Genomic DNA, 42,097 nt, shown 5'->3' with positions numbered 1-42,097 from the left:
CAGCCCGCCCCCTTGCGCATACCGCATGAAGACGTCGTACCGCAGGGATCACGACCCGTCACCACAGCCCGGACATCACCGATTCAACCTGAGTAGTAGTGAAGTCGGCCGGGGGCGCGGTTCCGGTCTTTCGACCAGCCCGTTTCCCCCGGCCGCTTCCCGCACCCGCCGTGCGACTTTCACCGCAACGGGCGCTCCACAAGTCCCGTTCAAGAATCCGGGGTTATTCCTCATCCCGTGGTCGGCCACGGAGTTGGAATCACTGTTCCCCGATACCGGTAGCGCGTTGTGCTGACCTTCGCGGGATTGAACAGCATTCTGTCCTCTGTGCCCGGCCACCAGCCACCGCCGCAGAAGCGGCGGCGCAGGTCCTTCACGGTGATCCGGCGGTGCTTCCTGAACAACCATTTCATAACCCGGCCCCACGCATAAGAGCTCAGGTACTTGAAAGTCACGCTGGACACCCCGGGCCGGAAGTAGGCGCACCAGCCCCGCAGGATCCAGTTGAGCTGGATCAGCAGGGCGCCGAGCGGCTGGCCCGTATCCATTCCCCGGCATACCGTTTTCACTTTGCCCGTCACGGCCTTGACGGCCTTGCGTGACGGATAGGTGTAGACGTAATGCCGGTCTGTGCCTCGCTTGCGATGACGCTGGATGCGCCACCCCAAGAAGTCGAGGCCATCGTCGATGTGGGTGATCAAGGTCTTCTCCGGCGACAGCCGCAGTCCCATCGTCGACAGGACAGCGGCGGCTTGTTCCCGCAGCTCCTCGGCGTCGGCGCGGGTCCCCGAGACCATCAGACACCAATCGTCCGCGTAGCGGGCGAGTCTGTAGTTCGGTAGCCCCAGAGCCTTCCGCCGTGCCCGTTGATAAGGCTTCGTAGCGGGCCCGCCCGGCGCCTGGGCGATGTACTCGTCCAGGACCGAGAGAGCCACGTTACTGAGCAGCGGCGACAAAATTGATCCTTGTGGAGTACCAGAGTTGTTCTCCCGCAGCACGCGATCCTCGCCGAGGATGCCTGCCTTGAGGAATGCCTTCACCAAGCTCAGTACACGCTTGTCTGCGATGCGAGCACGCACCCGACCCAATAGAGCGGGATGCGAGATTTCATCGAAACAGGCTTTGATGTCGCCCTCAACGATCCATTCATAGGACTTGGACGTGAGGAAGCGCACCTCTGCCACCGCGTCGTGAGCCCGGCGGTTCGGGCGGAACCCGTAGGAACACGGGAGGAAATCCGTCTCGAAAATCGGCTCCAACACCAGTTTCAGGGATGCCTGCACCACCCGGTCGGACACCGTATTGACACCCAGACGGCGCAGTTTCCCGCCCGCCTTGGGAATCATCCGCTCTCGAACCGGAAGTGGACGGAAACTGCGGTCCCTCAACGATTCCCGCAGCCTGTCGAGGAAGTTCTCGACGCCCGTCGTCAGCGCGATGGAACGGGCAGTGCGCCCGTCCACCCCGGCTGTCCTGGCACCCTTGTTCCCCTTCACCCGGTCCCACGCGACCAACAAGAACGCGGGATCGGCGACGAGGTTGTGAGGTCGGCCCGGGGCGCCCTGCTGGTTTTGCCGCCAGTGGGTTTCCCCGGACCGCCTCCCGCACCCGGCGTGCCCGTCTCCGGGCACCGGGCGCTCCACAAGTCCCATGGAGGTCCGGACAGTTCAGATCGTGCTCGCCCACGGCGTGGGGATCGCTGTCCCCCGGTAGCGGTAGCGGGTGGTCCGCATCCGCCCGGGGTCGAACAGCGCCGTATCACCATCTGACGGCCACCACTGGCCCTGGCAATACCGGCGGCGCACCTGCTTCCAATTCGCACGCGGGTGTTTTCGGTGCAGCCAACCCATGACCCTGCGCCAGGTAAACGCGCGCAGGAAGTGGAAGGTCGCACTCGAAACCCCGGGCTGAAAGTAGACGCACCAGCCCCGCAGCACAGAATTGAGATAGCGCAGCAGGACTTCGAACGGCTGGTTCTTGTCCAATCGGCTGGCCGCCCTCACTTTTCCCGTGACGGATTTGACCGCCTTCTTGCTCGGGTAGGTGTAGACGTAGCGCTTCGCCGTGCCTTGCTTTCGGTGGCGTTGGATGCGCCAGCCGAGAAAGTCAAAGCCCTCGTCGATGTGCACCAGCGTGGTTTTCTCTTCTGAGAGGCGTAGGCCCATCGTGGAGAGAACTTCGGCTGCTTCGTCGCGTATCGCCTCGGCATCAGCCCTACCACCTCGAACCAGAGCGACCCAGTCGTCAGCGTAGCGGATAAACCGAAAGGATGGCTCTCCTCGACGCTGTTCCCGAGTCATTCTTCTCTGATCCCGATGGCGTCGAGCAAAATGCTCATCGAGTACCGATAACGCGATATTGGAGAGCAAAGGTGACAGAATTCCACCCTGTGGCGCCCCTGTGCGTGATTCCTTGAATAGCCCCTCTTTGTTGAGGATTCCAGCCTTCAGAAACCCCTTGACCAGCATCAGGACGCGCTTGTCGGAGACCCGTTGCCGCACTCGATCCATGAGTGCAGAATGCGAGATCTCGTCAAAGCATGCCGCGATATCGCCCTCCACGACCCACTCGTAACGGTGAGGCGGACTGGCGAATGTGCGGATCTCAGCGATCGCGTCATGAGCTCGCCGATTTGGTCGAAAGCCATACGAGCACGGCTCGAAGTCCGCCTCGAAAATAGGCTCCAGCGCCAATTTCAGCGCAGCCTGAACAACGCGATCACGCACGGTAGGAATGCCTAGACGGCGCAGTTTCCTTCCGCCCGCTTTCGGAATCATCCGCTCGCGGACGGGTAGTGGACGAAACTGCTGCGCCTTCAAATCTTCGCGGACTTCGGCCAGGAACTCGCCGATACCTTGCCGCTCGATATAGTAGGAACTCTTCCCGTCAACCCCTGCTGATCGTGCACCCTTGTTTTCCCGAACCCGCTCCCATGCAATCAGGAGGAATGCGGGATCATGGACGAGGTTGAACAAATCATGAAACTGCCTGTCTGAATCGTCGGTCGCCCAACGGTGCAGCTTGGTCTGGATCTCCCGTACCCTGCGCTCCGCGCCGAAAGACGTGAGCGGTGGTGCGTCGGTATTCACCGGCGTCCTCCGGGCATTCCAACATCCGCCCTGCTGACTTGCTGGCCCCCTTCGCCATGTACGCGCTTCTCGCGCGCTCGGACTACTACGGGGCCTCCGCCCCACCCTGCGGCCGACAGCCGACGACGGGCCTGCCCTTCGATGTCCTGGATGGAGCATCGTGAGGGCAGCCGCAGGTGGTTCCCACGTTCACCACCAACCGTTCGACGAGGGAGGTGCCCAGCTATACCCCGGCAGCCTCGCCACGAGTACGCCGCAGGCTTTCCTCGTGGCCTCCCCACCGGCCTTTCCATGCCGGCTTCGGAGTCACCCGCCGCGTGATCATGGCAGGTGTGCGCTGCGGACCGGCCCATATCCACCAGGTTGGAGCCGGCTCGACGCTTACGGAGCTTCACGCGCTGGTTCCTCTCGTACACCTTCTCGTCTTGCTTGCCGGACCCGCCCCGTCTGGTAGTTCCGGAGCGTCCCGGCGTTGTCAGGACTGCTTTCCGCCCCTCCCGGCGACTCCCGGGTCAGGCTGTCCTCAGCTTCGCGGCCTTGCTGCGACAAGGCCACGGCGGCGGTCTTTCACCGCCGCACGGTCAAGCAGCGCCTCGTGGCGCACGAACAGATCATCGAACCTGCGATGAGGATCATCACCGGCCCAACGGTGCAGCTTCGTCTGGATCTCCAGTACCCGGCGCTCCGCCTTCATGAAGGCGTACTCCAGATCGTCGGTATTCACCAACGACACCTCCTGGCCTTCCAGTTCGACCGCTGCGGACTTGCTGGCCCCCTTCGCCATGCACGTGCCTCTCGCACGCTCGGACTACTACGGGGCCTCCGCCCCATCCCACGGCCAGCAGTCGGCAACGGACCTGCCCACCACCGGGCTGGACGCCCGGTGGGAGGGCGACCGCGGATGGTTCCCACGTTCACCAGGAATCGATCGATGAGGGAGGTGTCCGCCTTTACTCCGACAGCATCGCCACGCCTACGCCGCAGGCATTCACCGTGGCCTCCCCACCGGACCCGTCCAACCGGCTTCGGAGTTGACCGTCCCGCCTCAGCAGGACGACCGCGCGCTGCACACCGGCCCGTATCCATCAGATTTGAGCCGGCACTGGCCTTACGGAGCGTCAGACAGCGGTTCCTCACGTACACCTTCTCATCACTGCTTGCCGGACCCGGGCCGTCTGACAGTGCCGACCCGTCCCGTACATTGTCGGAGGCTGCTCCCGCCCTCCCCGGCGTTCCCCGGCTCGGACTGCCTCCCAGCTTCACCGGCCATCTGCGACTGACCAGCGGCGGGGTCCTTTCACCCCCGCTCGATTCCAAGCGCCTCGTGGCGCACGGCGGGTTTCCAGTAGTCGCTGGTGGCCTCCATGACCACCCGGGTCACCCCCAGGCACTTGAGGTGATCGGCCATGCCCAGCAGTGAACGCGTCATCGTCGGGTACGTCTGCACCTCCTGCATCCGCCGCCCTCGACGCTCTTCGTGCGGGATGCGTGCGCAGCACACCAGGAAGCTCTTGCCGATGTCCAGCGCCGCGACCCGCTCGATGATCTCCTCGTGGTCCTGTGTCTCCTGTAACACCCGGCACCTCCCCTTGCGATCGAGGGTGAACAGGCGGCTGCCCGCAGGAGCCGTATGGGAAGAAGCGGACTCTAATCCGCGTGCTCGAAGCCACACTGAAGCTCCCGATGCACGGCTCCCAGCGCCCGGCTAGACGACGGCCTCGACGACCATAGGGTTTCCGGCGTCAGCGGGCAGCCACACCCGATTTTCAGCCCGGAACGGGCGTCCCCGCAGGGATATCTGGGGCTAGACGCATTCCTTCGCGCGGAGGGCTACCCACCCGACCTCAAACCACTGATGACAGATGTCTTGTAAGAGCTCGTAACACGATCTTGTTGAGGTTTCCTGGGCGGGCGTGTCCGATGTGATGAATCGGCCGTTCGTGTAGGTGTGAGCGCTCGGCCGTGGATCGTGGATGACGACTTGTGGATGCTCATCGAGCCGCTGCTGCCGCCCTGGCCCAAGAAGGCGCCGGGGCCGCGGCCGGTGGCAGACCCCCTGTGTCTGCAGGGCATCCTGTACGTCCTGGTCAACGACATAGCCTGGCAACTCCTGCCCTTAGAACTGGGGTTCGGCTCGGGGCAGACCTGCTGGCGGCGCCTGGAGCGGTGGCAGCAGGCCGGAGTCTTCGACCAGCTGCACCAGATCCTGCTCGCCGAACTGAACGCGGCCGGCGAAATCGACTGGTCCCGAGCGTGCGTGGACGGCTCCCACATCCGCGCGAAAAAGGGGGAGCCGACACCGGTCCGTCGCCGGTCGACCGCCGGAAGACGGGCAGCAAACACCACCTGATCTGCGACGGCAAGGGAACTCCGTTCAAGGTCGTCACCACTGCGGCCAACGTCAACGACGTCACCCAGACCCTCGCGCTCGTCGACGGCATCCCGTCCGTGGCCGGACGGCCCGGCCGCCCGCGCCGCCGCCCCGACTCGCTGCTCGGCAACAAGGGCTACGACTCCGACCCCAACCGGCGTGAGCTGCGCAAGCGGCGGATCCTGCCGGTCATCTCCCGCAAGGGCGCCCCGAACATCAAGGGCCTGGGCAAGCTCCGCTACGTCGTCGAGCAGACCTTCGCCCTGCTCCACCAGTTCAAACGCCTCGCCGTCCGCTGGGAACGCCGCACCGAACTCCACGACGCGTTCGTCTCGCTGGCCTGCAGCCTGATCTGCTGGAGACGCCTCAAGAAGCGCCGATCATGATCGTGTTACGAGCTCTTAGGGCCATCTCGGCAGGCATCGGCGTCATCACAGCGGTGATCGGGCCCTGCGCATCGCGCGGACCGCGAACAAGGCCGCATTCACTTCAAACCTAGCCGCAGACCGAGCCAACGCAACAGCCGAGGCTGTAGGCCAGGTTGAGCGGGCCCGATGGCATCACGAAATGACCCCACAGTTCGATGTGACGATCACGCGACTCGGGCCTGGCAGTGACCGGCCGAGCCTGATGCTGACGTTTGAGGCTCCGCTGGCGCTGGAGGGCCTGGACGAGGACGAGCTTGAGATCCGAGACGATGGTTACACCCACGGTGTTGGCCGCGCCGACGATGCCTACCGTGCCCCCGGGCGGGCGATGGAGAGTGTTGCGCTGTCTCCACGTCTCGCGGTCCGAGGTGTGAGGCCGCCACGGCTCGACCGTCGGGACCTGATCAGCTCGTGACGCGGGGCGCGGCGTCCGTGCGCGTGCGGACGGTGTCGTCCAGGGAGGCGAGCAGACGCAGACGTTCTTCCGAGTCGCTGCCGGGAACGGCGTGGTAGGCGACCAGAGTCTGTCCCTCGGCACCGGGGATCAGCAGTTTCTCGTAGCCCAGTTCCAGCGGTCCGACCTGGGGGTGTCGCAGCAGGCTCGTACCGGTGGCCTTGTGCTTGACGTCCTGACGTGCCCAGAGCTTGCGGAAGCGTTCACTGCGTACGGAGAGTTCGCCCACGATCTCGACGAGGCGCGGGTCGTCGACGTCCGGGCCGGCGACGGACCGCAGGTAGGGCACGACCCGGGCGGTCATCTCCTCCCAGTCGGTGTGCAGCGCGCGCAGTTCCGGTTCCAGGAACGCGGCGAGGACGCTGTTGTGGCCCGGTGCGTTGAACGGTGACAGCGCGACGGCGAGGCGGTTGGCGGCGAGCACGTCCATGTAGGTGCCGTGGACGTACGCCGGGGTCAGCGGCCATGTGTCGATCAGGGCACGGATGCCGTCGCTGACCTTCTCCGGTCTGCGTGCGCGTTTGCGACGGGCGCGGTGAGAGGTGGCCAGCTGGAACAGGTAGGCGGTGGCCTCCTCGTCCAACTGCAACGCGTGGGCGATGCTGCGGAGGACCTGTTCGGAGGGGTGCCGGTCGCGGCCCTGCTCCAGTCGCACGTAGTAGTCGGAGCTGACACCGGCGAGGAAAGCGACCTCTTCCCGGCGCAGGCCCGGGACGCGCCGGTTGCCCGTATCCGGAATGCCCACGGCGACGGGCTGGACGAGTTCCCTGCGGGCGCGCAGGTACTGGGCCAGGGGTCCTGGGTCGCCGACGGCTGTCATGCCTTCCAGGGTAGGCATGACCCGCCCGGTCCGGGTGGCCCTGCGAGTCCTAGTCTCAGGCGGTCCTGGGCGGTCCGCGGCTGGTGCCGCACCGTGGACGGAGCACGCCGCAACCGGCACACACGGGTGAGTGCCTCCCGTCACCCGCCGGGGCTCGCGGACGTTTGCCCTCGACGTGCTCGTCCGTACCGGCAACGTGCCGGTCCAGCCGTGCTTCCGTAATCGCGTCCCGACCGAGGAACACCAATGTCGCAGCTCTTCCGCAGTCCCTTCGACCGCCACTCGACCGCTTCGGAGGTGATCGACGGCGTCGACCTCTCCGGCAGGCGTGCCGTGATCACCGGCGCCGCTTCCGGTATCGGAGTGGAGACCACCCGTGCGCTGGCTGCCGCCGGTGCGGACGTCACCCTCGCGGTCCGGCGTCCCGACGCCGGAGAGCGGGTTGCGGCCGACCTACGTGCCCGGACCGGCAACGACGCCATCCATGTCGCCCAGGTGGACCTGGCGGACCTGGCTTCGGTGAACGCGTTCACCGAAGCCTGGGGTGGCCCCCTGCACATCCTGGTCAACAATGCCGGGATCATGATGCTCCCCGAGCTGGAGCGGGGCACGCGCGGTCACGAGCAGCAGTTCGCCACGAACTACCTGGGGCATTTCGCCCTGGTCCTGGGCCTGCACGGCGCACTCGCCGACGCCGAAGGCGCGCGCGTGGTGACCGTGTCCTCCATGGGGCATCTGTTCTCCCCGGTCGTCTTCGACGACCTCGACTACCGCTTCCGGCCCTACGACCCGCTGGGTGCCTACGGCCAGTCAAAGACCGCCGAGGTCCTCCTGACCGTCGAGGCGGACCGGCGCTGGTCCAGCGAGGGCATCAGGGCGAACGCGCTGCACCCCGGGGCGATCGCCACCAACCTCCAGCGGCACACCGGTGGCCTGAAGACCCCCGAGCCCTACCGCAAGACGATCGAACAGGGTGCGGCGACCTCCGTCTTCCTCGCCGCCTCCCCGCTGGTCGAGGGCATCGGCGGCCGCTACTTCGAGGACGTCGGCGAAGCACCGCGGGTCACCTCGCGGCCCACGGAATTCGGCGTGCCCGGGGTGGCGCCCTACGCACTCAACGCCGCGAACGCCGAGCGTCTGTGGGACGTCGGCACCACGATCCTGCGCTGACCACGGCCAGGGGACGCGAAGAGATCACGAGGAGGCGGACACATGAGGAACATCAAGAGAGTCGGTTTCATCGGGCTCGGCGACCAGGGCGGGCCCATGGCCGAGGCGATAGGTGAACAGGGATTCGAACTCCACGTATGGGCGCGGCGGCCCGCGTCGCTGTCCGCCGTGGCAGCGGTGCCGCACGTGGCACACGACACCGTGGCGGGGCTCGCGGCGTCCGCGGAGCTGATCGCGCTCTGCCTCCGTGACGACACAGACATCTGGAGCCTGCTCGACGAGCAGGATCTTCTGGCGGACATCACCTCGGGCACGATCATCGTCAACCACGGCACGGGTGACCCCAAAGAGGCCGAGCGGATCGGCGCGCACACCGCCGAGGCGGGCGCGGTCTATCTCGACGCACCGGTCAGCGGCGGAGGTCCGGGCGCCCGCGCCCGGACCTTGACCACGTTCGTCGGCGGGCCCGCCGACGCCTTCGAAGCCGCACGCCCGGTGTTCGCGACCTTCAGCGACACCGTGCGGCTGATGGGACCGGTCGGAGGCGGACAGCTCACCAAGCTGTTCAACAACGCGCTGACCATCACCAACATGAAGAACGCCGAAGACGTCCTCACCCTGGCCGAGCAGGTCGGTCTCGATCTGCTCCCGCTAATCGAGATCATCGGCGCGAGCAGCGGCGGCAGCGCGGCACTGCGAGCCCTCGGTACGGACATCACTCCCGAACTCGCCGAACACCTCCGTCCGCTGATGCACAAGGACATGCACCACTTCGCGCAGGCCGTACGCGACCGCGGCGCACATCCCGAAGAGGTCCTCGCACGGGGTGTGTCCGGCGCGTCCGGTCTGGTCCAGGCCGCCCACCTGGTCGCCCGCAGCAGGACCTGAGCCCTCCCCGGGGGACCGAGCGCGGCAAGTCCCCGACTGCCCGAGGGGCACGGAGCCGAAGAAGAGTCGGCGTGGCCCTCGGGTCAGGCTCGGCCCGAGGGCGCCGCTACATGGCCGCCAGCGCGCCGTCCACGCGCAGGACGGTGCCGCTGACAAAGCGGGAGGCGTCCGAAGCGAGGTACAGCACGGCCTCGGCGATGTCGCCCGGTTCAGCGATCTTGCCTGCCGGGATGAAGGACGACAGGCGCTCGATGTAGCCGGGGTTCTCGGCTTCGAGCTTCTCGACGAGTGCGGTGCGGACCGGGGCGGGCGCGACGGCGTTGATCCGCACGCCGGTCTTGGCATAGTCGACCGCTGCGGCCTTCGTGAGCCCGATGACGCCGTGCTTGGCGGCGATGTAGTGGCCCTGTTCGGGGATCGCGCCGAGACCCAGGACCGAGCTGGTGTTGATGATCGAGCCGGAGCCCTGGGCCACGAGCACCTTCAGTTCGGCTTGCAGGCAGTTGAAGACGCCGGTGAGGTTCACAGCGACGACCCGCGCCCAGTCGTCGGGGTCGAGATCGGCCAGCAGGCCGACCTGGCCCGAGATGCCCGCGTTGTTGTGAGCGATGTCGAGCCGTCCGTGGCGGCGTACCGTCTCGTCCACGAGATTCTGTACGGACGCCTGGTCGGCCACGTCGGTCCTGATGAAACCGGCGCCGTCCCCGATGATGTCCACGGTCTCCTGACCGGTCCCCTCGGACACGTCCGAGACGACGACCGTCGCTCCCGCGCCCGCCAGTGTGACGGCCACCGCGCGGCCGATGCCACTGCCGGCGCCGGTGACGATCGCGACCTTTCCTTCGAGCAACTTGCTCATGGTGTTCCTCACTCCTGAGTTGGTTGTCAGACGGCGGCTTGTGCGCGCTTGGCAAGCGTTTCGATCGCGTCGATGACCTCAGCCCCGCGTTCGTGGTGCACCCAGTGGCCGGCATCGACAACGCGGTGATCGAGGTCGGTGCACTGGGCCCGCATCGGTTCGGCGAGGCGGGAGTACGCGGTGTCGTTGACGTAGTCCCACCGGCCGCTGACGAACAGCGTCGGCATGGTCATCCGCCGCACACCTGCCGATTCGACGAAGTCGCGGTTGTCGCTGTCGTTCATGTACAGCGAGTTGATCCCGAAGAACCCGGTGCGCTCGTAGGCCTCGGTCATGTGATCCACATAGGACTGGTCGATCACTGCTTCGTCGAGTGGCAGTCGCGGCGCCGGACCGCCGTCGAACCAGCCGCCGCGTCGGCGCACGGTCGCGGTGAGGAAGGGCTCGTCCTGTCTGCCTGCTTCCCCGGCGCGCATCACCGTGGTGAAGAACGCCGGGACGTCCCCCTCGAAGTGCTTCTGCGCCGCCGCGAAGTTCTCGTGGTAGAAGGCGATGTAGTCGATCTGGCCGACCGGGTACTCGGCCTCCGCGTACACGTCCCTCCGTACGAAGGAAGCCATCCGCTTATAGCCGTACTCCAGGGTGTCGTACGGAGTGCTGAGTGAACCAGCGGCCACGAACCGTTCCGGGTGGTGCCGCGCGGTCGTCCACACTACGGGCGCGCCCCAGTCCTGACCGATCCACGTGGCGTGCTCGACACCGAGTGCGTCGAGCAGTCCGACGCTGTCGGCGACCAGGTGGCGCAGGGCGTAGTCCTCGTGCCGTTGGTAAACGGTCGATCCGCCGCAACCACGCAGATCCGGGGCGATCACGCGGTAGCCGCGGCTACCGAGAGCCTTGAGGTGATGGCGCCAGGCCCAGGACGTCTCAGGCCAGCCATGCACGAGCACGATCACATCGCCGTACTCGGGCCCGCTCTCAAGGTAGGCCGTCACATGCTGTCCCACCTGCACCGCACCTGGCCGGATCGTGGCACTCACCGCACCGACTCCGTCGCTGGACGTCTTTCCGCCATGGAAACTCCTTTGTCTCGGGCCGGAGCGGCCTCACTGGCTGCGGGGGAGCATATGTGGAGTGGATCGGAAATCACAACCCATCAGCACGATTACTTATCGGGAGCTGAGGAATGAACAGCGACCCGCCGTCGGGCGCGCCAGGCATGTCGACGGCAGGCAGGTTGGCCGGGCGGGGAGCGACACCCTGGCGCCTAGGGCCTGCCACCGGCGGGCGCTTTTGAGGTGATCTGCCGTCAGTCAGTGACAGCCGACTCGTTCGAAACGCCACCCTGGAGGATTAGGCGAACTCCCGGTGGAGACCCTGGAGACGGCGCCGTAGAGACCTCCGATCAACATGGCTCCGGCCTTGCGGGTTCAGATGGCGTTGCCGATGACGCGGAGCAGTTCGAGCTTGTCATGGCTCTCGCTGCCGGGTACGGCGGTGATCACCAACAGGCTCTGGGACTGGTCGGGGTCGACCAGAGTCTGGCCCTGGATCTCCATCGGCCCGACCCGAGGGTGCAGGATGCGCTTGGGCTCGTAGTACGGGCCCACCACGACGTGCTGGTCCCACAGGCCAGCGAACTCCTCGCTGGCCAACAGCAGTTCGCCGACCAGTGTGGCCGCGCGGGATGCCTTGCCTTGGCGGGTGTACGCCATGCGTACAGTGCCCACGATGCACCTACTGTGCCGAGCGTGGTCCTCCACGGGATACAGCCGTCGTGCGTCCGGGTCGGTGAACCAGCGATACGCCTTGCTGCGGGCCAGGCCAATGTGGACGGTCTCGTCTCCGAAGAGGGCAACCGCCGGCCTGGTCTGTCGCAACGTTTCGGTGAGGTCGTTCATCACCAGCGCCGGGGTGTCTTCGAGCTTGTCGAGGATACGCATCATGCCGGGATTGACATGGTCACCACGTGTCGCCCTCGGCGGAACGGCGTAGCCGGCGAGCCGGAAGAGGTGATCGCGCTCCTCGAGTGACAGCCGCAGACCTCTTGCCAGCGAGGTGAGCATCGATTCCGACGGCACGGGGCCTTGAGGCTGTTCGAGACGCGTGTAGTAGTCGGCCGACATGTCGCACAGGACGGCGACTTCCTCGCGCCGCAGACCCGGCGTGCGCCGACGGGAGCCCCGAGGCATTCCGGCGTCCTCAGGACGCAAGGCTGCGCGCCGGGCTCGGAGGAAGGCGGCGAGGCCAGAGCGGTCCATGCCGCCATTCTCACAGTCGGTCACCGGCCCATCCATGGCACGGGATGACATGGAAGAAGGCGGCATGGATGCCCAGTGATGCGCGGGCGACGGTGGCCGTATGACATCAACCGTAATCACTCAGATCCCCGCCCCTGCGCACTGGATCGACGGCCGACCGGTGCCGGGCGACTCCGGCGACATCGAGGTCATCGACCCGGCCACCGGCCGAAGCTTCGCCGCCGTGCCAGCGGGTACGGCAGCCGATGTCGACGCGGCTGTGGGGGCCGCCCGGAAGGCCTTCCGGGGCTGGGCCGCCACCGACTTGGCCGAGCGCGTGGCGGTTGTACGCCGTATCGCAGACGAGTTGGATCACCGGTCCCAGGAAATCGCGGCCACCATCACCGCCGAACTCGGCTCACCGATCGCCGAGTCCCGGATCGCGCAAGCAGGCATGCCCGTCGCACTCGCCAGGGCCTTCGCCGACATCGCCGAGGACTTCCCCTGGGAGCAGAGGGTCGGCAACTCGCTGGTCGTCCGGGAACCCCTCGGGGTGGTCGGCGCGATCACCCCGTGGAACTTCCCGCTTAACCAGGTGATGTCGAAGGTGGCTCCCGGGCTGCTCGCCGGGAACACCATGGTCGTCAAGCCGTCCGAGATCACCCCGCTGACCGCGCGGATCCTCGCGGAGGCCGCGGCGACGGCAGGGCTCCCCGACGGAGTGCTCAACATCGTGCACGGTGTGGGCGCCGCGGTCGGTGCGGCGATCACCAGCCATCCCGACGTCGACATGGTCGCCTTCACCGGCTCCACCGCCGTCGGCAAGCACGTCGCGGCCTCCGCCGCCGACACCGTCAAGCGTGTGTCACTGGAACTCGGCGGAAAGTCGGCGAGCGTCATCCTCGAAGACGCGGATCTTCCCACGGCCGTCGCCCAGAGCCTCGCCAGTGCTTGGTTCAACAACGGACAGGTCTGCGCGGCCTGGACCCGTCTGCTCGTCCCCGCCGCACGTCAGAGCGAGGTCCTCGACCTGCTCGTCACCGCGGCCCAGCACTACCACGTCGGCGACCCGACCGACGAAGCCACCCGGCTCGGCCCACTCGTCTCCGAGGCACAGCGAAGGCGCGTCGAAGCCTACGTCGAGCGGGGCATCGCCGACGGCGCCACCCTGGTCATGGGTGGTCCCCACCGCCCTGAAGGCCTCAAGACCGGTGCCTACATCCGGCCTACGATCTTCGCGGACGTCGACCCCGACTCCGTGATCGCCCAGGACGAGATCTTCGGTCCCGTGCTGTCGGTCATCCCGTACGCCGACGAGGAACAGGCCGTGGAAATCGCCAACAACAGCGTCTACGGACTGCACGGAGCCGTCTTCGGCCGCCAGGACCGCGCGCTGGCCGTGGCCCGGCGGCTGCGCACCGGGCAGGTCGACGTCAACGGCGGTCAGTACAACCTGCTGGCGCCCTTCGGGGGCTACAAGCAGTCCGGCAACGGCGGCCGCGAGTTCGGGCGTTTCAGCCTGGAGGAAAACCTGGAGACCAAGGCCATCCAGCTGTGATCCAACCTGGGGTGGAAGGGTCCGGCAGCCGTCGCGCTCTCCTTCCTCCGGTCGTCGAGGACCTTGCTGTCGGCGAACCGGGGGTCATATCGCGACCCGCGGGGTGGTGAGCGGAACGTCGGCCCAGATGGTCTTGCCGGTGGACGTGTGGCGACAGCCCCAGCGCTGGGTGAGCTGAGCGACGATCAGGAGTCCCCGGCCGCCCTCGTCGTAGACACGGGCGCGACGCAGATGAGGAGCGGTGCTGCTGCTGTCGCTCACCTCGCAGATGAGCGAGGTGTCCCGGATGAGGCGGAGCAGCACGGGCGCTTTTCCGTAGCGGAGGGCGTTGGTGACGAGTTCGCTGACCACGAGTTCGATGACGAACTCGTGGTCCGAGAGGTGCCAGGCCGCGAGCTGGTCGCAGACCAGGTCGCGGGCGCGGGCCGCGACGGTCGGGTCGACGGCCAGTTCCCACCCGGCGACCTGGTCGAGGCTCAGCGCATGTGTGTGTGCGAGCAGCAACACGGCGTCGTCGGAGCGGAGGTCGGGCCGTAGAGATTCCAGCGCCCTGTCGCACGCGGCTTCCAGCGAATGCCGCGCACCGGCCAGAACCTCACCGAGCACGGCGCATCCCGCGTCCATGTCGCGGTCCACTCCTCCGACGAGCCCGTCGGTGTAGAAAGCGAGGACGCTGCCCTCCGGCAGTTCGAACTCGGCGACCTCGAACGGCAGTCCACCCACCCCCAGTGGTGGCCCGGCCGGAACATCCAGGAACGTCACCGCTCCGTCCGGCGTGGCGAGGGCTGGTGCGGGATGGCCGGCCCGAGCCATGGAACAACGGCGGGTGACGGGGTCGTACACGGCGTACAGGCAGGTGGCCCCGACCTCACCGCCCGAACTCTCCGGCGGCTGGTGCGGGTCGCTCGGCATGGCCTCGCGATCCAGGCGTAGCACCAGGTCATCGAGTTGAGTGAGCAACTCGTCCGGTGCCAGATCCACGTCCGCCAGGGTGCGGACGGCTGTACAGAGCCGCCCCATGGTCGCCGAGGCCCCGATCCCATGGCCGACCACATCGCCGACGACGAGTGCGACCCGAGCGCTGGACAGCGGGATGACATCGAACCAGTCTCCGCTGATTCCGATACTCGGATCGGCGGGCAGGTAGCGAAAAGCGACCTCGACGGCCGACTGCCGGAGTGCGCGACCGGGCAGCAGACTGCTCTGAAGGGCGAGTGCGACGCGACGTTCACGGGTGTAGCGGCGTGCGTTGTCCATGTACACGGCCGCGCGGGCTGCCAGATCCTCGGCCAGCAGAAGATCTTCCGTGTCGAACGGGTCCACGGAACGGGGGCGGCAGAAGAGCGCCATTCCCAGGGTCGCCCCGCGGGCGCGGAGCGGCACGATCATCACCGAGTGCACGTCCTCGGTGGTGATGAGTCGTGCCTGCGCCAAGCCGTCGGCCGCCGCTCGCGGCTCGGGGGCGGCGTCGGCATGGTGCAGCACGGCGCGGCCGCGGGCCAGGACCCGGGCGAATGACGAATCGTCAGGGTAGGCGTGGATCGCGCCGAGCGGGAGCAGCGCCTCGGGACATTCGGGTACCGGGGACCGTTGCGCCACCCGGCGAACGACCTGTCCGCCGGAGGAGGGGGTCCTCGGCGTCTCTTCGCCGTAGATGACGTGGTCGAAGAGATCGACGGCGACGAAATCAGCGAAGTGCTCCGCCCCCACCTCGGCCATCTCGTCCGCGGTTCGCACCACATCCAGGGTGGTGCCGATCCGGAGCCCCGCTTCGTTCAACACGCCCAGACGCTGGCGGGCCCGGAACTGCTCGGTCGTGTCGATCCCCACGAGTGATACGGCGCAGATGCGTCCCGCGCGATCCCTGACCGGGTAGAGCGACAGCACCGAGGCAGAGGCACGGGCATCGCCCGCCATCCGGAAGTGCACCTCACGAAGGACGACCGCGCCTTCCGCCCACACCTGTCCAACAGCGTCGACGAGACCTTCCAGACCCTTGACCGGTTGTCCGGATGCGATATGGCCGATCGGCAGACCGAGCAGTTCGGACGACGGCTTGCCCAGTGTCTGCGCCATCGCCGCATTGGCCGCGAAACGGATTCCCCGACGGTCGAAGAGCGCCATGGGGAGGGGCACCTGTTCCAGAGCCCACTGCTTGATCGCGGCGTTGTCCGGTTGGCTGGACGCACTCATCAGTACCCCTGACGGCAGCTCACGCGTGACCACGGTGGGAACCGGGGCGTCTCCGTCCGGGTGCAGGACCGCTGGGCGACGGTGCGCAGGGGTTCGTCGGGCAGCCGCACCACCGTGCCGACGACTTCCTTGATGGCGGCTCTGCCCATCGACACACCTCTCGCCGCGATGCCATGATCCGCGCCGGTCAGTACACCATCCAGTCTGCGCTTCTTCTCCGTGCGCCACAAACACACGACAGGACGGTCCCACGCGGCACCCGCGTCGGGAACGTCTCAGAGGGCGCGTCCAGTCCGGCCGACGGGAGCGGACCGCAGAGAGGGTTCTCGTCTACGCGGCCGTGATGTCGGATCGATGCACGTCGCGGTCCGAGGTGATCGAACCGGGTTCCAGCACTTCCCCGCATGCCGCACAGTGCAGCTCGGGACGCAGCTTCGCGCCGCAATCGTGCCGGAAGGTCACGATGTTCTCAGGGTCGTCCCGCACATAGCGGTCCCCCCAGTCCCGCATCAGATGTAGCAGACCGAACAGTTGCGCACCCGCCTCTGTCAGCCGGTACTCGTACCGTGCGGGCTTCTCCTCGTACTTCTCCCGGCGAACGAGGCCCGCGCCCTCGAGGGAGCGGAGGCGGGCGGCGAGGATGTCCCTGGACACTCCCGTGTTGGAGACGATTTCGTCGAACCGCGTGCAGCCCATGACCAGCTCCCGCAACGCCAGGAGCGCCCACTTCTCCCCGATGACCTTGACCGCGGCATCGATCGAACACACTCGGGGATCTGGAATTCGTGGGGTCCGCATAGCCCCCGACCTTACCGCTCCCGATGAGGATTTGTAAAGACAACCCTGCTGGCCTGCCGTGTTGTCATGTCAGCGGCGGCGGGATCCAGGCCGCCGACGGTGAGGTGCCCCTGGCCTCGATCCGCTCTCGGTGGCGGCCGGACGACTCCACCCGGACGCGCCTTCGCGTCTCATGGCCGGCAGGGTCTCCAACGCCAGGCCCATGGAGATCAGGAACAGGGCCGCCATCGGGACGAGGTGGTAGGCGAGAAGGGCGAGGACCAGCAACAGCGCCAGATTGGGCAGCAGCCAGAAGAGCACCCGGCCGAGCGGGTAGCCCAGTACGCGCACTGCCGTGATCGCGTTGTTCAGCAGATAGACCCCCAGCGCCAGACAGCACAGCCGCAGCGCGTCGCCCGCGGGGTGGTCCTGTGCCGCCGAGTTCACCAGGCCACCCAGCCCCGCTGCGAGCGCGAGCAAGGTGACCACGGGCAGGAAGTGCCCGATCATGAAGACCGACCGGATGAGCCGGAACGTCTCCTCCGGTCGGGCGTTCAGGGTCTCCTCCGCCGCGGACGAACCGAAGTCGAAGTAAAGCCACCACAACACGGCCACCACGGCGAACGCGGCCAGACCCGTGATCAGCGCGGACGCGGCGACGTCGTTCGCGGTGATCGCGGTGACGATCTGAGTGATTCCCTCGCCCAGAATGATGATCATGAAGAGTCCGAACCGCTCGACGAGATGTCCGGACTCGACCCTGCCCTCGACCAGTCTGGCGCGCAGCGAGGAGCCACCGGGGCGACCGGCGAGCCATGGGACGATCTCCACCGCGAGCCCCAGCGCCCACAGCAGGTACGCCGCCGGAGGGTCGAGGAAGATCGAGGCGGCCCAGAGCGCCGCCGAGACGATCAGCTGCCAGTTGGCTCCTCCCGCCGGCCATCGACGCCCGGCCAGCACGCGGAAGGCCACCACCTCCAGGCGCGAGGCCGCGTACGCGCCCGCGAACAGAGCCGGATGCCCGTGCGCCGCCTGCGTCGCCGCCCCGGCCATCACCACGAGGATGGCCATCTGCGCGACCACGTCCAGACGGCGCTCGGCCTCCGCTTCCCCCGTCAGGTTGGTGTAGAGCGTCGATCCGACCCACATCCACCAGGCAGGCAGGAAGAGCACCAGCAGACGCAGCACGGCTTGCCACTGCGGATGTTCCAGCAGCGGATGTGCGAGCTGCGCCACCAGTACGACGAAGAGCAGGTCGTAGAACAGCTCCAGCCAGCCGGCGTGCCGTTCCTCGCTTCGCGTCTGTGGAGTGCGGGGATCGGGCTCCTTGGATGTGCTGGTCGCCATGGCCTGCCCCTCCTCGTGGCGAAGGGCCGCGTCACGGGCCCATCCGAGCTGTTCGGTCCTCCGCCACCACCGCGGCGGTCGGAGGTCTACGTGGCGGCTGTGGTGTGGGCCTCGATGATCGCGGTGAGCTCGGGCAGGCGCTCGGCTCCTGAAACCGCCCGGTCCGTCACACGCTTCGCCGGTTCACCCAGGGCGTCGACGGCCTCCCGGAACAGGTCCATGTCGATCAGTTCGAGTTCCCTGAGGTGGGCGGCGTTCGCCGTGGTGACGGACGGCCCGAAGGCCTGGAGCGCGAAGCTCGTCGCCGAGCCGGAGCGCAGCACTTCGAGCAGAGGCTGAAGCGGCAGCTCCAGTTGGGTCGCGGTCTCCACGATTTCGGCGATGTTCTGCTGGTTCATCATCATCAGCGCGTTGTTGAACAGTTTGCCGAACTGCCCGGTGCCGACCGGCCCCACGTGGATGATCCGCTTGGAGAAGGTGGAGAAAAGGTCCCTCACCCGCTCGACCGCGTCGTCGGGCCCGCCGACGATGGTGGTCAGCTCACGGGCGAGAGCGACCGTGCGTCCGCCGCTGACGGGCGCGTCGAGCACGGTGATCCCGTACGGCGCGGCGAGTTCTGCCAGATGCCGTGTCTGTGGCGGCAGTCCGGTGCCGTGGTTGACGAGGATCGAGCCCGGCCGCATGTTCTCCAGCAGACCCCCCTCGACGGCGATGTCGAGGTTGTCGGAGTCCTGCGGGAGGCACAGGGCCACGACATCGCTGGCCGCCGCCAGTTCGGCGACCGTGGTGGCGGCTGTGTGAGCACGGCCGGACAGGGCGTCCAGAGACGCCTGCCGCCGGGCCCAGACCACGAGCGGGTACGGGGAGTCGGCGATCGCCTGGGCGATCGGTGCGCCTTGGTCACCCAGGCCTATGAACCCGACGGTGAGTCGAGTGCGTGTCTCCGCCAGATCGGTCATGTCCGTTTCCTTTGTAAGCGCTTCACTTGAGCAATCTCTGGTGGTGGGGAGTGCCGTCTCAGGCGTTCGTGTCGATGGAGTCGAGTTCGGTGATGGCGTCGGCGGGCAGCTCCAGGTCGGCGCCGGCGATGTTCTCGCGCAGATGGGCGCGGGACGAGGTGCCGGGGATGACGACGGTGGTGGCGGACCGATGCAGCAGCCAGGCGAGGGCGACCTGCTGCGGTGAGGCGCCCAGACGGGCCGCGACCGTGTCGAGGGTGCCGTGCTGGAGAGGGGTGAAGCCGCCGAGGGGGAAGAAGGAGGCGAAGGCGATGTTCTCCCGCGCGGCGCGGGAGACGAGTTCCTCGTCCTGGCGGTTGACGAGGTTGTAGAGGTTCTGGATCGCCACGACCGGAGCGATCCGCTGGGCCTCGGTGAGCTGCGCGTCGGAGACCCCACTGAGGCCGAGGTGCCGGATCAGGCCCTGCTGCCGCAGTTCGGCGAGCGCGGTGAACTCCGCTTCCAGGGAGTCGTCGGTGGTGCCGTCGTGGTTGCCCAGGCGCAGGTAGACGATGTCGAGGACGTCTACGCCGAGGTGGTCGAGGTTTTCATGGACCTGAGCCTGAAGGTCCTTGGGGTCCGAAGAGGGGATCCAGGAGCCGTCGTCGCCGCGGCGCGCCCCGACCTTGGTGGCGACGGTGATGCCGTCGTAGGGGTGGAGCGCCTCACGGATGAGGCGGTTGGTGACCTCGGGGCCGTAGAAGTCCGCCGTGTCGATGTGGGTGACCCCGGTCTCGACGGCTTCGCGCAGCACGGCGAGGGCCTCGTCGCGGTCGCGAGGCTCACCGAAGACGTTCGGGCCGGCCAGCTGCATGGCGCCGTATCCCATCCGGGTGATGGTCAGGTCATCGGCGAGCGTGAGGGTCTGAAAAGGCTTGTGACTAGGCATGATGCTCCTCTGGAAGCTAAGTAACCATAAAGTTACTCCGCTGGCCGAGCTAAGTCAAAAAGTAGTTACTTCTGCTAGGTTGGCCCCATGAGCGCGACGTCCGAAGGCAGCAAGGTCTCCCGGCCCAGGAACCCGGAGGCGACCAAGGAACTCCTGATCGCGGCGGCGACGGAGGAGTTCTCGGAGTACGGCTTCGCGGGGGCGCGGATCGACCGGATCTCGCAACGGGCACGCACCAACAAGCGGATGATCTACGCCTACTTCGGCGACAAGGACGGCCTGTTCGACGTGGTCCTCAAGCGTGAGATCGGACGGCTCGCCGAGGCGGTCCCGCTGGAGGAGGGAAACCTCACCGCGTTCGCGGTCAGCCGGTTCGACTACATGCTCGCCAATCCCGACACCCGCCGCCTGGCGGGGTGGCGCACCTTCGAACGCTCCCAGCCCACGGCCGCCGAGACGGAGAGCTACCGGGTGAAAGTCGAGGCCGTCGCAGCCGCCCAGCGCGCCGGCAGGCTCAACGACGCCATCCCGGCGATCGACCTCTTCGCGACCGTGCTGCGGATGACCGAGAGTTGGCTGAGCGCGCCACCCGCGCTGCACGCGGCAGGAGACGCCGACCCCATGACTCCCGATCGGATCGCCGAACACCGCGCCGCGCTCGCCGAAGCCGTACGCCGCATCACCGAACCGGCATGGCCCACCCAGCGCCGGGCCCCGGCCACCGACATGGCTTCCTGAACCATGCGGGTGGCCGGGCCCCGGGACGCGGCCTCACGTCTCCCCGCCCGCCCGTCACAGGCCGCTTCCCCACGCGGTCGACCGAAGCTCGCGGGGAGAGGGCGCGTGCCGGGGGCCCTGATGGATCCCGACCGACCGCGACCCTCAGCCCTCCGCCGCCCCGGCTGCCGGGGACTTGGCCCTGCGGGCGCGGTACGCGGCGACGTTGGATCGGTTTCCGCACACCTCGTACGAGTGCCACCGCTGCGTGCGGCTGCGCGTCACGTCATAGAAAACGGCCCCGCACTGCTCGTTCGCGCACACTCTGACGCGGGTCCAGGCTCCCGAACCCACGAGGTCGGCCACGGCCGAGGCGATGCGGCCGATCAAGGGATCGCCCGTGACCTGACGCAGTCTCACCGCGGTGTCGGAGAACACCTGCTGGTAGGTCGCCCCAGCGACGCGGGCCGTAACCGCGTCCCACATCCGGGCCGCCTCACCTTCGTCGCTCGCCTCGACGACCGCCATGAGTTCGGTACGCAGCGCCCGGATACGATCGAGCAGTTCGGATGACACCTCCCCGTCCGCCTCGGCGGCACCGAAGGCGGCGAGGACGGACTGCGCGGTCCGCGGATCGTCCAGCCTGTCGGGGAGAACCGGCGTCGCGTGTGGGCGCGAGTTGAGCAGCGCCACGAGCGCTCGGGCCGCCGCAGGCACCTTGGCCTCGACTCCGGTCGCAGCTGCCTTGCCGGACATGTGCAGCCTCCCTTGCGCGACGTGGTCTATCAATACTAGACCTTTACTTCCCCTCGCACTAAGGGTGTGCAGATCATTAACATGCTTTCTTGATCTTGCTTTAGGCGGGCTTGGAAGCGAGGAACTTCGCGACATCGGATGGTGTACGGAAGCGAGCGGTGGAGGCGGTGATGTCGTGGCCGTGCGCTTCCAGGAGCGGACGGACTTCCTGTTTCGCGCGGCTGATGGTCATGGCGGTGACGCCGAAGAGTTCGCCGAGGAGGTCCATGGTGGCGAGCTTGCGCAGGTGGAGCACGGTGACCAGGATTCGGTCGGCTGGGGCGAGTTTGGCCTTGGCGCCTGTGCCGGGGGCCACCAGGCGCTCGTGACCGCGACGCGTGCGGAGCACTTGCTCACGTTGAACCTCTAGCGGGGTAGTCAGCGTGTCGATGAGCTCGCGGAGCTTTTGGCGGGTCATGCCGGTCAGTTCAGGGTCCTGCAGTGAATGCTGCGTGAGGCGATGCGGCCTGCTCGTCGGCGTCTGGTCTGACGTGCCGTTGGTCGCCGTCGCGTCCGGCGGATGCTGGTGGAGGGTGTAGTTCCAGTCGCCGTGGAAGCGGTGCCGGGTGATCGGCAGGGCGGCGATCTCGTCGTCGCTGACCTGAATGCCTGTGGGGTATCGACCGGTGTCGAGTTCGGCGTGCACCGTCAGGCCGGTCTGGGTGGTGGTCGCGGCGATGCTCTCGACGATGACTTCGTGGCTGGTCAGGGGCCTTCCGCGCCAGTTCATGGTGATGTGGGAGAACAGCCGGTGCTCGATTCGGTTCCACTTCGATGTTCCGGGAGGCAGGTGGCAGACGGTGATCGCCAGTCCGGCCTCGGCGGCGAACTGGGCGAGTTCGGTCTTCCAGGTGCGGGTGCGATACCCGTTGGAGCCGCCCGCGTCGGCGGTGATCAGCAGCCGGCCTGCCGTTGGGTAGGCGGCCCGCCCGGCGCCGTTCCACCAGCGGCGGATCGATTCGACGGCGAACGCGGCGGTGTCGTGGTCGGTGCCCACATTGACCCAGCCGGTGTTCGCGACGACGTCGTAGATGCCGTAGGGCACCGCTCTGCCCAGCTCGCGGTCGGGGAAGTCGTGGGTGTCGACCCGGACCGGCTCGCCTCTGGGCTCCCATTCGCGGCCGTTGTTCTTGAAGGGGCCGACCAGTTCCTTCTTCTTCGTGTCCACACTGATCACCGGAGCCCCGCTGTCCTGGTGGTTGCGGGCCTGCTCGTTGAGGTAGTGGAACTGTGCGTCCCGGTCGGGGTGCTGCTTGCCTTCCAGGGTCTTGGCGTTGCTCTGCAGGCTGAAGCCCTCCTCGCGCAGGAGGTCACCCACCGTGTCCGCGGAGACCTTGTGGCCTCGGCGGGTCAGTTCCCCGGCGAGCTTGCGGGTGGATTTGGTGGTCCAGCGCAATGGCGACATGGGGTCCCCGCGGACGTCGGGCTCGACCAGGGCGAGGAGCGCGTCCCGAAGGGCCGGGTTCAGGTCGACGACGCGTTTGCGGCCACCGCCGGGTCGGCGGACCCGTCCCAACGGAGCCTCTCCTGAGTCGAGTTCCCGCACCCCGAGCGAAACCGTGGCCTCACGGACACCGGCGGCCTGGGCGACCGCTCTGATTCCTCCGTGCCCGAGTGACCGGGCCTCCGCTCCTATCAGCAGACGACGCTGCCGCTCGTCGAGGTGCGGCAGAATCGCCCCGAACTTCGCTGCCAGCACGGCCCGTTGCACTTCCAGCCCACCCATACCAGAGCAACGACCCACCGAACGGGAAGCCACGGGTTAAAGATCTGCACGCCCTAAGAACTCCTAACAGAATGCTGCAACTTACCTTGGAATGCCGGTGTCTGATGGGTTGTTAGCCTTCATGTGAGAAAGGGTGAGCAGCCGCCGTGGATCGTGCCGGATGAGCTGTGGGCGCGCATCAAGCCGTTGCTGCCGGTTGTGCCGCGCCGAACGGATCACCCCGGCCGCAGGCGTCTGGACGACCGGAAGGTGCTGTCGGGCATCCTGTTCGTGCTGTACACCGGCATTCCGTGGGAGTCCCTGCCCCAGGAGCTGGGCTTCGGCTCGGGGATGACCTGCTGGCGGCGTCTGCGTGACTGGAACGACGCGGGAGTCTGGCAGCGTCTGCACGAGTCGCTCCTGGCCGAGCTGAACGCCGCCGGCGCGCTGGACTGGTCGAGGGCGGTGATCGACGGCTCGCACGTCAGGGCGCTCAAAGGCGGCCCAAAACAGGACCGAGCCCGGTCGACCGTGCCCGAACAGGCTCCAAGCACCATCTGATCACCGAAGGGCACGGCATCCCGCTGGCGGTATCGCTGACCGGCGGAAACCGCAACGACGTCACCCAGCTCATCCCCCTGCTCCAGGCCGTCCCGCCCGTACGCGGACGGCGCGGACGGCCCCGCCAACGACCGGTCGCGCTCTACGCCGACCGCGGCTACGACCACGACAAGTACCGCAAGCAGGTACGGGCCCTGGGGATTACCCCGGTCATCGCGCGACGCGGCGTCGAGCACGGTTCCGGACTGGGCGTGCACCGCTGGGTGGTCGAGCAGAGCTTCGCGCTGCTGCACTGGTTCCGCCGACTGCGCATCCGCTGGGAGATCCGCGACGACATCCACAAAGCCTTCCTCAGTCTGGCCTGCGGCATCATCTGCTGGCGCCGACTGGTCAACCTCTCACTTTGTTAGGAGTTCTAACACGGCTCCACGCCCACCCCGTACCGCCGTAAGCGCCTATTTGAAGAAGACCTTTACGCACACGACGGCTTCGTGCTAGACATGAGGTAAGCGCCAAATATCTATTGCCACTTACCGAAGGCGTGCGCGCCAGGCGCCCCGCGCCGGCCACGCCGCTTCGGCTCTTCGCCGCTCATCGGCACGAACTCACCCAAGGGAAACCGTCGTGACAGACGTCAGAGCACTGGACCGCAGAAGGATCCTCACGTACGCCGCGCTGGGCGCCGCCGCCCCGGCGGCGGGCGCACTACTCGGCCTCAACCCGGTGGCATCCGCGTCGGAGTCGACGGGTGAGCTTCCGGACTACGCACCGGTCCCCGAGGCCGCGTTCGGCCCCGCCCTGAACTCCCAGGGCTATTACGTCGGCCCCATCAAGGGCAATCTGTACTGGGTCACGGACAGCATCTACCAGACGATGTTCCTCACCACGAGGACCGGTGTCGTCCTGATCGACGCCCCGCCCACGATCGGCCACAACCTGTTCCGCGCGATCGACGAGGTCACCCGGGCCATCCACCGGCCCAGCAAGGTGACGCACCTGGTGTACTCGCACTTCCACGCCGACCACATCGGTGCCGCGGGTCTCTTCGACCACCGGGTGGTGCGCATCGCGCACTCAGAGACCCGTCGCCTGCTGCGGTTCGCCAAGGATCCGAACCGCCCGCTGCCGGACATCACCTTCGACGACCGCTACGTCCTCGACGTCGGCGGCGAGCGGCTGGAACTGCGCTACCACGGGCCCAACCACTCCGAGGACAACATCTTCATCTACGCCCCCGCCTACCGGACCCTGATGGTCGCCGACGTCGTGTTCCCGGGCTGGGCTCCGTTCCTCCATCTCGCCATCGCCCGTGACATCCCGGCGTGGATCCACGCGCACGACACCGCGCTCGCCTACCCCTGGACCACACTGGTCGGCGGCCATGTCGGCCGCCTGGGTGTGCGCGCGGACGCCGAGACACAGCGCGAGTACATGGCCGACCTGACGGCCGGCGCCCGCGCCGCGCTCGACAACACCGACCTCACCGACTTCTTCGTCCGGTACGGGACCCAGGGCAACACATGGGCCATGATCGGTGAATACTTCAAGGCCACGGCCAGGCAGGCCGCGGCGCCCGTGGTCGCCAAGTACACCGGCCGTCTGGCCGGCGTCGACGTCTTCACCGAGGGCCATGCGCACGTCCTCATCGAGTCCCTCCGCGTCGACACCGGTGTCATGCGCCCCGTCGGGATCCAGCCTTAGGCCCGCGGGCTCGACCGCCCCCGGGAGGCGGCACGGCACACCACACCCCGCTCATGAAGGGCTCCGCCCTCGACGGCGCCTCCGGTCACCAGGCACGTCCGTGCCCGGGGGCGCGGGGCCACCGGAGGCCGCGACAGCGCTGATGACCGCTGCGTTGGCGGGCCATGTCTCGCGGCCCGGACGGGTGAGCGCGTAGCTGCGTCGCGTGCCGGCCAGACCGTCCAGGGGCAGGTGGCGCACGTCGGGGCGGCGGGGGCCGTCGGCGGCGACCAGGGCGGCGCCGAGGCCGGCGGCGATGAGGTGGACGACGAGGTCGAGACTGTCGGCGTGGTGGCCGATCCCGGGGTTGATGTCGTAGCGGGCGGTCACATGGTGGACCAGTCTGTCGTCGTCGCTGGAGCGGGAGTTCGTGATCCACGTCGTCGCGGGGTCGGCGATGATCTCCTCGGGTGGCCGGTCGTCCGCAGCGGCGACAGCGAGCTCCATCGGCACCTCGTGGTAGGCGGTGGCGGGGATGCCCCGGGGGACGAGGCTGAGGTCGTAGACGATGCCGATGTCGATCTCGTCCCGGTCGAGCAGTTCGCGGACCTCGGCGGGTTCGCGTTCCTCCATGATGATGCTCAGGCCGGGGTGCCGGTCGCGCAGCGCGGTGACGGCGGGGACCACATGGCGGGCAAGGCTGGTGGCGTACCCGGCGAGTCGGGCCCGGCCCGTGAGCGGGCCCGGGGGCGCGAGGTCACCGCGGGCCGTGTCGAGCGCGGCGAGGATGGTGCGCGCGTGCGCGGCAGGAAGGCACGGCCGGCGGGGGTGAGGGCGAGCGTGCGGCCGACGGGCTCGACGAGCACGACGCCGAGGGAGCGTTGCAGGACGGCAAGCTGCTGGGAGACGGCGGAGGTGCTGTAACCGGTGACGTCGGCGGCGGCCCGCAGCGTGCCGTGCTCGGCCAGTTCGACCAGAACGCGCATCCACCGCAGATCCATGCACCCAGCGTACGGGCGAACATCCGTGAATCACGGATGTTGCGTCCCGGATCACGCGGTGGACGGGGACATTCGGCGGGGCGGACCATCGGTGTGCCTCCGGGGACGCCGAGGCACCTGGAGCACGAGCGCCCGTCGTGGTTCCCCGGGGCCGGATGCGTCACCGCGTCCGCCCGATCGCGGCCCCTGAGGATGTCCCGTGCATGAATTCACGCCCGCTGTCGAGAAGACCGTCCGGGAGCTGGCGCACCTGTGTGTGGAGCGTCTGGCGTCCGGCGTGCCGCTGGGTGGCACGGCCGCTCCGGAGCGGCTGGACGCTGCTGCCGGGAGGACGATCACGGCCGAGGGCCTGGGTGGTTCCGAGGCGGTCCGGCTGTGGTCCGAGGTGCTGGGCCCGGCCTGCGTCCCCGTCGACCATCCTCGCTATCTGTCCTTCATCCCGGGTGCTCCGACCAAGCTCGCGGCCGCGTTCGACATGCTCGTCGGTGTGTCGAGCGTGTACGGCGGTTCGTGGCTCGAAGGCGCCGGCGCGGCGTACGCCGAGAACCAGGCGCTGCGCTGGATCTCCGACCTGGCCGGCCTGCCGGACACGGCGGGAGGCACCTTCGTGCAGGGCGGCACCATGGGGAACCTGTCCGCCCTGGTCGTCGCCCGTGCGACGGCCGCGGGTCGGCGCTCCCGCACACCCCGGCGCTGGGCGGTCTGTGTGACCGAGGAGACGCATTCCTCGGTCACGCACGCCCTGCGCGTGGTCATGGACGTGGACGTCGTCCTCGTACCGGGCGACGAGCGCGGCCGGATGACCGGCACCGCACTGCGGGCCACCGTCGAGCGGCTCCCGCCGGAGCGACGGGCGGACGTCTTCGCGGTCGTCGCCACGGCCGGGTCGACCAACCTCGGCATCGTCGACGACATCGCCGGCATCGGTGAGGTCGCCCGCGAGCACGACTGGTGGCTGCACGTCGACGGTGCCTACGGCGGCGCCGGTCTGGCCGCCCCCGGTGTCCGCCGTCTCTATGACGGCATAGAGAGGGCCGACTCCTTCATCGTCGACCCCCACAAGTGGCTCTTCGGCCCCTTCGACTCCTGCGCCCTGCTCTACCGCGACCCGGACCTGGCGCGCGCGACCCACGTCCAGCACGCCGCCTACCTCGATCCCGTCACCGCCGGCGGGGAGTGGAACCCTTCCGACTACGCGGTCCACCTCACCCGTCGTGCCCGCGGCCTGCCGTTGTGGTTCTCCCTCGCGGTCCACGGCACCGACGCCTACCAGGGCGCCGTCGAACGGACGCTGGCCACCGCACGGGCCGGTGCCGAACTGATCCGGCGTGCCGACCACCTGGACCTGCTGGTCGAGCCCGACCTGACCGTGCTCACGTTCGAACGCGTCGGATGGGGGCCCGACGACTACACCCGCTGGAGCACCCGCCTGCTGGACTCGCGGCAGGCGTTCGTGACCCCGACGAGTCACCGCGGCCGGGTCTGCACCCGGCTCGCCATCGTCAATCCGGCGACGACGCGGGACGATCTGCGTCTCGTCCTCGACTCGATGCGTTGAGGCCCCCGGGCGCCGACGCCCGTGAGCCGCACCACCTGACCCCTTGCGCCCTCCCGGAGAAGCGGACGACATGACGCGTTACGGCACACAGTTCGGACCCGACATCACCTTCATGGGCGTCGGCCCCTGCGACTGGACGGACACGGCCACGTACGGCGACGCCGACGTGGTGATCCTGGGCGCGCCGTTCGACGGCGGCACCTCCCACCGCGCGGGCACTCGTTTCGGCCCGCAGTACATCCGCCAGACCGACTACAACCCGCACGACGGATCGCGCCCTTCGCTGGCCATGCGGGTCGACGCCCTGCGGAATCTGCGTGTCTACGACGCCGGAGACGTGGAGATGTTCTCGGGCGACGCCGAACGCTCCGTACGCGACCTCCAGACCGCCGTGCACGCCGTCGCGGCCACCGGCGCGATCCCGCTGGTCCTCGGTGGTGACCACACCATCGCCTGGCCGGACGCGGCCGGTGTGGCCCAGCACATCGGACGGGGCAGGGTCTCGATGATCCACTTCGATGCCCACGCCGACACCGTGGACGTCGAGTTCGGGTCGCTGGTCGGACACGGCCAGCCCATGCGACGGCTGATCGAGTCCGGCGCGATACGCGGCGACCGCTTCCTCCAGATCGGGCTGCGCGGCTACTGGCCGCCGCCCGACACGCTGGACTGGATGGCGCGGCAGCGGATGCGTTCGTACGAGATGACCGAGATCGGCGAGCGCGGGCTGGACGCGTGCCTGACCGAGGCCTTCGGTATCGCCATGGACGACTGCGACGGCGTCTTCCTGTCGGTGGACATCGATGTGTGCGACCCGGGACACGCTCCGGGGACGGGCACTCCCGAACCGGGTGGCCTGACCGCTCGACAACTCCTCGACTCCGTCCGCCGCGTCGCCTACGAACTGCCTGTGCTCGGCGTCGACGTCGTCGAGGTGTCCCCGCCGTACGACCACGCCGAGATCACGTCGTTCCTCGCCAACCGCGTCGTCCTGGAGATCCTCACCGGAATCGCCCGCCGCCGTAAGGACGCGCGTGACGGCACGGCCTGGGACCCGCGTCAGCCGCTGCTCGACGGCCGCTGAGTCGGGCAACGGCGAAGACGGCTCCCGCTCGCCGACAGCAGCAAGGACGTCAGGCGCGCACGGCGCTGATCACGGTGTCCAGGAGGCTGCCCAGCGGCCGGGAGCCGTTGCCGCGGGTCCACTCGGTGGCAGCGACGTCCAGGCAGGCAAGAGCCGACGCGACGAGGGCGCGCGCTCGCAGTTCCCGTGTCTCGTCGGCGCCGCCGAGACGCTGTGTCACGTGCGGGATGAGGAGTCGCTGCCAGTGCAGCTGCTTGTTGAGCAGCGCTGTGCGCAGGGCGGGTGTGTCCGCCAGCATCGTCGCTCTGCGCAGGCCGAGTTCTTCGCCCTCCAGTGCCTCGACGCATACCTGGAGGGCATTCCTCAACGCGGTCCAGGCGGTCCGGTCCTCGGGCTGGCTCTCCAGGGCGTCCGCCACGCCGTGACCCAGTTCGATCAGGCCGCCGATCACCATGTCTTCCTTGGTGTCGAAGTACCGGAAGACGCTCCGGGGAGACATCCCCACCGCGGCGGCGATCTGGTTGACCGTGGTCTGCTCGAAGCCTTGTTCGAGAAAAAGGTCCAGCGCCTTCGCCGCGATCTCGGCCCTGACGGCCTGCCGTGTGACGTTCCGCAGCCCCGCGACCGGCTCCTTCTTCCCGTTGCTGACGACCATGCCGCGATCATATCCCGCGTCGATTGACAGTCGATGACAGCTTTGACAGTCACTGACATGTCTTCGTAGGGTGGAACCGCCATCGAGTCGACCGCCGGGTCGGTCCTCGCCGTCCGCTGTTCGCACAGGGATTCCCATGCCTCTCTTCAGCACACCCTTCGACGCCTCATCGACCACCCACGACGTTCTGGCGAACGTCGATCTGTCGGGCCGACGCGCGATCGTCACCGGGGCCACCTCGGGTCTCGGGACGGAGACCGCCCGTGCCCTGGCCCAGGCGGGGGCCGAGGTCACCATGGCCGTCCGCAACGAGGAGGCCGGGCGCGAGACCGCCACGCGGATCCGGCAGGAGACGGGCGGGACGGTCGAGGTCTCGCCTGTGGATCTGGCCGACCAGACCTCCGTCACGGCGTTCGTCCGGGCGTGGGAGGGGCCGCTGCACATCCTCGTGAACAACGCGGGAATCATGGCTGCACCCGAGCAGTACACCCCCGAGGGCTGGGAGCTGCATTTCGCGACCAACCACCTCGGCCACTTCGCCCTGGCCAACGGCCTCCATGACGCGCTCGCGGCGGCGCGGGGCGCGCGCGTCGTGTCCGTCACCTCGGCCCTGCACCTGGCATCGCCGATGGTCTTCGACGACATCAACTTCACATTCCGGCCGTACTACCCGTTCATGGCGTACGCCCAGTCCAAGACCGCCAACGTGCTCTTCACCGTAGCGGCGGCGCGGCGGTGGGCCGCCGACGGAATCACCGTGAACGCGGCCATGCCCGGCTACATCCTGACGAACCTTCAACAGCACCTGTCCGACGAGGCCATGGTCGGCATGACCCGCTTCCGCGTGTCCGATCCCGTTCCCGCGGAGCAAGGTGCGGCGACCACGGTCATGCTGGCCGGATCCCCCCTGCTGAACGGAGTGTCAGGACGCTACTTCGAGGACTGCAACGAGGCTCCGGTAGTCCATGACAGCAGCGGCTGGATCACCGGAGTGGCCCCCTGGGCCCTGGACCCGGCCAACGCGGAGCGGCTGTGGGAGATGTCCGGCGCCATGCTCGCCGCCGCGGCGCGCTGACCGCCGGCAACGGGCCGACCCGCCGCTCCGCACGGCACCGTGCCCGGCCCCACCGGCGTGTGACGGGACTTCCGCCGGAGCGCCGCCCTGACCTCCGGACCGGTCACGACGTGAACTACCCGCTCGGCACGACCACGTACTGCCGCAGACAGAGGTCGCGGAAGGTCAACGGGCCGCGAGTGCCGGGCACCCGGTCGAAATTGATGCCGGTCTCCAGCAGCCGGATCAGTTTTTTGAACCCGTCCAGCAGCCGCACTTCACGGGCCCCCACAGCCGAGCGCCCCCGAAAGGCCGCGACAAGCGTCGATCGCCCGGCGCGACGGGCTTCGATCGCCCAGTGCGACAGCCAGTCACCCAGGCCGCCAGGAACAGCACCGTTCCAGCCTTGACAGCTCACCTTCCGCCAGTGTTTCCTGCAAGTGGGTTGGCAATTCCAACCCACTCACTCCGCTCCAGAAACGAGGACGACATGGCCTTTGCGTCAGACCAGGCCGACACGTTCAGCGTGGTAGGGAACCTGGCCACATACGCCTACCGCGACTTCGGCAAGCGCAGCCAGACGCCGCCGCTCGTGCTGCTTCAGCGCTTCCGCGGCACCATGGACCACTGGGACCCGGCCTTTCTCGAGCCACTGGCCGCGCAGCGCCGCGTGATCCTCTTCGACAGCGCCGGCGTCAGTGAGAGCAGCGGCAGGGTCCCCGCCACGATCGAGGCCATGGCTGACGCCGCCGTCGACTTCCTGGAGGCGATCGGGGTGACGGAAGCCGACCTGCTCGGCTGGTCACTCGGCGGATTCGTCGCCCAGGTCGTGGCGCTGGACCGGCCCGACCTCGTCCGTCGGCTGATCGTCGCGGGCAGCGGGCCCGGCGGGGTGCCGGGCTCGGCAGAGCTCGACCCCCGCGTACCGGCCATGATGACGGCCGAGGTCAGCACGGAAGACGACTTCCTGTACCTCTTCTTCGGCGAGAATGAAGAGTCCCAGCAGATCGGCAGGGAGTCACTCGCTCGCCTGGAACCGCGGCTGAGCACTTCGAAGGCCGAGGTCACGGCCGAGGCATGGGGCAACCAGCTGGCAGCGATCATGCGCTGGGGCAGCGGGGAGCGCTCAGCGTGGTCGCGCCTGGAGGAACTGAAGATGCCCGTGCTCCTCGCCAACGGCGCGCACGACGTCATGGTCGACTCGGGTGACTCGTTCGCCATGGCACGACGGATGGAGAACGCAACCGCCGTCTTCTACGGAGATTCCGGACACGGCTTCCTCTTTCAGCGCCCTGACGAGTTCGCCCGCGTCGTCCTCGACTTCCTCGGCGACTGACCGACTTCGCGTAACGACGCCACACCACAAAGGAGTGTCTCCCCATGACTGAATCCCGAGTCGCACTGGTCACCGGCGCAGGTCAGGGAATCGGGCGGGCCATCGCACTGCGGCTGGCCAGTGACGGTTTCGACGTTGCCATCAGCGATCTGCCGCGGGCCGAGGAGTCCGCGTTCACCCTGCGCAAGGACATCGAAGCGCTGGGGCGCCGCGCAACGTTCGCCCCCGCGGACGTGTCGAAGGCCGCCGACGTGTCTGCCATGGTCGCGACCGTCGTGTCAGATCTGGGCCGCCTCGACGTGACCGTCGCCAACGCCGGTGTGGCGAAGATGGAACCCCTCCTGGACACAACCCCGGAGTCCTGGGACCTCACCTTCGCCGTCAACACCAGAGGCGTCTTCCTGACCTGGCAGGCCGCGGCCAGGCAGTACATCGCACAGGGCCACGGCGGCAAGCTCATCGGTGCCGCGTCCCAGGCGGCCTATCGGGCGGCCGGGGCACTCCCGGCGTACTCCGCCAGCAAGTGGGCGGTGCGCGGCCTCACACAGGCGGCGGCCCAGGAATTCGCGCCGCACGGGATCAAGGTGAACTCTTACGCCCCCGGCATCGTGGACACGCCGCTGTGGAGGGAGGTGCCGGAGGTGTTCGAGGCACTGGTGGCGACCATCCCGCTCGGCCGGGCACAGCAGCCGACCGATGTCGCCGACCTGGTGTCCTTCTTCGCCTCCCCCGCCGCCGACTACATGACGGGACAGACCGTAATCATGGACGGCGGCATGATCTTCTCCTGAAAGACAGCGCGTTTCACAAGGGAGTGAGACATGACCTCCAACGAACCAACCGTCGAGGACGTACTCCGGCAGATCGCCGCGCTCGAGACTGACCAGGGTTTCGCCGTGAACGGCGACATCTCCCTACGCTACCGGGCCTACGGGTCCGGTCCGGCGATCCTGTTGCAGCACGGGTTCCCCGACACCGAACTCACCTTCCTGCATCAGATCCTGGACTTGGCGCGCGATCACCTCGTGATCACACCGACACTGCGCGGTTATCCACCGAGTTCTGTGCCGAACGACACGGCGCGCTACACGATCCCGGAGCTGAGCACAGACATCACCGCCGTGCTCGACCACCTCGGTATCGACCGCGCCGTCGTCGCCGGACACGACTGGGGCGGCGTGGTGGCCCAGGCCCACGCGCTGACCCAGCCCGACCGGGTGAACAGCCTGATCCTCCTCAACTCGCCGGTGCTCCAGCCCTTCATCGAACTCGTCAACAGCGACGAGGAACAGCAGGAGCTGTCGGCGTACACCATTCCCTACCTGGAGTACGAGGAGGGCGACGACAAGAATATCGACTACGTCGTCCGGAACATTCGCGATCTCCAGTGGCGGGACAGGGTCGCAGATTATCTCAAGCAGTCGCCCATGCACGGAATGCTCAGCTACTACAAGGCGGGCTACCCGAGACCCCCGTACGGAGCGCCGCCGTCCGAGAACCGGTCGGCGTTCGTCTACCAGGTACCCACGTTGATCCTGTGGGGGCTGGACGATTCGTACTTCTCGCTGCGGCACCTGAGCGACCTGTGGAACTGGTTCACTCTGTCGTATCGGTTCGTCTCCGTACCCGGCGCCGGGCACTGGGTGCACCAGGACGCACCGGCGAAGGTCAACCGCGAGATCAGGTCGTGGCTGACCGCATAGTCACACCGGGATTGCACACTCGGCTCTGTGGCGGCGCACAGGGCGCGCCGCCACAGGCTGACAACGAAGGGCAGGCGCCTTTTCTCCATGCCGTTCCGCGGGACGGCTCCCACGGCGGCGGAGCCCTTGCCGCCTGCGTGAACTGTCCCCGCCGGCACAACACGGCGGACGAGGTCGGGCCGGTCCTGCGCGACGACTTGGGCGACCGTGCCGCGCAGCGAGTAGCCGAGCAGATCCCCGGGGCCCACTCCTCGTCGTCGGCGGCCACGCGCCCGGCGAGCCCAGGCCGTTCTACCAGCCGACCGTCATCACCGACGTGCCCGACGACGCAGAGATCGTCCGGGAGGAGATCTTCGGCCCGGTAGCCGCCATCATCCCGTTCGACACCGATGACGAGGCGATCTCGGCAGCGAACGACGCCGAATACCGAGCAGAGCGGCCTGGTCCGCGAAGGGGGCCGTGCCGGGCGCTCGGCGGCCAAACCGGTTCGCCTCGCCGTACTCGGACCTCCTCGGCATCGGGCATGACCAGCGCGTGACGCCTTACGCTCTGCCTATCCGGGCCGCGATCCTTGTCGGCGCCTCCACCGCGGCCCAGCGCAGGGCGCGACGTACTGATGATGCTCGTACCACCCCGCACATCACGCCGCACATGTCACTCACCCGCGTCTCAACCACCAGTGAGGACCACCCGTGAACGGCCAGCCTCAGCGCGTCGCTCTTATGACGCGTCCCACCCCGATCGAGCCCGCTCCCCGCTTGGCTGAAGCCATCGGCCTGCGACCGGGCGACCTCTGGATCAAACGCGATGATCTCGTCGGCCTCGGCGGCGGCGGCAACAAGCTCCGCAAGCTTGAGTACACCGCGGGGCTCGCTCACCGCGACGGCGCCGACACCCTGGTCACGACCGGTGCTCCACAGAGCAACCACGCCCGCCTCACCGCGGCTGTCGCGGCCAAGCTCGGGATGAGGGCCGTGCTCGTCTTTCCCGGTGGCCCCGGTGAGTCGTCATCGGGCAATCTGGTTCTCGACGGTCTGCTCGGTGCCCGCATCGTCTGGAGCGGCGACCTTGAGGCCCATGTCCTCGCCCGGGCCGCCGAGGACGTCGCCACTGCACTGCGCGCCGATGGTGCCCGCCCGGCGCTCATCCCCTTCGGCGGATCCAGCACCATCGGCGCGCAGGGATACGTCGACTGTGCGGAGGAACTTCTCGGGCAGGTACCCGATCTGGCGCAGGTAATTGTCGCTGTCGGATCAGGCGGGACGATGGCAGGACTCGTCGCCCGTCTGGGCGTGGAGCGCGTCCTCGGAGTCGACGTAGGGGCGCGGCCGAACCCGGCCGAGGCGGTTGCCGCCTTCGCTGGTCCGCTCGCCCGGACGCCGATCACAGCAGAGGCACTTCAGATCCACGACCAGACCGGCGCCGGCTACGGGACCTACACCGATGAGGCCGCCGACGCCTTGGTCATGACGGCACGTACGGAGGGCGTCATCCTCGATCCCACGTACACGGGCCGAGCCATGGCGGGGCTTATCGCAGCCGTCAAGGACGGTGACATCAGTCGCGGGCAGACCACGGTCTTCGTCCACACCGGCGGGTTGCCGGGCTTGTTCGGGCATTCTGCGGCTGTCGCCCATGCCGAGAGTCTCCTTTGAACCGCGCGCCGCGGTTCCACCTGGCCAGGCGATGCTCTCCGCCGCATGCTTGTCGCTCTACGGATGAAGATGTGCGCTAAACCATTCAAGTGCGCCCATGCTGGCCGGCTCGAACTGGCTGGTGTAGGGATCGAAATGGCCGCCGGGAACAAGGATGAGCTTCTTCGGCTCAAGGGCACTTTCGTACGCCTCAAGGCACACATCGGTCACTGTGAGGTAGTCGGCCTCGGCCACGATCATGAGTAGAGGGGTAGGCGAGACGCGACCGATGAACAGGCCGGGCTCGTACATGCGGGCCATCCTGGTGGAGCGCACCGTCACCAGGTTCTCCCACACTCCGTCGGGCAGCTTCTGCAGGTAGAAATCGACGGCATCGCGCGAGTAGTACGACGCCCGAACCGACGGATCGACGCTGACAATCCTCTGGTAGTGGACCGGTTCTCCGCGCGAAGCGCTGCGCTCCTCTTCCGCGAAGTCCTCCTCCAGCGCCGGAACCAGGTGCGGCGGCACGCGTCGCAGCGCCTGCCGATACCCGCTGATGTTCGGCACCTGGGCGACCACAGCCTTCAGACGACGGTCAGTGGCCCCCAGGACGATCGCATGTCCACCGCCATAACTGCTGCCCCACACGCCAATGCGACTGCCGACGACTTCGGGCTGGGCTTCCAGGAAAGAGATCGCCCGGCGCCAGTCCTCGACCTGCGTCCATGGGTTGACGTCCTGCCTGGGCTCGCCGTCGCTGGCGCCGAACGTTCGATGGTCGTGCAGCAGCACCGCGAACCCGGCATCGGCGAACCCTTGCGCGAACGCCTCCAGCGCGTGCTCCTTCACTCCGGCGTAGCCATGCGCCATGGAGATCGCCGGGTACGGACCCCGGCCGTCCGGCACGTAGTACCAGCCGCGGAGTGTGACACCGCCCTCGGCTGTGAATGCGACATCTCGTCTCTCGACCATCTTCCGTCCTCATTTCCGCAACTGGAACACCAGCAGATGCTGAACGTGCGCCCATTCCGTGGCACAGGCAGCGACACTAGCAGTGTCGTACATAAGTGACAACGCTTAGCATCTGTCGTATTGACGCGTGCACCTCAACTCAACGACTCTCGAACAGCTCTGGCGAAGTAACAGGCAATAAGCCTATGCTCATGTACGGTCGAGCGGCGGCGCGGGCCAACGGGGACAGCCGGGCCCCTGGCGCATGGGCGTCGCCCTCAGAGTCGTACATTCAAGGGAGAGTGGCGTGATCATCGATACGGCGGACCTCGACGCAAAGTCGAGCTACAAACTTCTCATCGGCAGCGTCCTGCCGCGGGCAATCGCGTGGGTCAGCAGCCGATCGGCGCAGGGGGTCGGCAACATCGCCCCCGTGTCGTTCTTCACCGTCGTCGGACGGCTCCCACCGGTGGTGTCCATCTCCCTCCAGCCTCGCTCCGACGAAGTGACCCTCAAGGACACCTTCGTCAACATCCGAGACACCGGCGAATTCGTGGTCAACATGGCATCGATCGGCCAGGCCCACGAAGTACACCGTTCCGCCTTCGAGTTCGACACGGAAGTGGACGAGTTCGAGGCACTCGGCCTGAAGAAGGCCGACAGCGAAGTCGTGTCGGCACCCCGTATCGCCGGTGCTCCCATCGCTCTGGAATGCGTGGTCGACCGAATCATCCCGATGCCCCCACTCCCCGACCACGTCGTGTGGGGGCGGGTGGAACGCATTCACATCCGCGATGATCTGTACCTGCCCGGCGGGCGCGTCGACGTCGGCGCGCTCGGCGTCATCGGACGCCTCGCCGCCGAGTACTCACTCGTGGACAACATCTTCACGACGCCGCTGCCTGACGAACTCGTCGAGCGGCTCCTAGTCACACGCAGTGCCCGCCTGGACGAACGCCCCTCTGACTACTCACCGATCGACACGGCCGATTGGTCGCCTTCCGGATCGACGACGGGATCGAAATGACCACGGAAATCCTGCCCAATGGCATTCCTGTCACCCGTAACGGTGTGCCGGCCCCCGGCGTCCCCACGCTGCTGCTCGTCCATGGCTTCCTCGACGACGCCACCGTCTGGGACGGTTTCGTCGAGGCTTTGGGCGGGGCGGTGGCGACGGTACGGCTCGATCTGCCAGGATCGGGCGCCCGCGCCGTCACACCGGTGGCTCCGGACGATCTGAGCCTTGACCTGTTCGCCGAGGATGTGGCCGCCGTCATCGACGCAATCGAGGGACCGTTTGTTCTGGTCGGTCAGAGCATGGGCACGCAGGTCGTCGAACTCGCTGCCATCGCCCGCCCCAAGAGAGTCGTCGGCATCGTCCTGCTCACTCCCGTGCCGCTGGGCGGAACGCGGTTGCCCGACCAAGTCGTCGCCCCCTTCCGCACGCTGGGCGGGGCCCTGGAGGCCCAACTCGCTGCTCGCAGCCAGTTGTCCCCCAACCTGAGTCGTGAAGCGCTGGACCATCTCGGCCGCGTCGGCATGCTCGTGACCGCACCGGTGGTGGCCCGGTACGTCGCCATGTGGAACAACGGCATCGACAAAGCGTCAAGCACCAGCGATTACCCGGGCCCCGTACTCATCGTCCGTGGCGACAGCGACAAGTTCGTGACGGAAGAGCTGGTCACGGATGCCATCGCACCCCGTTTTCCCGGTGCGGACATCACGACGATCCCCGGCGGGGGTCATTGGCTGCATGTGGAGAGCCCCAAGGTCGTAGCGGACCAGATCCTCGGCTTCCTCGGCAGCACGACCACTGACGACGCCGCCTCCAGCTGGCGCAGCGGATTCTCCGAGATGTCCACGAGTGCGTTCGCCGAAGGTTTCGCCGAGGACGTCGTCCTTGAGGCCAGCGTCCTTGTCCGTCCGATCGTCGGCAGGGCACTGGTCGCGCCGACTCTGGCCACCGCAAGTGGGATCTACGAGTCCCTGGAGTTCACGGCCCAGACGACGGACGTCTCGACAACCTACCTCCAGTGGGCAGCCGTCGCGTTCGGCGGTTTGCCGTTCTCTGGGATCACCATTCTGGAGAAGAACACGGACGGCAAAGTGGTGCGGGCGGCAATTCACCATCGGCCCCTTGGTGCGGTGCTGCGCTTCAGCGCCGAACTTCGCGACCGGCTGAACGGCATCGTTCCCGCCGAGCACTTCTACGGCGGCGAGCCGGACGTCGTCTGAACACCCGCTTGGGGCGCCCGCGCACGAAGACAACCGGGCACCGCCCAGTCCTTGACGAACCAGCCCATACAACACTGAATCGAATGGAACATCCCCTATGAGCCATATACACGTCGTCATCGACGATCGCGTCGCCGAGATCGTCCTCGACAACCCTCCGCAGAACCGTATCGGTGATCAGCTGTCGGACGATCTACTCACTGCCGTCGAGCAGGCCGAGTCTTCCGGGGCACGTGCGATCCTCCTGCGCGCGGAAGGAAGTGACTTCAGCTTCGGTGGCGACATCGTCCCCTGGCCCGATCTCGACGTCCGTCGGCTGCGAACACTCCTTGAGCGATACATGTTCACGTTCAACCGGTTCGAGCAGGTTCCCCTTCCCGTGGTCGCGGCGGTGAACGGGCTCTGCTTCGGTGGTGGTTTCGAACTCGCCCTGCGTTCCGACGTGATCTTCGCCGGCGAAGGTGCTCGGTTCGGTCATTCGGAGCAGACCATCGGCATCGTCACCCTGCTGGGCGGGATTTACCGGTCGGCCGCCCGCGCCGGACGGGCCCGGGCCTTCGAGTGGGCCCTCACCTCGGAGCAGGTGCCCGCGAGCACCATGGCCCAGGCGGGGATCGTCAATCATGTCGTACCCGACGACGAGGTGGTTGGTACGGCCCGCGAGTTCGCGCACAAGCTGGCCGCGGGACCGACCCGGGCACATGCGGCGCACAAGGCTCTGCTGCGTGTCTGGGAGACCGCTGGGGCCAAGGCGGCGGACGACGCGATGTTCGACATCGCCCTGCCGCTCTTCGAGTCCAAGGACGTGGCGATCGGACTTCCGTCCGCGGTCGCCGCCCTGCAGGCGGGCTTGCCGCGTCCGGCCATCGACTTCACCGGCGAGTAGTCCGGACCTCCGGCATCGGGGAACCGACGGGCGCCCCGCGCGATCTCGTTGTCACAGGTGTAGGAGTTAGGCTCTTACACTGGGTAGAGGTGAGACTTCACCGCTACGGCATGAGGAGGACGAGATGACTGCGGCGGTGCAATGGCCTGCCTCCGTTCGCTATCAGGACGCCACGAACGTCGCTCCAGGCGGTCTGGGCTTCGTGCAGGACCTGCTGAACACCGCCAGTCAAGGCAAGCCGCGACAACCTGACCTGCTGGAGGCGGTGGCCACGGCGCAGGAGTGGCTCGATCTGTCCCTCGCAGTCGTCAACGGCATCGACCCGGACTGCGCTCCGGAGCCCAAAACGGTGACGCTGGACGCTCGCGGTCTTCGGTCTCTGCGGTCACTGCGCGATCGCATCCGCACCGCACTCACCGCCACGACTGCAGAGGATGGGCCGGCTTCGGTCGCCCTTCCTCCCGTCGAGACAACGGCGGCCGTCAGGCTGGACTCGGACGGCGCTCGGCTGCGGCCACGCGGGAAGGGCGTCGAACTCGTCCGCTCGTACGCCCTCATTCAGCTGACTGCCGCCTCTTACGCCGACACGATGCGCCGGCTGAAGGTCTGCGCGAACCCCCGCTGCCGCGGTGCGTTCTACGACCGGTCGAAGAACTGCTCCCGCATCTGGCACGACGTGGCCACCTGCGGCAACGCCCAGAACGTCCGGGTCTACCGCGCGCGCCTGAAGGCACGCGCGGTGGCCCCGTCCTCAGACTGACTTCGCCTCGTCAGGGTCGCGTCGGGACGTCGCGGGCGGGGCGGTCCCAGTGATCAAGCCGTCAGGGACGTCGGGCTCTTCCCTCCAACATGCCTGCGAGCAGTCCCAGTCCACTGGGGCACCTATGCGCACCGGTCCAGCGAGGAAACACACTCTAGGCCCAATGCCGTTGCTTTAGCTCGCGGGAGTACGCTGCTGTGCAGTGCTCCCGGGGGTGATTCAGGTGTCTGCGAGTGTCGGGGAGTTATCGGGGTTAGGCCTGCTGACCTGGGTCTATCCACCTGGTCTGGTGGATCGTGTGGTGGCCGCTTGTGGCCGTGCGGAGCATCGCAGACGCCTGCTGCCGGCCCGGCTGGTGGTGTACTTCGTGCTCGCACTGGCCCTGTTCTCGCCGGCGCCGTATCTGGACGTGATGCGTCACCTGGTCGAGGGCCTGCGAGGCCAGGGCCTGCTGGGCGACTGGCACGTGCCGGCGAAGTCGTCGCTGTTCCGGGCCCGGCAGCGGCTGGGATCGGAGCCGCTGCGGGTGCTGTTTGCCACGACTGCGAAGCCGATGGGCACCGAGGCCACCCCGGGCTGCTTCTGGCGGGGGCTGCGGCTGCTGGCGGTGGACGGCACCTGCTGGGATGTGGCCGACAGTGCGGCCAACGAGGCGGCCTTCGGCCGCCCCGGAAATGGCCGCGGCCCCGACAAGTCCGGCTTTCCCCAGGTGCGGATGGCCTGCCTGATCGAGGTGGGCACCCATCTCGTGCTGGACGCGGAACTGGCCGGCTGCCGCACCGGCGAAGTCACCCTGGTCAGCCGCCTGCCCCGCTCCTGCCAAGAGGGCCAACTCATCCTGGCCGACCGGGAGTTCCTCGGCGTGCCACTGTGGCGGGCCTTCACCACCAGCGGTGCTCAGCTGTTGTGGCGGGTGCCCGCCAACCGCGTCCTGCCCGTCGACCGGCTGCTGCGGGACGGATCCTGGCTCTCCCGCATTCATGCGGGCACCGATCCCGCGCACCGTGATCCGGTCACGGTGCGGGTGCTGGCCTACCAGCTCAACGGCACCGGCCGCGGGGGTGAGGACTACCGGCTGGTGACCACCCTGCTCGACGCCCGCCGGTATCCCGCCCGCCAGCTGGCCGCGCTCTACCAAGAACGGTGGGAGGCCGAAGCCGTCTTCGCCGAGCTCAAGACCCACCAACGCGGCTCCCGCATCGTGCTCAGCAGCAAGACCCCCGACGGCGTCCTGCAGCAGATCTGGGCACATCTGCTGGTCCACCACGCGTTGCGCGAACTGATGGTCAGAACCGCCGCCACCCGGGACCTGGATCCCGACCGGGTCTCCTTCACCGAAACCCTGCGCTCCGCCCGGCGCAGCGTGACCCTCACACCGGGCAGCTTTTCCCCCTGAGCTGCTGGTCAGAGCCCTCGTCCTGCTCCAGCACGACCTGCTCGAACGCCTCCTGCCCGCCAGACGGCTGCGCAGCCAGCCCCGTGTCGTCAAGCGCAAGATGTCCAACTACCGGCTCAAACGGGCCGAACACCACAGTTGGCCACAGCCCACCCACACCGGCACCCGAGCAGTCCGCATCAAGCGACCCCAACCCGCAACCACCTAAGTGCGTTGTGGCAAACCGGATCTTGTTCGAGCGGCAGCGGGTGGTCGTCTGGACTGAGGTTCGGGTGCGGTCGCGGGCATGAGAGAACGGGCCC

General features: G+C 67.7%; 42 protein-coding genes and 1 pseudogene. 21 read left to right on the top strand and 22 right to left on the bottom strand.

Annotation, left to right across the window (positions count from 1 at the left end; genetic code table 11):
• Nucleotides 1–230: 230 nt before the first annotated feature.
• The 4 genes from ltrA (ACIRPX_RS42515) to ACIRPX_RS42500 form a co-directional block, all read right to left on the bottom strand.
• Entirely contained in the window at nucleotides 231–1,463 is a 1,233-nt protein-coding gene (gene ltrA / locus ACIRPX_RS42515) for a group II intron reverse transcriptase/maturase (protein ID WP_404205477.1), read from the bottom strand.
• 204 nt (nucleotides 1,464–1,667) lie between these two features.
• The gene (ltrA, locus tag ACIRPX_RS42510) at nucleotides 1,668–3,089 is read right to left on the bottom strand and encodes a group II intron reverse transcriptase/maturase (protein ID WP_404205476.1); all 1,422 of its coding nucleotides are present in this window, start codon (nucleotides 3,087–3,089) and stop codon (nucleotides 1,668–1,670) included.
• Between the two features lie 523 nt (nucleotides 3,090–3,612).
• Complete coding sequence (locus ACIRPX_RS42505; RefSeq protein ID WP_404205475.1) at nucleotides 3,613–3,873, bottom strand: hypothetical protein; 261 nt, start codon at nucleotides 3,871–3,873, stop codon at nucleotides 3,613–3,615.
• Between the two features lie 513 nt (nucleotides 3,874–4,386).
• Entirely contained in the window at nucleotides 4,387–4,665 is a 279-nt protein-coding gene (locus ACIRPX_RS42500; protein WP_404205474.1) for a hypothetical protein, read from the bottom strand.
• A 411-nt stretch (nucleotides 4,666–5,076) separates the two neighbouring features.
• Here ACIRPX_RS42500 and ACIRPX_RS42495 point away from each other — a divergent pair.
• Both ACIRPX_RS42495 and ACIRPX_RS42490 read left to right on the top strand, forming a co-directional pair.
• Nucleotides 5,077–5,846 (top strand): IS5 family transposase gene (locus ACIRPX_RS42495; RefSeq protein WP_404205482.1). Its coding sequence is split into 2 segments (ribosomal slippage): nucleotides 5,077–5,355 and nucleotides 5,358–5,846, totalling 768 coding nucleotides; the frame shifts between segments, so codons are not numbered across the junction.
• Nucleotides 5,847–6,027: 181 nt separating this feature from the next.
• Nucleotides 6,028–6,303: a hypothetical protein gene (locus tag ACIRPX_RS42490; RefSeq protein WP_404205472.1), complete on the top strand. Its 276-nt coding sequence runs from the start codon at nucleotides 6,028–6,030 to the stop codon at nucleotides 6,301–6,303.
• Here ACIRPX_RS42490 and ACIRPX_RS42485 read toward each other — a convergent pair.
• Nucleotides 6,293–7,162 (bottom strand): helix-turn-helix transcriptional regulator, encoded by an 870-nt coding sequence (locus ACIRPX_RS42485; RefSeq protein ID WP_404205471.1) that lies wholly within the window; start codon nucleotides 7,160–7,162, stop codon nucleotides 6,293–6,295. The two genes, ACIRPX_RS42490 and ACIRPX_RS42485, sit on opposite strands and share 11 nt — an antisense overlap.
• Before the next feature lie 246 nt (nucleotides 7,163–7,408).
• On the opposite strand from ACIRPX_RS42485, the gene ACIRPX_RS42480 reads away from it, so the two are divergent.
• Both ACIRPX_RS42480 and ACIRPX_RS42475 read left to right on the top strand, forming a co-directional pair.
• Complete coding sequence (locus ACIRPX_RS42480; protein ID WP_404205470.1) at nucleotides 7,409–8,332, top strand: SDR family NAD(P)-dependent oxidoreductase; 924 nt, start codon at nucleotides 7,409–7,411, stop codon at nucleotides 8,330–8,332.
• Between the two features lie 42 nt (nucleotides 8,333–8,374).
• Nucleotides 8,375–9,220 (top strand): NAD(P)-dependent oxidoreductase, encoded by an 846-nt coding sequence (locus ACIRPX_RS42475; RefSeq protein ID WP_404205469.1) that lies wholly within the window; start codon nucleotides 8,375–8,377, stop codon nucleotides 9,218–9,220.
• A 106-nt stretch (nucleotides 9,221–9,326) separates the two neighbouring features.
• On the opposite strand, the gene ACIRPX_RS42470 is transcribed toward ACIRPX_RS42475, so the two are convergent.
• From ACIRPX_RS42470 to ACIRPX_RS42460, 3 genes are all read right to left on the bottom strand, one after another.
• Nucleotides 9,327–10,079 (bottom strand): SDR family NAD(P)-dependent oxidoreductase, encoded by a 753-nt coding sequence (locus ACIRPX_RS42470; protein WP_404205468.1) that lies wholly within the window; start codon nucleotides 10,077–10,079, stop codon nucleotides 9,327–9,329.
• 26 nt (nucleotides 10,080–10,105) lie between these two features.
• Nucleotides 10,106–11,086, bottom strand: a complete 981-nt coding sequence (locus ACIRPX_RS42465) for an alpha/beta fold hydrolase (protein WP_404205467.1) — start codon at nucleotides 11,084–11,086, stop codon at nucleotides 10,106–10,108.
• A gap of 423 nt (nucleotides 11,087–11,509) precedes the next feature.
• On the bottom strand, nucleotides 11,510–12,340 hold the full coding sequence (locus ACIRPX_RS42460; RefSeq protein WP_404205481.1) for a helix-turn-helix transcriptional regulator: 831 nt from the start codon (nucleotides 12,338–12,340) through the stop codon (nucleotides 11,510–11,512).
• Between the two features lie 100 nt (nucleotides 12,341–12,440).
• Here ACIRPX_RS42460 and ACIRPX_RS42455 point away from each other — a divergent pair, with 100 nt between their 5' ends.
• Complete coding sequence (locus tag ACIRPX_RS42455) at nucleotides 12,441–13,877, top strand: aldehyde dehydrogenase family protein (RefSeq protein ID WP_404205466.1); 1,437 nt, start codon at nucleotides 12,441–12,443, stop codon at nucleotides 13,875–13,877.
• Between the two features lie 84 nt (nucleotides 13,878–13,961).
• Here ACIRPX_RS42455 and ACIRPX_RS42450 read toward each other — a convergent pair whose 3' ends face one another.
• From ACIRPX_RS42450 to ACIRPX_RS42425, 6 genes are all read right to left on the bottom strand, one after another.
• Nucleotides 13,962–16,070: a SpoIIE family protein phosphatase gene (locus tag ACIRPX_RS42450; RefSeq protein WP_404205465.1), complete on the bottom strand. Its 2,109-nt coding sequence runs from the start codon at nucleotides 16,068–16,070 to the stop codon at nucleotides 13,962–13,964.
• A complete protein-coding gene (locus ACIRPX_RS42445; protein WP_404205464.1) occupies nucleotides 16,070–16,219 on the bottom strand; it encodes a hypothetical protein in 150 nt (49 codons plus the stop codon). The genes ACIRPX_RS42450 and ACIRPX_RS42445 overlap by 1 nt, the downstream gene beginning before the upstream one ends.
• 181 nt (nucleotides 16,220–16,400) lie before the next feature.
• Nucleotides 16,401–16,838, bottom strand: a complete 438-nt coding sequence (locus ACIRPX_RS42440; protein WP_404205463.1) for a winged helix-turn-helix transcriptional regulator — start codon at nucleotides 16,836–16,838, stop codon at nucleotides 16,401–16,403.
• 99 nt (nucleotides 16,839–16,937) lie between these two features.
• Complete coding sequence (locus tag ACIRPX_RS42435; protein WP_404205462.1) at nucleotides 16,938–18,194, bottom strand: low temperature requirement protein A; 1,257 nt, start codon at nucleotides 18,192–18,194, stop codon at nucleotides 16,938–16,940.
• 86 nt (nucleotides 18,195–18,280) lie between these two features.
• Nucleotides 18,281–19,153 (bottom strand): NAD(P)-dependent oxidoreductase, encoded by an 873-nt coding sequence (locus tag ACIRPX_RS42430; RefSeq protein ID WP_404205461.1) that lies wholly within the window; start codon nucleotides 19,151–19,153, stop codon nucleotides 18,281–18,283.
• A gap of 58 nt (nucleotides 19,154–19,211) precedes the next feature.
• Nucleotides 19,212–20,081, bottom strand: a complete 870-nt coding sequence (locus tag ACIRPX_RS42425; protein WP_404205460.1) for an oxidoreductase — start codon at nucleotides 20,079–20,081, stop codon at nucleotides 19,212–19,214.
• Between the two features lie 87 nt (nucleotides 20,082–20,168).
• On the opposite strand from ACIRPX_RS42425, the gene ACIRPX_RS42420 reads away from it, so the two are divergent.
• A complete protein-coding gene (locus ACIRPX_RS42420) occupies nucleotides 20,169–20,819 on the top strand; it encodes a TetR family transcriptional regulator (RefSeq protein ID WP_404205459.1) in 651 nt (216 codons plus the stop codon).
• A gap of 144 nt (nucleotides 20,820–20,963) precedes the next feature.
• On the opposite strand, the gene ACIRPX_RS42415 is transcribed toward ACIRPX_RS42420, so the two are convergent.
• Together ACIRPX_RS42415 and ACIRPX_RS42410 are read right to left on the bottom strand one after the other, a co-directional pair.
• On the bottom strand, nucleotides 20,964–21,554 hold the full coding sequence (locus ACIRPX_RS42415; protein WP_404205458.1) for a CGNR zinc finger domain-containing protein: 591 nt from the start codon (nucleotides 21,552–21,554) through the stop codon (nucleotides 20,964–20,966).
• Nucleotides 21,555–21,654: 100 nt separating this feature from the next.
• On the bottom strand, nucleotides 21,655–23,319 hold the full coding sequence (locus tag ACIRPX_RS42410) for an ISAzo13 family transposase (RefSeq protein ID WP_404205480.1): 1,665 nt from the start codon (nucleotides 23,317–23,319) through the stop codon (nucleotides 21,655–21,657).
• Nucleotides 23,320–23,442: 123 nt separating this feature from the next.
• Here ACIRPX_RS42410 and ACIRPX_RS42405 point away from each other — a divergent pair.
• Together ACIRPX_RS42405 and ACIRPX_RS42400 are read left to right on the top strand one after the other, a co-directional pair.
• Nucleotides 23,443–24,269, top strand: a pseudogene (locus ACIRPX_RS42405) (IS5 family transposase).
• A 214-nt stretch (nucleotides 24,270–24,483) separates the two neighbouring features.
• The gene (locus ACIRPX_RS42400; RefSeq protein ID WP_404205457.1) at nucleotides 24,484–25,560 is read left to right on the top strand and encodes an MBL fold metallo-hydrolase; all 1,077 of its coding nucleotides are present in this window, start codon (nucleotides 24,484–24,486) and stop codon (nucleotides 25,558–25,560) included.
• Between the two features lie 51 nt (nucleotides 25,561–25,611).
• Here the strand turns inward: ACIRPX_RS42400 and ACIRPX_RS42395 are convergent, their stop codons facing one another.
• Together ACIRPX_RS42395 and ACIRPX_RS42390 are read right to left on the bottom strand one after the other, a co-directional pair.
• Nucleotides 25,612–26,226 (bottom strand): LysR substrate-binding domain-containing protein, encoded by a 615-nt coding sequence (locus ACIRPX_RS42395; protein WP_404205456.1) that lies wholly within the window; start codon nucleotides 26,224–26,226, stop codon nucleotides 25,612–25,614.
• Nucleotides 26,181–26,540, bottom strand: coding sequence for a LysR family transcriptional regulator (locus ACIRPX_RS42390; RefSeq protein WP_404205455.1), 360 nt, complete (start codon nucleotides 26,538–26,540; stop codon nucleotides 26,181–26,183). The genes ACIRPX_RS42395 and ACIRPX_RS42390 overlap by 46 nt, the downstream gene beginning before the upstream one ends.
• Nucleotides 26,541–26,739: 199 nt before the next feature.
• On the opposite strand from ACIRPX_RS42390, the gene ACIRPX_RS42385 reads away from it, so the two are divergent.
• Both ACIRPX_RS42385 and speB read left to right on the top strand, forming a co-directional pair.
• A complete protein-coding gene (locus tag ACIRPX_RS42385; protein ID WP_404205454.1) occupies nucleotides 26,740–28,098 on the top strand; it encodes a pyridoxal phosphate-dependent decarboxylase family protein in 1,359 nt (452 codons plus the stop codon).
• Nucleotides 28,099–28,168: 70 nt separating this feature from the next.
• On the top strand, nucleotides 28,169–29,182 hold the full coding sequence (gene speB, locus ACIRPX_RS42380; protein ID WP_404205452.1) for an agmatinase: 1,014 nt from the start codon (nucleotides 28,169–28,171) through the stop codon (nucleotides 29,180–29,182).
• A gap of 49 nt (nucleotides 29,183–29,231) precedes the next feature.
• On the opposite strand, the gene ACIRPX_RS42375 is transcribed toward speB, so the two are convergent.
• Nucleotides 29,232–29,837, bottom strand: coding sequence for a TetR/AcrR family transcriptional regulator (locus tag ACIRPX_RS42375; protein WP_404205451.1), 606 nt, complete (start codon nucleotides 29,835–29,837; stop codon nucleotides 29,232–29,234).
• 136 nt (nucleotides 29,838–29,973) lie between these two features.
• On the opposite strand from ACIRPX_RS42375, the gene ACIRPX_RS42370 reads away from it, so the two are divergent.
• Entirely contained in the window at nucleotides 29,974–30,912 is a 939-nt protein-coding gene (locus ACIRPX_RS42370) for an SDR family NAD(P)-dependent oxidoreductase (RefSeq protein WP_404205450.1), read from the top strand.
• A gap of 115 nt (nucleotides 30,913–31,027) precedes the next feature.
• Here ACIRPX_RS42370 and ACIRPX_RS42365 read toward each other — a convergent pair whose 3' ends face one another.
• Nucleotides 31,028–31,309 (bottom strand): hypothetical protein, encoded by a 282-nt coding sequence (locus ACIRPX_RS42365; RefSeq protein ID WP_404205449.1) that lies wholly within the window; start codon nucleotides 31,307–31,309, stop codon nucleotides 31,028–31,030.
• Nucleotides 31,310–31,381: 72 nt separating this feature from the next.
• On the opposite strand from ACIRPX_RS42365, the gene ACIRPX_RS42360 reads away from it, so the two are divergent.
• From ACIRPX_RS42360 to ACIRPX_RS42340, 5 genes are all read left to right on the top strand, one after another.
• Nucleotides 31,382–32,227, top strand: a complete 846-nt coding sequence (locus ACIRPX_RS42360) for an alpha/beta fold hydrolase (protein ID WP_404205448.1) — start codon at nucleotides 31,382–31,384, stop codon at nucleotides 32,225–32,227.
• A 44-nt stretch (nucleotides 32,228–32,271) separates the two neighbouring features.
• Entirely contained in the window at nucleotides 32,272–33,018 is a 747-nt protein-coding gene (locus tag ACIRPX_RS42355; RefSeq protein WP_404205447.1) for an SDR family oxidoreductase, read from the top strand.
• A gap of 30 nt (nucleotides 33,019–33,048) precedes the next feature.
• Entirely contained in the window at nucleotides 33,049–33,930 is an 882-nt protein-coding gene (locus tag ACIRPX_RS42350; protein WP_404205446.1) for an alpha/beta fold hydrolase, read from the top strand.
• A gap of 133 nt (nucleotides 33,931–34,063) precedes the next feature.
• Nucleotides 34,064–34,468: an aldehyde dehydrogenase family protein gene (locus tag ACIRPX_RS42345; RefSeq protein WP_404205479.1), complete on the top strand. Its 405-nt coding sequence runs from the start codon at nucleotides 34,064–34,066 to the stop codon at nucleotides 34,466–34,468.
• Nucleotides 34,469–34,652: 184 nt separating this feature from the next.
• Nucleotides 34,653–35,585 (top strand): D-cysteine desulfhydrase family protein, encoded by a 933-nt coding sequence (locus ACIRPX_RS42340; RefSeq protein ID WP_404205478.1) that lies wholly within the window; start codon nucleotides 34,653–34,655, stop codon nucleotides 35,583–35,585.
• A gap of 57 nt (nucleotides 35,586–35,642) precedes the next feature.
• On the opposite strand, the gene ACIRPX_RS42335 is transcribed toward ACIRPX_RS42340, so the two are convergent.
• Nucleotides 35,643–36,539 carry an alpha/beta hydrolase gene (locus tag ACIRPX_RS42335; protein ID WP_404205445.1) on the bottom strand — a complete coding sequence of 299 codons (897 nt, stop codon included), beginning with the start codon at nucleotides 36,537–36,539 and terminating at the stop codon, nucleotides 35,643–35,645.
• Nucleotides 36,540–36,825: 286 nt separating this feature from the next.
• Between ACIRPX_RS42335 and ACIRPX_RS42330 the strand changes: the two genes are divergently transcribed.
• From ACIRPX_RS42330 to ACIRPX_RS42310, 5 genes are all read left to right on the top strand, one after another.
• On the top strand, nucleotides 36,826–37,545 hold the full coding sequence (locus ACIRPX_RS42330; RefSeq protein WP_404205443.1) for a flavin reductase family protein: 720 nt from the start codon (nucleotides 36,826–36,828) through the stop codon (nucleotides 37,543–37,545).
• Complete coding sequence (locus ACIRPX_RS42325; RefSeq protein WP_404205442.1) at nucleotides 37,542–38,753, top strand: alpha/beta fold hydrolase; 1,212 nt, start codon at nucleotides 37,542–37,544, stop codon at nucleotides 38,751–38,753. The genes ACIRPX_RS42330 and ACIRPX_RS42325 overlap by 4 nt, the downstream gene beginning before the upstream one ends.
• Nucleotides 38,754–38,850: 97 nt before the next feature.
• Nucleotides 38,851–39,639 (top strand): enoyl-CoA hydratase/isomerase family protein, encoded by a 789-nt coding sequence (locus tag ACIRPX_RS42320; RefSeq protein WP_404205441.1) that lies wholly within the window; start codon nucleotides 38,851–38,853, stop codon nucleotides 39,637–39,639.
• A gap of 124 nt (nucleotides 39,640–39,763) precedes the next feature.
• The gene (locus ACIRPX_RS42315) at nucleotides 39,764–40,399 is read left to right on the top strand and encodes a CGNR zinc finger domain-containing protein (protein WP_404205440.1); all 636 of its coding nucleotides are present in this window, start codon (nucleotides 39,764–39,766) and stop codon (nucleotides 40,397–40,399) included.
• 202 nt (nucleotides 40,400–40,601) lie between these two features.
• On the top strand, nucleotides 40,602–41,795 hold the full coding sequence (locus ACIRPX_RS42310; protein WP_404205439.1) for an IS4 family transposase: 1,194 nt from the start codon (nucleotides 40,602–40,604) through the stop codon (nucleotides 41,793–41,795).
• Here ACIRPX_RS42310 and ACIRPX_RS42305 read toward each other — a convergent pair.
• Nucleotides 41,770–42,097, bottom strand: a 328-nt coding sequence (locus ACIRPX_RS42305; protein WP_404205438.1) for a hypothetical protein, incomplete at its 5' end; no start/stop codon positions are given. The genes ACIRPX_RS42310 and ACIRPX_RS42305 overlap by 26 nt on opposite strands.

This window comes from Streptomyces sp. NPDC101225, assembly GCF_044767585.1.
GTDB lineage: Bacteria > Actinomycetota > Actinomycetes > Streptomycetales > Streptomycetaceae > Streptomyces.
This window is presented reverse-complemented; position numbering and strand designations above follow the sequence as displayed.

Bases quoted from the DNA above. Each gene is read 5' to 3' on its own strand.
- ACIRPX_RS42415 (WP_404205458.1), bottom strand. From the start codon at position 21,554: ATGTCCGGCAAGGCAGCTGCGACCGGAGTCGAGGCCAAGGTGCCTGCG.
- ACIRPX_RS42390 (WP_404205455.1), bottom strand. From the start codon at position 26,540: ATGGATCTGCGGTGGATGCGCGTTCTGGTCGAACTGGCCGAGCACGGC.
- ACIRPX_RS42485 (WP_404205471.1), bottom strand. From the start codon at position 7,162: ATGACAGCCGTCGGCGACCCAGGACCCCTGGCCCAGTACCTGCGCGCC.
- ACIRPX_RS42505 (WP_404205475.1), bottom strand. From the start codon at position 3,873: ATGGCGAAGGGGGCCAGCAAGTCCGCAGCGGTCGAACTGGAAGGCCAG.
- ACIRPX_RS42470 (WP_404205468.1), bottom strand. From the start codon at position 10,079: ATGAGCAAGTTGCTCGAAGGAAAGGTCGCGATCGTCACCGGCGCCGGC.
- ACIRPX_RS42335 (WP_404205445.1), bottom strand. From the start codon at position 36,539: ATGGTCGAGAGACGAGATGTCGCATTCACAGCCGAGGGCGGTGTCACA.
- ACIRPX_RS42410 (WP_404205480.1), bottom strand. From the start codon at position 23,319: ATGGGTGGGCTGGAAGTGCAACGGGCCGTGCTGGCAGCGAAGTTCGGG.
- ACIRPX_RS42430 (WP_404205461.1), bottom strand. From the start codon at position 19,153: ATGACCGATCTGGCGGAGACACGCACTCGACTCACCGTCGGGTTCATA.
- ACIRPX_RS42435 (WP_404205462.1), bottom strand. From the start codon at position 18,194: ATGGCGACCAGCACATCCAAGGAGCCCGATCCCCGCACTCCACAGACG.
- ACIRPX_RS42360 (WP_404205448.1), top strand. From the start codon at position 31,382: ATGGCCTTTGCGTCAGACCAGGCCGACACGTTCAGCGTGGTAGGGAAC.
- ACIRPX_RS42350 (WP_404205446.1), top strand. From the start codon at position 33,049: ATGACCTCCAACGAACCAACCGTCGAGGACGTACTCCGGCAGATCGCC.
- ACIRPX_RS42325 (WP_404205442.1), top strand. From the start codon at position 37,542: ATGACCACGGAAATCCTGCCCAATGGCATTCCTGTCACCCGTAACGGT.
- ACIRPX_RS42375 (WP_404205451.1), bottom strand. From the start codon at position 29,837: ATGGTCGTCAGCAACGGGAAGAAGGAGCCGGTCGCGGGGCTGCGGAAC.
- ACIRPX_RS42460 (WP_404205481.1), bottom strand. From the start codon at position 12,340: ATGGACCGCTCTGGCCTCGCCGCCTTCCTCCGAGCCCGGCGCGCAGCC.
- ACIRPX_RS42450 (WP_404205465.1), bottom strand. From the start codon at position 16,070: ATGAGTGCGTCCAGCCAACCGGACAACGCCGCGATCAAGCAGTGGGCT.
- ACIRPX_RS42475 (WP_404205469.1), top strand. From the start codon at position 8,375: ATGAGGAACATCAAGAGAGTCGGTTTCATCGGGCTCGGCGACCAGGGC.
- ACIRPX_RS42315 (WP_404205440.1), top strand. From the start codon at position 39,764: ATGACTGCGGCGGTGCAATGGCCTGCCTCCGTTCGCTATCAGGACGCC.
- ACIRPX_RS42480 (WP_404205470.1), top strand. From the start codon at position 7,409: ATGTCGCAGCTCTTCCGCAGTCCCTTCGACCGCCACTCGACCGCTTCG.
- ACIRPX_RS42320 (WP_404205441.1), top strand. From the start codon at position 38,851: ATGAGCCATATACACGTCGTCATCGACGATCGCGTCGCCGAGATCGTC.
- ACIRPX_RS42355 (WP_404205447.1), top strand. From the start codon at position 32,272: ATGACTGAATCCCGAGTCGCACTGGTCACCGGCGCAGGTCAGGGAATC.
- ACIRPX_RS42445 (WP_404205464.1), bottom strand. From the start codon at position 16,219: ATGGGCAGAGCCGCCATCAAGGAAGTCGTCGGCACGGTGGTGCGGCTG.
- ACIRPX_RS42455 (WP_404205466.1), top strand. From the start codon at position 12,441: ATGACATCAACCGTAATCACTCAGATCCCCGCCCCTGCGCACTGGATC.
- ACIRPX_RS42340 (WP_404205478.1), top strand. From the start codon at position 34,653: ATGACGCGTCCCACCCCGATCGAGCCCGCTCCCCGCTTGGCTGAAGCC.
- ACIRPX_RS42370 (WP_404205450.1), top strand. From the start codon at position 29,974: ATGCCTCTCTTCAGCACACCCTTCGACGCCTCATCGACCACCCACGAC.
- speB (WP_404205452.1), top strand. From the start codon at position 28,169: ATGACGCGTTACGGCACACAGTTCGGACCCGACATCACCTTCATGGGC.
- ACIRPX_RS42490 (WP_404205472.1), top strand. From the start codon at position 6,028: ATGACCCCACAGTTCGATGTGACGATCACGCGACTCGGGCCTGGCAGT.
- ACIRPX_RS42425 (WP_404205460.1), bottom strand. From the start codon at position 20,081: ATGCCTAGTCACAAGCCTTTTCAGACCCTCACGCTCGCCGATGACCTG.
- ACIRPX_RS42420 (WP_404205459.1), top strand. From the start codon at position 20,169: ATGAGCGCGACGTCCGAAGGCAGCAAGGTCTCCCGGCCCAGGAACCCG.